The 56,717-nt window shown below is 68.0% G+C and carries 52 protein-coding genes, 4 tRNA genes and 1 pseudogene (1 of these 57 running past the window's edge); 26 read left to right on the top strand and 31 right to left on the bottom strand.

Going from position 1 to position 56,717, the window contains the following annotated elements; genetic code table 11:
* Positions 1-51: 51 nt before the first annotated feature.
* From purL to FEZ32_RS07390, 17 genes are all read left to right on the top strand, one after another.
* Complete coding sequence (gene purL / locus FEZ32_RS07310) at positions 52-2,310, top strand: phosphoribosylformylglycinamidine synthase subunit PurL (RefSeq protein WP_138680321.1); 2,259 nt, start codon at positions 52-54, stop codon at positions 2,308-2,310.
* Positions 2,311-2,390: 80 nt separating this feature from the next.
* A complete protein-coding gene (locus FEZ32_RS07315; protein WP_244937825.1) occupies positions 2,391-4,760 on the top strand; it encodes a nitric-oxide reductase large subunit in 2,370 nt (789 codons plus the stop codon).
* A complete protein-coding gene (locus tag FEZ32_RS07320; protein WP_138680322.1) occupies positions 4,757-5,500 on the top strand; it encodes a hypothetical protein in 744 nt (247 codons plus the stop codon). Before FEZ32_RS07315 ends, FEZ32_RS07320 begins: the two co-directional genes overlap by 4 nt.
* Positions 5,497-6,300, top strand: coding sequence for a slipin family protein (locus FEZ32_RS07325; RefSeq protein ID WP_051238659.1), 804 nt, complete (start codon positions 5,497-5,499; stop codon positions 6,298-6,300). Before FEZ32_RS07320 ends, FEZ32_RS07325 begins: the two co-directional genes overlap by 4 nt.
* Positions 6,301-6,417: 117 nt before the next feature.
* Complete coding sequence (locus FEZ32_RS07330; protein WP_028703969.1) at positions 6,418-7,776, top strand: dipeptidase; 1,359 nt, start codon at positions 6,418-6,420, stop codon at positions 7,774-7,776.
* A 260-nt stretch (positions 7,777-8,036) separates the two neighbouring features.
* A complete protein-coding gene (locus FEZ32_RS07335) occupies positions 8,037-9,329 on the top strand; it encodes an MFS transporter (protein ID WP_028703968.1) in 1,293 nt (430 codons plus the stop codon).
* A 31-nt stretch (positions 9,330-9,360) separates the two neighbouring features.
* Positions 9,361-10,881 carry an amidophosphoribosyltransferase gene (gene purF / locus FEZ32_RS07340; protein WP_097798368.1) on the top strand — a complete coding sequence of 507 codons (1,521 nt, stop codon included), beginning with the start codon at positions 9,361-9,363 and terminating at the stop codon, positions 10,879-10,881.
* Complete coding sequence (purM, locus tag FEZ32_RS07345; RefSeq protein ID WP_138680323.1) at positions 10,878-12,023, top strand: phosphoribosylformylglycinamidine cyclo-ligase; 1,146 nt, start codon at positions 10,878-10,880, stop codon at positions 12,021-12,023. The genes purF and purM overlap by 4 nt, the downstream gene beginning before the upstream one ends.
* Positions 12,024-12,133: 110 nt before the next feature.
* Entirely contained in the window at positions 12,134-12,343 is a 210-nt protein-coding gene (locus tag FEZ32_RS07350) for a DUF3073 domain-containing protein (protein ID WP_028703966.1), read from the top strand.
* Positions 12,344-12,391: 48 nt separating this feature from the next.
* Positions 12,392-13,342, top strand: coding sequence for an alpha/beta hydrolase (locus FEZ32_RS07355; protein WP_138680324.1), 951 nt, complete (start codon positions 12,392-12,394; stop codon positions 13,340-13,342).
* 190 nt (positions 13,343-13,532) lie between these two features.
* A complete protein-coding gene (locus FEZ32_RS07360) occupies positions 13,533-14,849 on the top strand; it encodes an ABC transporter substrate-binding protein (RefSeq protein WP_028703964.1) in 1,317 nt (438 codons plus the stop codon).
* A 123-nt stretch (positions 14,850-14,972) separates the two neighbouring features.
* Entirely contained in the window at positions 14,973-15,869 is an 897-nt protein-coding gene (locus FEZ32_RS07365) for a carbohydrate ABC transporter permease (protein WP_028703963.1), read from the top strand.
* Positions 15,869-16,765 carry a carbohydrate ABC transporter permease gene (locus FEZ32_RS07370; protein ID WP_138680325.1) on the top strand — a complete coding sequence of 299 codons (897 nt, stop codon included), beginning with the start codon at positions 15,869-15,871 and terminating at the stop codon, positions 16,763-16,765. Before FEZ32_RS07365 ends, FEZ32_RS07370 begins: the two co-directional genes overlap by 1 nt.
* A 256-nt stretch (positions 16,766-17,021) precedes the next feature.
* Positions 17,022-18,431, top strand: coding sequence for an ABC transporter permease subunit (locus FEZ32_RS07375; protein WP_175415756.1), 1,410 nt, complete (start codon positions 17,022-17,024; stop codon positions 18,429-18,431).
* A gap of 13 nt (positions 18,432-18,444) precedes the next feature.
* Positions 18,445-19,437: a branched-chain amino acid ABC transporter permease gene (locus FEZ32_RS07380; protein WP_138680327.1), complete on the top strand. Its 993-nt coding sequence runs from the start codon at positions 18,445-18,447 to the stop codon at positions 19,435-19,437.
* Positions 19,430-20,497: an ABC transporter ATP-binding protein gene (locus FEZ32_RS07385; RefSeq protein ID WP_138680328.1), complete on the top strand. Its 1,068-nt coding sequence runs from the start codon at positions 19,430-19,432 to the stop codon at positions 20,495-20,497. The genes FEZ32_RS07380 and FEZ32_RS07385 overlap by 8 nt, the downstream gene beginning before the upstream one ends.
* Positions 20,494-21,228, top strand: a complete 735-nt coding sequence (locus FEZ32_RS07390; RefSeq protein WP_097798371.1) for an ABC transporter ATP-binding protein — start codon at positions 20,494-20,496, stop codon at positions 21,226-21,228. Before FEZ32_RS07385 ends, FEZ32_RS07390 begins: the two co-directional genes overlap by 4 nt.
* A gap of 144 nt (positions 21,229-21,372) precedes the next feature.
* Here FEZ32_RS07390 and FEZ32_RS07395 read toward each other — a convergent pair whose 3' ends face one another.
* The 16 genes from FEZ32_RS07395 to FEZ32_RS07470 all read right to left on the bottom strand — a co-directional run bounded on the left by FEZ32_RS07395 (position 21,373) and on the right by FEZ32_RS07470 (position 31,422).
* Entirely contained in the window at positions 21,373-21,855 is a 483-nt protein-coding gene (locus tag FEZ32_RS07395) for a GNAT family protein (protein WP_138680329.1), read from the bottom strand.
* 127 nt (positions 21,856-21,982) lie between these two features.
* On the bottom strand, positions 21,983-23,251 hold the full coding sequence (locus FEZ32_RS07400) for an ABC transporter substrate-binding protein (RefSeq protein WP_217496591.1): 1,269 nt from the start codon (positions 23,249-23,251) through the stop codon (positions 21,983-21,985).
* 299 nt (positions 23,252-23,550) lie between these two features.
* Positions 23,551-23,624 (bottom strand) — tRNA-Phe (locus FEZ32_RS07405).
* Positions 23,625-23,688: 64 nt separating this feature from the next.
* Positions 23,689-23,762 (bottom strand) — tRNA-Asp (locus tag FEZ32_RS07410).
* A gap of 405 nt (positions 23,763-24,167) precedes the next feature.
* Entirely contained in the window at positions 24,168-24,398 is a 231-nt protein-coding gene (locus FEZ32_RS07415; RefSeq protein ID WP_138680330.1) for a hypothetical protein, read from the bottom strand.
* A gap of 476 nt (positions 24,399-24,874) precedes the next feature.
* Positions 24,875-25,723 carry a phage major capsid protein gene (locus FEZ32_RS07420; RefSeq protein ID WP_138680331.1) on the bottom strand — a complete coding sequence of 283 codons (849 nt, stop codon included), beginning with the start codon at positions 25,721-25,723 and terminating at the stop codon, positions 24,875-24,877.
* A 181-nt stretch (positions 25,724-25,904) separates the two neighbouring features.
* Positions 25,905-26,489, bottom strand: coding sequence for a hypothetical protein (locus FEZ32_RS07425; protein ID WP_138680332.1), 585 nt, complete (start codon positions 26,487-26,489; stop codon positions 25,905-25,907).
* 4 nt (positions 26,490-26,493) lie between these two features.
* Entirely contained in the window at positions 26,494-26,817 is a 324-nt protein-coding gene (locus FEZ32_RS07430; protein WP_138680333.1) for a hypothetical protein, read from the bottom strand.
* A gap of 16 nt (positions 26,818-26,833) precedes the next feature.
* Positions 26,834-27,034, bottom strand: coding sequence for a hypothetical protein (locus FEZ32_RS07435; protein WP_138680334.1), 201 nt, complete (start codon positions 27,032-27,034; stop codon positions 26,834-26,836).
* Positions 27,035-27,376: 342 nt separating this feature from the next.
* Positions 27,377-28,672, bottom strand: coding sequence for a DUF3631 domain-containing protein (locus FEZ32_RS07440; protein ID WP_138680335.1), 1,296 nt, complete (start codon positions 28,670-28,672; stop codon positions 27,377-27,379).
* Entirely contained in the window at positions 28,669-29,121 is a 453-nt protein-coding gene (locus tag FEZ32_RS07445; protein WP_138680336.1) for a hypothetical protein, read from the bottom strand. The genes FEZ32_RS07440 and FEZ32_RS07445 overlap by 4 nt, the downstream gene beginning before the upstream one ends.
* A gap of 52 nt (positions 29,122-29,173) precedes the next feature.
* Positions 29,174-29,437, bottom strand: coding sequence for a hypothetical protein (locus tag FEZ32_RS07450; RefSeq protein WP_138680337.1), 264 nt, complete (start codon positions 29,435-29,437; stop codon positions 29,174-29,176).
* The gene (locus FEZ32_RS07455) at positions 29,434-30,024 is read right to left on the bottom strand and encodes a hypothetical protein (RefSeq protein WP_138680338.1); all 591 of its coding nucleotides are present in this window, start codon (positions 30,022-30,024) and stop codon (positions 29,434-29,436) included. Before FEZ32_RS07455 ends, FEZ32_RS07450 begins: the two co-directional genes overlap by 4 nt.
* Positions 30,021-30,818 carry a hypothetical protein gene (locus tag FEZ32_RS07460; RefSeq protein WP_175415757.1) on the bottom strand — a complete coding sequence of 266 codons (798 nt, stop codon included), beginning with the start codon at positions 30,816-30,818 and terminating at the stop codon, positions 30,021-30,023. The genes FEZ32_RS07455 and FEZ32_RS07460 overlap by 4 nt, the downstream gene beginning before the upstream one ends.
* A gap of 83 nt (positions 30,819-30,901) precedes the next feature.
* The gene (locus FEZ32_RS07465; RefSeq protein ID WP_138680340.1) at positions 30,902-31,108 is read right to left on the bottom strand and encodes a hypothetical protein; all 207 of its coding nucleotides are present in this window, start codon (positions 31,106-31,108) and stop codon (positions 30,902-30,904) included.
* Positions 31,109-31,167: 59 nt separating this feature from the next.
* A complete protein-coding gene (locus tag FEZ32_RS07470; RefSeq protein ID WP_138680341.1) occupies positions 31,168-31,422 on the bottom strand; it encodes a helix-turn-helix transcriptional regulator in 255 nt (84 codons plus the stop codon).
* 139 nt (positions 31,423-31,561) lie between these two features.
* On the opposite strand from FEZ32_RS07470, the gene FEZ32_RS07475 reads away from it, so the two are divergent.
* Together FEZ32_RS07475 and FEZ32_RS07480 are read left to right on the top strand one after the other, a co-directional pair.
* On the top strand, positions 31,562-32,092 hold the full coding sequence (locus tag FEZ32_RS07475) for a helix-turn-helix domain-containing protein (RefSeq protein ID WP_175415758.1): 531 nt from the start codon (positions 31,562-31,564) through the stop codon (positions 32,090-32,092).
* A complete protein-coding gene (locus tag FEZ32_RS07480) occupies positions 32,055-33,218 on the top strand; it encodes a tyrosine-type recombinase/integrase (RefSeq protein ID WP_138680343.1) in 1,164 nt (387 codons plus the stop codon). Before FEZ32_RS07475 ends, FEZ32_RS07480 begins: the two co-directional genes overlap by 38 nt.
* Before the next feature lie 11 nt (positions 33,219-33,229).
* On the opposite strand, the gene FEZ32_RS07485 is transcribed toward FEZ32_RS07480, so the two are convergent.
* From FEZ32_RS07485 to FEZ32_RS07495, 3 genes are all read right to left on the bottom strand, one after another.
* Positions 33,230-33,305, bottom strand: a tRNA-Glu gene (locus tag FEZ32_RS07485).
* A 97-nt stretch (positions 33,306-33,402) separates the two neighbouring features.
* Positions 33,403-34,809 carry an SH3 domain-containing protein gene (locus tag FEZ32_RS07490; RefSeq protein WP_175415759.1) on the bottom strand — a complete coding sequence of 469 codons (1,407 nt, stop codon included), beginning with the start codon at positions 34,807-34,809 and terminating at the stop codon, positions 33,403-33,405.
* A gap of 414 nt (positions 34,810-35,223) precedes the next feature.
* Positions 35,224-35,871 (bottom strand): hypothetical protein, encoded by a 648-nt coding sequence (locus FEZ32_RS07495; RefSeq protein ID WP_138680345.1) that lies wholly within the window; start codon positions 35,869-35,871, stop codon positions 35,224-35,226.
* A 54-nt stretch (positions 35,872-35,925) separates the two neighbouring features.
* On the opposite strand from FEZ32_RS07495, the gene FEZ32_RS07500 reads away from it, so the two are divergent.
* Positions 35,926-35,999 (top strand) — tRNA-Lys (locus FEZ32_RS07500).
* A 351-nt stretch (positions 36,000-36,350) separates the two neighbouring features.
* On the opposite strand, the gene aqpZ is transcribed toward FEZ32_RS07500, so the two are convergent.
* Positions 36,351-37,142: an aquaporin Z gene (aqpZ, locus tag FEZ32_RS07505; protein ID WP_084648462.1), complete on the bottom strand. Its 792-nt coding sequence runs from the start codon at positions 37,140-37,142 to the stop codon at positions 36,351-36,353.
* A 477-nt stretch (positions 37,143-37,619) separates the two neighbouring features.
* On the opposite strand from aqpZ, the gene FEZ32_RS07510 reads away from it, so the two are divergent.
* The 3 genes from FEZ32_RS07510 to FEZ32_RS07520 all read left to right on the top strand — a co-directional run bounded on the left by FEZ32_RS07510 (position 37,620) and on the right by FEZ32_RS07520 (position 42,243).
* A complete protein-coding gene (locus FEZ32_RS07510; RefSeq protein ID WP_138680346.1) occupies positions 37,620-38,318 on the top strand; it encodes an ATP-binding cassette domain-containing protein in 699 nt (232 codons plus the stop codon).
* Positions 38,318-41,488: a YhgE/Pip domain-containing protein gene (locus FEZ32_RS07515; protein ID WP_138680347.1), complete on the top strand. Its 3,171-nt coding sequence runs from the start codon at positions 38,318-38,320 to the stop codon at positions 41,486-41,488. Before FEZ32_RS07510 ends, FEZ32_RS07515 begins: the two co-directional genes overlap by 1 nt.
* Positions 41,489-41,574: 86 nt before the next feature.
* A complete protein-coding gene (locus tag FEZ32_RS07520) occupies positions 41,575-42,243 on the top strand; it encodes a TetR/AcrR family transcriptional regulator (RefSeq protein WP_138680348.1) in 669 nt (222 codons plus the stop codon).
* A 16-nt stretch (positions 42,244-42,259) separates the two neighbouring features.
* Here FEZ32_RS07520 and fni read toward each other — a convergent pair whose 3' ends face one another.
* From fni to FEZ32_RS07550, 6 genes are all read right to left on the bottom strand, one after another.
* Positions 42,260-43,411: a type 2 isopentenyl-diphosphate Delta-isomerase gene (fni, locus tag FEZ32_RS07525; protein WP_097798379.1), complete on the bottom strand. Its 1,152-nt coding sequence runs from the start codon at positions 43,409-43,411 to the stop codon at positions 42,260-42,262.
* Complete coding sequence (locus FEZ32_RS07530) at positions 43,408-44,514, bottom strand: phosphomevalonate kinase (RefSeq protein WP_138680349.1); 1,107 nt, start codon at positions 44,512-44,514, stop codon at positions 43,408-43,410. The genes fni and FEZ32_RS07530 overlap by 4 nt, the downstream gene beginning before the upstream one ends.
* Positions 44,511-45,506: a diphosphomevalonate decarboxylase gene (gene mvaD / locus FEZ32_RS07535; protein WP_028702680.1), complete on the bottom strand. Its 996-nt coding sequence runs from the start codon at positions 45,504-45,506 to the stop codon at positions 44,511-44,513. The genes FEZ32_RS07530 and mvaD overlap by 4 nt, the downstream gene beginning before the upstream one ends.
* A 10-nt stretch (positions 45,507-45,516) precedes the next feature.
* On the bottom strand, positions 45,517-46,473 hold the full coding sequence (gene mvk / locus FEZ32_RS07540; RefSeq protein WP_036981067.1) for a mevalonate kinase: 957 nt from the start codon (positions 46,471-46,473) through the stop codon (positions 45,517-45,519).
* Positions 46,474-46,661: 188 nt separating this feature from the next.
* Positions 46,662-47,432, bottom strand: a complete 771-nt coding sequence (gene ddaH, locus FEZ32_RS07545) for a dimethylargininase (protein ID WP_097798382.1) — start codon at positions 47,430-47,432, stop codon at positions 46,662-46,664.
* Positions 47,433-47,545: 113 nt separating this feature from the next.
* Positions 47,546-49,003, bottom strand: coding sequence for an amino acid permease (locus tag FEZ32_RS07550; RefSeq protein WP_138680350.1), 1,458 nt, complete (start codon positions 49,001-49,003; stop codon positions 47,546-47,548).
* Positions 49,004-49,152: 149 nt separating this feature from the next.
* On the opposite strand from FEZ32_RS07550, the gene FEZ32_RS07555 reads away from it, so the two are divergent.
* Positions 49,153-49,944 carry an HAD-IIA family hydrolase gene (locus tag FEZ32_RS07555; RefSeq protein ID WP_036981065.1) on the top strand — a complete coding sequence of 264 codons (792 nt, stop codon included), beginning with the start codon at positions 49,153-49,155 and terminating at the stop codon, positions 49,942-49,944.
* 247 nt (positions 49,945-50,191) lie between these two features.
* On the opposite strand, the gene FEZ32_RS07560 is transcribed toward FEZ32_RS07555, so the two are convergent.
* Both FEZ32_RS07560 and FEZ32_RS07565 read right to left on the bottom strand, forming a co-directional pair.
* Entirely contained in the window at positions 50,192-51,760 is a 1,569-nt protein-coding gene (locus FEZ32_RS07560; protein ID WP_138680351.1) for a patatin-like phospholipase family protein, read from the bottom strand.
* Between the two features lie 43 nt (positions 51,761-51,803).
* A complete protein-coding gene (locus FEZ32_RS07565) occupies positions 51,804-52,658 on the bottom strand; it encodes a hypothetical protein (RefSeq protein ID WP_028702675.1) in 855 nt (284 codons plus the stop codon).
* Positions 52,659-52,820: 162 nt separating this feature from the next.
* Between FEZ32_RS07565 and FEZ32_RS07570 the strand changes: the two are divergent.
* A pseudogene (locus FEZ32_RS07570) lies at positions 52,821-53,610 on the top strand (cation diffusion facilitator family transporter).
* Positions 53,611-53,614: 4 nt separating this feature from the next.
* Here the strand turns inward: FEZ32_RS07570 and FEZ32_RS07575 are convergent.
* Positions 53,615-54,838, bottom strand: coding sequence for a galactokinase family protein (locus FEZ32_RS07575; protein ID WP_028702673.1), 1,224 nt, complete (start codon positions 54,836-54,838; stop codon positions 53,615-53,617).
* Positions 54,835-55,623, bottom strand: coding sequence for a nucleotidyltransferase family protein (locus FEZ32_RS07580; RefSeq protein WP_244937972.1), 789 nt, complete (start codon positions 55,621-55,623; stop codon positions 54,835-54,837). The genes FEZ32_RS07575 and FEZ32_RS07580 overlap by 4 nt, the downstream gene beginning before the upstream one ends.
* A 311-nt stretch (positions 55,624-55,934) precedes the next feature.
* Here FEZ32_RS07580 and FEZ32_RS07585 point away from each other — a divergent pair, with 311 nt between their 5' ends.
* Positions 55,935-56,387, top strand: a complete 453-nt coding sequence (locus FEZ32_RS07585; RefSeq protein WP_028702671.1) for a deoxycytidylate deaminase — start codon at positions 55,935-55,937, stop codon at positions 56,385-56,387.
* A 129-nt stretch (positions 56,388-56,516) separates the two neighbouring features.
* Here the strand turns inward: FEZ32_RS07585 and dhaM are convergent, their stop codons facing one another.
* On the bottom strand, positions 56,517-56,717 hold the end of the coding sequence (gene dhaM, locus FEZ32_RS07590; protein ID WP_138680353.1) for a dihydroxyacetone kinase phosphoryl donor subunit DhaM. Its footprint extends 240 nt past the window's final position; only the last 201 of its 441 coding nucleotides appear in the window; its start codon lies off the right edge, out of view — the gene reads right to left on this strand; it ends in the stop codon at positions 56,517-56,519.

Here is a 56,717-nt window from a genome sequence, read left to right on the forward strand (position 1 = left end):
GTGGGGGCCGCCCCATACCACTGTCACGGCGCGAACCGCTAGATTGTTCCCGTGGCCGACACCGTAGAGAATGCCCGCAACACACCGGATCTGGCGCAGCCCTGGGCCGACCTGGGGCTCGCCGAGGATGAGTACCGCTCGATCCGCGAGATCCTGGGACGACGTCCCACCGGCGGGGAGCTCGCCATGTACTCGGTGATGTGGTCGGAGCACTGCTCCTACAAGTCGTCGAAGATCTACCTCAAGAAGTTCGCGGCGCTGCCCCAGACCACTCCCCGCGGCCCCCTGCTGGCCGGCATCGGCGACAACGCCGGGGTGGTCGACATCGGCAACGGGCTGGCGGTGACCTTCAAGGCGGAGTCCCACAACCACCCCTCCTACGTGGAGCCGCACCAGGGCGCGGCGACCGGGGTCGGCGGCATCGTGCGCGACATCATGGCGATGGGCGCCCGGCCGATCGGGGTCATGAACGCCCTGGGATTCGGCCCCCTGGATGCCCCCGACACCGCCCGGGTGCTGCCCGGGGTGGTCTCGGGCATCGGCGACTACGGCAATTGCCTGGGACTGCCCACGATCGGCGGCCAGACCGTCTTCGACCCCACCTACTACGGGAACCCGCTGGTCAACGCGCTGTGCGTCGGCGTGCTGCGCCACGAGGACCTTCAGTTCGCCAAGGCCTCGGGAGCCGGCAACCTCGTCGTGCTGTTCGGTGCGGCCACCGGCGGGGACGGGATCGGCGGGGCCTCCATCCTGGCCTCCGAGTCCTTCGAGGCCGAGGGCGAGTCCAAGCGGCCCAGCGTCCAGGTCGGCGACCCGTTCATGGAGAAGCTCCTCATCGAGTGCACCCTCGAACTGTTCTACGCCGGCGTCTGCGAGGCCCTCCAGGACTTCGGCGCCGCCGGCATCTCGTGCGCCACCTCGGAGCTGGCCAGTGCCGGCGACGGCGGCATGCACGTCGAGCTCGACCGGGTGCCGCTGCGCGACCCGAACCTCGCTCCCGAGGAGATCCTGATGAGCGAGTCCCAGGAGCGGATGGCGGCCGTCGTGACCCCCGAGAACCTCGAGCGGTTCATGGAGATCTGCGCCCACTGGCAGGTCCAGGCGACCGTCATCGGCGAGGTCACCGACGGGGACCGGCTGATCGTCGACTGGCGCGGCGAGAAGATCGTCGACGTCGACCCCCACACCGTCGCCCACGACTCCCCGGAACTGCACATGCCGGTGGCCCGTCCCGACTGGATCGACCCGCTCAACGCCGACCACGCCAACAACCTGCCGCGCAGCAACGACGGCGCCGACCTGGCGGCCCAGATCCTGGCCCTGGTCGGCTCCTCGAACCTGTGCGACCGGTCCTGGATCACCGACCAGTACGACCGCTTCGTGCGCGGCAACACGGTGCTCGCCCAGCCCTCCGACGCCGGGATGATCCGGGTCGACGAGACCAGTGGCCTGGGCATCGCCCTGTCCCTGGACGCCAACCCCCGCTACGGGATGCTCAACCCCTACCTCGGCGCCCAGCTCGCACTGGCCGAGTCCTACCGCAATGTGGCCGTCACCGGCGCCACCCCGGTGGCGATCACCGACTGCCTCAACTACGGCTCCCCCTACGACCCCCACGTGATGTGGCAGTTCTCCGAGACCATCCTCGGCCTGGTCGACGGATGCCGGGAGCTCGGCGTGCCGGTCACCGGCGGCAACGTCAGCCTGCACAACCGCACCGGCGACCAGTCCATCCGGCCGACCCCGCTGGTCGGGATGCTCGGCATCATCGACGACGTCGCCAACCGCATCCCGGCGGGCTTCTGCCACTGCGGCGACGCCGTCCTGCTGCTCGGCGAGACGAAGGTCGAGATGGGCGGATCGGCCTGGGAGGACGTCATCCACGACGGCCACCTCGGCGGGATGCCCCCGATGCCCAACCTGCCCGCCGAGAAGGCGCTCGGGCAGGTGCTGGCCGCCGCGGCGGCCGACGGCCTGCTCAGCTCCGCCCACGACCTGTCCGAGGGAGGACTGTCCCAGGCTCTGGTGGAGGCCTGCCTCGATCACGGCATCGGGGTCAGCCTCACCCTTCCCGAGGGGGAGCCCGCGGTGACGCTGTTCTCCGAGAGCCCGGCCCGCGCCCTGGTGTCCCTGTCGGGGGCCGACTACCAGCGGTTCACCGGCCTGTGCGCCGAGCACGGGGTGCCGGTGGCCCGGCTGGGCGAGGTGGTCGACTCCGGGAAGATCGAGATTCAGGATCTGCTCAGCCTCGACCTGGCCACCCTGGGCAAGACCTGGCAGGCCCCGATCCCGGCAGCCATGGAGATCTGAGTCGACGGTTCCGGTACTCGTCGGGAACTGCTCATGGACAGTTATCAGGATTGAGTCCTCAATAATATAGAGTCCTGCCCATGACCAGAACTTCGAAGGCGCGCTCGCAGTCAACGCCGCAGCGCCGGCCGATGGTGGTGGGCAAGGGTTGGGTGCAGGGCGTGGTCCTGGTGATGCTCTTCGGCTTCACCATCATGGGGGCCGTCACCTGGAGCACCTACACCGACTCGATGCCGATTCCCCAGAAAGTCACCACCACGTCCGGCCAGGAGTTGTTCAGCCAGGCCGACATCACCGCTGGACAGGTGATCTTCCAGAACCGCGGCCTGATGGAGTATGGCTCGATCGTCGGTCACGGCGGCTACCTCGGCCCCGACTTCACCGCCGACTACCTGCGGCGGGCGGCCGACCACGCCCTCCAGCTGCGCCAGAAGTCCGGCGTCCACGACCCGACCGAGGCCAACAAGGCCGACTGGCGGACCAACCGGTACGACGAGAAGACCGGGGTCCTCGTGTTCTCCCCGGAACAGGCCTCCGCCTACTCCTACCTGGTCGGCTACTACACCGACTACTTCGGCAAGAACTCCCACAACCTGGGCCTGCTCGCCGACAACATCACCGACCCGGTGCAGGCCAAGCAGCTCACCAGCTTCTTCGCCTGGACCGCCTGGGCGGCGGCCGCCAACCGGCCCGGCCACGACTACTCCTACACCAACAACTGGCCCTCCGAGTCGCGGGTGGACAACGGGCCGACAGCCGACATGGTGCTGTGGTCGGCACTGTCTCTCATCGTCCTGATCGGCGGCACCGGCATCATGTTCGCGATCTACGGCCGATGGAGCCGGAAGATCGGCTGGCATGAGTCCGAGGTGCCGACGCTGTCCTTCATCCGACCGCGCGATGTCGGCCTGACGAAGTCCCAGCGGGTCTGCTCCTGGTTCTTCCTGGTGATCGCCGCGCTCTTCCTGATGCAGACGATCTGCGGGGCCGCCGCTGAGCACTACCGCTCCGATCTCACCAGCTTCTTCGGTTTCGACCTGGCCAGCTGGTTCCCCTACAACCTGGCCCGCACCTGGCACGTCCAGCTCTCCCTGTTCTGGACGGCGGCGGCCTTCCTGGCCGGTGGCATCTTCCTGGCACCGTTCATCTCCGGTCGCGAGCCCAGGCACCAGGGCCGGTGGGCCGGGGTACTGCTCGGCGCAGTGGCCATCGTCGTCTTCGGCTCCCTGGCGGCCGAGATGCTGTCCATCTACGGGGTGTCCTGGGCGCGCGGCCCGCTCTTCGGCCAGCAGTGGGAATACCTCGACCTGCCCAGAGTGTTCCAGACCCTGCTGACGGTCGGGATGTTCCTGTGGGTGTTCATCATCTGGAGGTCGATCCGCGGCCGCCTCAAGGGGGAGTCGCGCGGCAACATGCCCTGGGTCTTCTTCTTCTCGGCGCTGTCGATCCCGATGTTCTACGCGGTCGGTCAGCTCGCCAGCTCCGGCACCCACCTGTCGGTGGCGGAGTTCTGGCGGTTCTGGGTGGTCCACCTGTGGGTGGAGGACTTCCTCGAGCTGTTCACTACCGTCCTGGTCGCCTACATCTTCGTGATGCTCGGCGTGGTCCGGGAGAAGGTGGCCCTGGCCATCATCTACATGGACGTCATCCTGTACTCGGCCGGCGGGGTGCTGGGCACCATGCACCACCTGTACTTCTCGGGCACGCCCAGCTCGAGCATGGCGGTCGGCGCCTTCTTCTCGGCGGCCGAGGTGATCCCGCTGACCTTCCTCACCGTGGAGGCCTGGGCCTTCATGCAGCTGGGAGCACGACAGGAGTCCCGGTCGAGGACCCCCTTCCCGCACCGCTGGTGCGTGATGTTCCTGGTCGCGGTCGGTTTCTGGAACTTCGTCGGGGCCGGCGTCTTCGGGTTCATCATCAACCTGCCGATCGTGTCCTACTACGAGATCGGCACCGCTCTCACCGCCAACCACGCCCACGGCGCCATGATGGGTGTCTACGGGATGCTCGCCCTGGCGCTGGGGATGTTCGCGCTGAGGTACCTGATCCCCGAGGAGAAATGGAACGACCGGCTCGCCAAGATCTCCTTCTGGTCGACCAACATCGGCCTGGTCTGGATGGTCTTCGTGACCCTGCTGCCGCTCGGCCTGCTGCAGCTCTACCACGCAGTCGGTGCCGGGTACTTCGAGGCCCGTTCCCTCAACTACATCACCGATCACCGCAACTCGGTCCTGGAGTGGATGCGGATGCCCGGGGACATCATCTTCATCGTGGGCGGCGTCCTGCCGTTCCTGTGGATGGCCTTCCAAGGCTGGCGGCACCGCAAGCACGGCAAGACCGTCGACGAGCTGCCGGTGGAGAGCCTGTTCACCGTCGACAAGCCCGAGGGCGGGCAGGCCGGACCGGTGGCCGATCCGGCTCCGACCGGTCCCGGCGGGGCGCAGTCATGACCGCTCCGGTCCAGATCTTCCTGGTGTGCGGCTACGCCGTCCTGCTCATCGCGGTGGCCTGGCTGCTCGATCTGTTCGGACGGCGCAGCGCCAGGCGCTCCCGGGAGTGGAAGACGGCCAACTTCGTCTTCCACGACTCCCACGGCGCCTGGAAGTGCCACGAGGACCACTGGCTGTGGCCGGCCAGTTTCGACCCGGTCAAACGAGTGATCCGATACCGCGGTCAGCACGAGATCTGTGGACGCTGCCCGGTCAAGGACTCCTGTGCACCGGGGGTCAGCGCCAGGGAGATCACCGCTCCGGTGGATCCCTGGCCCTACTCGGAGGCCGGCACCTTCCACCGCGGCATGAGCCTGTGCATCCTGATCGCCGGGCTCGCGCTGCCGGCCGGGATGCTCCTGATGGCCCGCACCACCGCCGAGTACGTGGCCCTGCTGGCCACCATCGCGGTGGTGGGGTTGGTCGCCTTGCCGATGGTCAGATCGCTGCGGACCCGTCCCGTCGACATCCCCGATGAGATCCCGATCGAGTCCTCGGTGCCGTTGGACGCCGGCTTCGACGAGATTCCCGGGCCGCGCTCGCGGGCGGTGACCCGAGGGGTGCACGGGCAGCCGCTCACCGACCGTGCCTCCGACGAGGCCGAGCAGTTGATCAGGCGGTACAGCTCGCGGTGGTCCACCGGGAGTACTCGACAGGGTGGCTCCCGGGCCACCCGGACACGGACCGGAGGCCCGCGATGAATCACACGGAATGGCTGTTCACCACCATCGCCCTGGTGATGCTGGTGGTCGGGATACTGGTGACCTGCCTGAAGATCATCCCCGAGTACGAGCGTGCCGTGGTGTTCCGGCTCGGCAGACTGCGGCCTCTGCACGGGGCAGGGCTGGTCTTCATCGTCCCCGGCCTGGACAAGCTGGTCCGGGTCGACACCCGGACCGTCACCCTGACCATCCCGCCCCAGGAGATCATCACCCAGGACAATGTCCCGGCCAGGGTGAATGCGGTGGTCCTGTTCAACGTCACCGATTCCCGGGACGCCGTGATGAATGTCGAGAACTATGCGGTGGCGACCAGTCAGATCGCTCAGACCACCCTGCGGAGCGTGCTCGGACGGGCTGACCTGGACACTCTCCTGGCCCATCGCGAGCAGCTCAACCACGATCTCCGCGAGATCATCGAGGTCCAGACCAGGCCCTGGGGGGTCGACGTCTCGGTGGTGGAGATCAAGGATGTCGAGATCCCCGAGGCGATGCAGCGAGCAATGGCCCGCCAGGCCGAGGCCGAGCGCGAGAGGCGCGCCAAGGTCATCAATGCCCGCGGTGAGCTCCAGGCCTCCGGGGAGCTCAAGCAGGCTGCCGATGTGCTCTCCCAGAGCCCGGCCTCGCTGCAGTTGCGCTATCTCCAAACCCTGCTGGAACTCGGGGCGGACCAGAACTCCACGGTGGTCTTCCCGCTGCCGATGGACATCATCACTCCGCTGCTGAACGCGATGGGAGGAGATCGCAGGTCCGCAGAGCCCACCGGCGACCAGGCTCACTGAGCAGTCGCTTCCGGCCGGCCCCGGCGGGCTTCGGCCCCGACCGGACGGCGGTCGGCCCCGGCCACCGGGGAGTCTCTCCGGTGGCCGCGGCCGAGGCCGGACTTCTAGGCTGTGGCCATGAATCTTGCCGAGCACAGCAGTGAGCTGGAGGCCAGGGTCGACGCCGTGATGGAGTCTGCCGTCGAGGAGCTGACCCGGCTGGTCGCGATCCCCTCCGTCAGCTCCCTGAACCCCGACCAGGTGGTCGCCAATGCCGAGCACATCGCCGACCTTGCCTCCCGGGCAGGGGCCGCCGACGTCGCCGTGGTCACCGAGGGGCAGGGGCTGCCCGTCGTCATCGCCCACTGGCCGGCCCCCGAGGGTGCGCCCACCGTGCTGCTCTACTCCCACGGCGACGTCCAGCCCACCGGGGACCTGTCGGCCTGGGGATCCGAGCCGTTCACCGCAACCCGAAGGGGAGACCGGCTCTACGGTCGCGGCACCGCCGACGACAAGGGCGGGGTCGCCGCTCATCTGGCGGCGATCCGCGCCCTGGGCGACCGCCCGCCGGTGGGGATCACCCTGCTCATCGAGGGGGAGGAGGAGATCGGCTCCCCGTCGATGGCCGCCATCATCGCGGCGCACCGCAGCGAGCTTGCCGCCGACGTCATCGTCATCGCCGACGCGGTGAACTGGGAGCAGGGCGTCCCCTCGCTGACCACCAGCCTGCGCGGGGTCGCCGACTGCACCGTGGAGGTGCGCACCCTCGACCACCCGCTGCACTCCGGACAGTTCGGCGGGGTGGTGCCCGACGCCCTCACCACCCTGTGCCGACTGCTGGCCACCCTCCACGACGAGAACGGGGACGTCGCGGTGGAGGGCCTCGGGTCCTACCCGGCCCCGGACCTGGAGTACCCGGAGGACCGGCTGCGCGCCGAGACCGCCATTCTCGACGGGGTCGAGTGGACCGGGACCGGATCCCTCGTCGAGCGGATGTGGACCAGACCCTCGATCTCGGTGCTGGCCATCGACGCCACCCCGGTGGCCCAGGCGGTGAACATCCTGCCCGCCGCGGCCCGGGCCAAGGTCAGCCTGCGGGTCGCCCCCGGGGATGACGCCGGCAGGGCCCTGGAGGCCCTCACCCGTCACCTGGAGAGCCACGTCGGCTTCGGCGCACACGTGAGCATCAGCGCCGGACAGATCGGTGCTCCCGGACTCATCGGCATCAGCGGACCCGCCGGCCAGGTGGCCGAGGAGGCCTTCCGGATCGCGTGGGGTCACGAGCCGGTCGAGATGGGCTGCGGAGGGGCGATCCCGCTCATCACCGATCTCCAGCAGACCTTCCCGGAGGCCACCGTGCTGGTCACCGCGGTGACCGACCCGGACTCGCGGATGCACGGCATCGACGAGTCCCTGCACCTGGGCGACTTCCGCCGGGCGATCCTCACCGAGGTGCTGCTGCTGACCGGTCTGGCGGACCTTCCGGGACGCTCCTGACATCCCCGACCGGAAGGCTGCTGGCCGGGGGTGTCCCCGCAAGAGACGCGTCTGAGGGCACTCCGGGGCCGCGCGGGGAGCTGCGAGCCCGTACATGTTCCGCACGTAATTGGTTGGGGCACTCCGGGGCCGCGCGGGGAGCTGGGGGAGGCCGGAGGCGGCGGGCCGGCGTACTGTAGGTGTCACGCCGTCAGGCAGGGGTGGTACCGCGTCTCAGAAGGGTGGGGGGACGTGAACTGCAGCGCACCCTGAGGAGTTTCATGGCAGCGATCCGCTACCGCACCCTGTTCTCGTACTCCGGCGCCACCTTCGTGGCCGTCGGATTCGCCGCCCGTCTGCCCCTGGCGATGAGCCAGCTCGGCACCATGCTGCTGGTCTCCAGCCCGATGGTGGCCGGCCGGATGGGACCCGGCGGCATCGCGGCCGGGGCGGTCGCCCTGGCCAATGCCATCGGCTCGCCCCTGTTCGGCGGGCTCACCGACCGTCGCGGCCAGCGGGGGTTGATGATTCTGCAGGCGATGGCCGGTGGGATTGCGCTGATCGTCGAGGCGGTGGTGGCGGTGATCGGCGCACCCTGGCCGGTGGTAGCCGCCATCGGCGCGGTGGCCGGCTTCTTCATGCCCCAGATCGGCACGATGGCCCGTGTCCGGTGGCGTCAGATCGCCGCCGCTCGGCCGGCTCAGCGGGCCGGCATCCTGGAGACCTCCTTCGCCTGGGAGGGATCGGGTGACGAGGCCTCCTTCGCCCTCGGGCCGGCCCTCACCGGAGTGCTGGCGGTGGCCCTCGGACCGGTCTGGGCGATCGTCGTGGCGGGAGTCATGCTGCTGGTCTTCGGCACCTGGTTCGCCGTCCACCCCACCGTGAGACTCGTCAAGGCCACCGCGAGAGCTGCTTCAGCCCGCTCGGCGGCGGCCGGGAGCTCCTCGGGCCCGACCCGGGAGAGGCTGTTCACCCCCGGTGTGCTGGCCGCCACCCTCGGGCTGCTGATGATCGGCGTGATCTTCGGGTCGGTGCAGACCGGCACCACCACCCTGGCCACCGCGGCCGGCCGGCCCGGCCTGGCCGGTCTGCTGCACGCCGTGCTGTCGATCGGCAGTGCGACGGCCGGGCTGCTGCTGCCCAGGCTCGCCCACCGGGTGGGACTGGTCGGACGCTGGCGGGTCTTCGCCACCGCCCTGGCGGTCCTCACCCTGCCGCTACTGGCGGTCAACACCCTGGGCGGCCTGCTCCCGGAGCTGCTGGTTCTGGGACTGGCGGTGGCCCCCTACCTCATCACTCTCTACTCGGTGGCCGAGAGGGCTGCCCGGCCCTCCCGGATCGGCGCGGCGATGACCGTGCTGGCCGCCACCACCAGCCTGGGCTACTCGCTGGGCGCCTCGATCGCCGGACAGCTGGCCGACTGGGGTGGACACACCCCCGCCTACGCGGTGACCGTCTGCGCCGGAGCCATCGCCTGCCTGTTGGGCTGGCTGGTCGCCCGGCGGGTCACCCCCGCGCCCCGCGTCCACGATCCGAGGAAGCACCCGGGCCGGCCGACGGTGGTCACCGACTGACCGGGTGCTCCGGCTGAGATAGCTTGTACCTGTGACCCGCGCTGACGGACATCTCACTGCAGATCTCGACCCCCAGGACCATGGACCCCAGGACGCCTGTGGCGTCATCGGGGTGTACGCCCCCGGCGAGGAGGTCGCTACCCTCGTCTACTTCGGGATGTACGCCCTCCAGCACCGCGGTCAGGAGTCGGCCGGGATGGCCGTCTCCGACGGCCGGCGCACGATGGTCTTCAAGGACATGGGACTGGTCTCCCAGGTCTTCGACGGACCCACCCTCGACACCCTCAAGGGCAGTCTGGCGATCGGCCACACCCGATACTCCACGACCGGGTCCAGTGTCTGGGACAACGCTCAGCCGACCTTCCGCTCCCGGCCCGGGGGCGGTGGACTGGCCCTGGCGCACAACGGCAACCTCACCAACTCCGAGGAGCTGGAGGAGCTGATCCGGGCTCGCGACCCCGAGGCCTCGGTCCCGCACAAGGAACGGATGGACTCCACCTCCGACACCGCCCTGATGAGCGCCCTGATGGCCACCTACGAGGGTCCGATCGACGAGATCGCGATGAAGGTGCTGCCGGTCCTCAAGGGCGCCTTCAGCATCGTCTTCATGGACGACACCATGCTGTGCGCCGCCCGGGACCCCCAGGGGATCCGTCCGCTGGTGCTCGGACGACTGGAGACCGGCTGGGTGGTGGCCTCCGAGACGGCGGCCATCGACATCGTCGGGGGCACCTTCGTCCGCGAGGTCGAGCCGGGCGAACTCATCACCATCAGCGCCGCCGGGCTGCGTAGCGCACGGTTCGCCACCGCCCGTCCCAAGGGCTGCATCTTCGAGTACGTCTACCTGGCCCGTCCCGACACCATCATCGCCAACCGGCGGATTCACAATGTCCGGGTCAAGGTCGGCAAGATCCTCGCCCAGCAGGCCCCCGTCGACGCCGATCTGGTGATCCCGGTCCCCGAGTCCGGGACCCCGGCGGCGATCGGTTACGCCGACGAGTCCGGCATCAAGTACGGCATGGGACTGGTCAAGAACTCCTACGTCGGACGCACCTTCATCCAGCCCTCCCAGACGCTGCGCAACCTCGGCATCCGGCTCAAGCTCAATCCGCTGAGGGACGTCATCGAGGGCAAGCGACTGGTCGTCGTCGACGACTCGATCGTGCGCGGCAACACCCAGCGCCAGCTCGTCGCCATGCTGCGCCAGGCCGGCGCCAAGGAGGTCCATGTGAGGATCTCCTCACCGCCGGTCAAGTGGCCCTGCTTCTACGGTATCGACTTCGCGACCAGGGCCCAGTTGATCGCCGCCGGCCTGTCGGTCGAGGAGATCGCCGCCTCCATCGGCGCCGACTCGCTGGCCTATGTCAGCCTCGAGGGACTCATCCAGGCCACCCACGTGCCCAAGGACGATCTGTGCCGGGCCTGCTTCGACGGCGTCTACCCCGTGCAGGTGCCTCCCGAGGCCGACCACCTGCTCGCCGACTCGCCCTCGGCCACCGGACGTGACCACCAGGCCACGCTTCCCGAAGCTCCTCAGGAGGACCCGTCATGACCCCACCCTCCCAGTCGTCATCCACCCAGCCCTCATCTCCCGGGCCGACATCTCCCGAATCAGCACAGGCCGGTTCCGGTACGCCCTCGGCATACGCCCGTGCCGGGGTCGACATCGAGGCGGGGGAGCGGGCCGTCGAACTCATGAAGGCCCACGTCGCCCAGACCGCCCGCCCCGAGGTGATCGGCGGCCTCGGCGGCTTCGCCGGGTTCTTCGACGCCTCCGCCCTGGCCCACTTCCGCCATCCGCTGCTGGCCACCTCGACCGACGGGGTGGGCACCAAGGTGGCCATCGCCCAGGCGATGGACGTCCACGACACGATCGGCTTCGACCTGGTCGGGATGCTCGTCGACGATCTCGTGGTGGTGGGCGCCGAACCGTGGTTCGTCACCGACTACATCGCCTGTGGGCGGGTCCGTCCCGAACGGATCGCCAATGTCGTCAAGGGCATCGCCCAGGCCTGTGAGAAGGCCGGCTGCGCGCTGCTGGGCGGGGAGACCGCCGAGCACCCGGGGCTGCTGGCCGCCGAGGAGTACGACGTCGCAGGGGCCACCACCGGGGCCGTCGAGAAGGACGCCGTGCTCGGTCCCGACCGGATCGTCGAGGGGGACGCCCTGCTCGCGGTGGCCTCCTCGGGACTGCACTCCAACGGCTACTCCTTGGTTCGCAGCGTGCTGCTCGGCCAGGCCGGCTGGAAACTGGAGAAGGTGGTGCCCGATCTGGGCAGGTCGCTGGGCGAGGAGCTGCTCACCCCGACCACCGTCTACGCCGCAGACCTGCTGGCGCTGATCGGAGCGGTCGAGGTGCACGCGATGAGCCACATCACCGGGGGAGGGCTGGCCAACAACCTGGCCCGGGTGATTCCCGACGGGCTCGAGGCCACCGTGGACCGTTCGACCTGGGCGCCGGCGCCGATCTTCCGGCTCGTCCAGGAGGTCGGCCGGATCTCCCGACCCGACATCGAGGAGACCCTCAACATGGGCGTCGGGATGATCGTGGTGCTTCCCGCCGACCGGGTCGAGACCGCGGTGACGTTCCTGGCCGGACGAGGATTGACGGCCTGGCAGTGCGGCTCGATGTCCTCCCGCGGCCACGATGACGCCGGCGCCGTTCAGCTTGTGGGGGACTACCGGAGTCTGTGAGACCGGGTGCTTTGGTGTCCTCGCGCTGGCTCGGGTAGCCTGTCTGTCACGACAGTAGATGACATGCGCGCGGCAATGCCGCGGCCAACGAGGCGAGGGGGTCGACCCATATGGGGCGCGGCCGTGCAAAGGCGAAGCAGACCAAGGTTGCTCGAGATCTGAAGTATCGCTCGGTTGATATGGATCTTGAATCCTTGGAGCGCGAGCTGAGGGGCGACAAGGTCCGTGAGCGTGAGGACCCGGGCAAGGAAGACGAGCTCTCCGACAAGTACGCCGATCTGGCTGAGAAGTACTCCCACTACGGCGAGGACGATCAGTGACTCCGGTCACCCTCCGGTGATCTGGTCACAGGGGTCCCCCGAGTCCCGATGAGGTGGATCGCAGATCCGGTGGTGCCCGGCTTCGAGTGGGCACGCATCGCTCTGCCACGCGCAGCGAAGGTTCCCGGTGATCCCGAGGGACTGCTGACCGCAAGCCTGATCCGCCCCCATCCGCCCAGACGACGACGGGCCCTGCTGTACCTGCACGGCTGGTCGGACTGCTTCTACCAGGCGCACCTCTCCGACGAGGTGGAGTCCTGGGGGATGGACTTCCACGCACTGGAGCTGCGGCGCTACGGCCGCAACCTGGTCGACGGTCAGATGGCGGGCTGGATCCCCGATCTGGTCGACTACGACCAGGAGATCAACGCCGCGATGTCGTTGATCGGCGCCGACCACGACGAGGTGACCCTGATGGGCCACTCCACCGGCGGCCTGATCCTCCCGCTGTGGATGGCCCGTCATCCCCACCGGGCGAGCGGCATCATCCTCAACTCGCCGTGGATCGACCTGCAGGGCTCGACGATGACCCGACTGATGGCCGGCCCGGTCACCCGGGCCGTCAGCCAGGCCTCCGCGACGACGGTGCTGCCGCTGCCCAGCCACGACAACTACTCGCGGTCGGTGCGCCGGGAGTTCGGCGGGGAGTGGGCCATCCCCTTCCAGAAGTCCCACGGTGACGCCTTCGTGGTGCGCGCCGGATGGCTCAATGCCGTCCTGGCCGGCCATGCGATGGTCGAGCAGGGGCTGGGCATCGAGGTGCCGATCCTCACCCTGCTGTCGGCCCGCAGCGACCTGTCGGCCACCTGGAGCGAGACGATGCGCGGCGCCGACACGGTGCTGGACGTCTCCCGGCTGGCGGCCGCCTCGGTGCACCTGGGCCGTCATCTCACCCTGGTGAGGGTCACCGGCGGGCTCCACGACCTGGTGCTGTCGGCCCCCTCGGTGCGCGCCGGCGTCTTCGCCGAGATGCGCCGCTGGGTGCAGGCCTACCAGTAGTCGTCGGCTCCGCGTCGCACCGGTTCTCCGGGCCCCCGGGGTGCCAAAGATCACGGGACGGTCACGATGTCATGATAACGTCACCATTTTGTTTGCCGAGCTGTCTGGGGTCTGTCAGAATCGGCGTGGCCGGACAAGGCAGTCCGGAACGAGACATGGATGTCTCGATGTGACCGGGAGGTTATTTCTGATGCGTGGCAAGAGACTGGCGGCGCTCGCGACTGCGTCGCTTCTGGTGCTGTCCGGCACCGTGGCGTGCGGATCATCGAGCAGCACGAAGGCTGGTTCCGATGAGACCTCGGCCTCGACCCCCAAGGCGGGTGGCGCCGGAGGCACGGTCGGCGTCTTCACGTGGTGGGCGGACGGCTCCGAGAAGAAGGGCCTGGATGCCCTCGAGAAGATGTTCAAGGAGAAGTACCCCAACGACACCTTCCAGAACCTGGCGGTGGCCGGTGGATCTGGTTCCAACGCGAAGGCCAAGCTGGCCTCCGACCTGAAGAACGGCAACCCGCCCGGATCCTTCCAGGGTCACGCCGGTGCCGAGCTGATGGACTACATCGACAACGACCAGGTCGAGCCCGTCGACAGCATCATCAAGGAGGTCGGCGGCGAGTCGGTCTTCCCCAAGACCCTGCTCGACCGACTCACCGTCGACGGCCACATCTACTCGGTGCCGGTCAACGTCCACCGCGCCAATGTGGTGTGGTCGAACACTGCCGTGCTGAAGAAGGCCGGCGTCACCAGCACCCCGAAGAGCGTCGACGAGTGGTTGGCCGACATGGCCAAGGTCAAGGCCTCCGGCGTCTCCACCCCGCTGTCGATCGGCGGCACCTGGACCCAGACCGAGCTCTTCGAGTCGATCCTGGCCTCCAACCTGGGAGCCGATGAGTACAACAAGCTGTTCACCAAGGACGGCAAGTGGGACTCCGACGGCGTCAAGGCCTCCATCGAGCAGTACAAGAAGGCTCTCAGCTTCGCCAACACCGCCTCCGACGGAGACGACTGGCCCAACGCCACCGACATGGTGGCCAACGGCAAGGCCGCCTACAACGTGATGGGCGACTGGGCGGTCGCGCAGTTCGAGATGCGCAACAAGACCTACAAGACCGACTGGGATGCCTTCCCGATGCCCGGCAAGGAGAACATCTTCGACTTCCTGGCCGACTCGTTCACCCTGCCGACCGGCACCAAGAACCCCGAGGGCACCAAGGACTGGCTGCGGTTCGTCGGTTCCAAGGACGCCCAGACCACCTTCAACAAGGTCAAGGGGTCCATCCCTCCTCGCACCGACATCTCGCCCGAGGGCTTCAGCCCCTACCAGCAGTCCGCGATGAAGGACTTCAAGTCCCCCGACACCAAGATCGTCTCCTCGATCGCACACGGTGCCGCAGTCTCGCTGGCCTGGAGCTCGGAGATCAACACCGCGATGAGCAAGTACTACCAGGACAAGAACTCCGCGAACCTGGTGAGCGCCCTGGTGGCCTCGCACGGCAAGTACGCGCAGTGAGTTAGCGGTATCGGTGGGCCCGGCCAAGGCGGCCGGGCCCACCTGCTGGCCGCCCCCGGCCGGCTCAGCTCAGGTGCACCGCTGGTGCACACACGCAGGTGCAGACACAGAGGTGCAGAAGACATGGTGAAATTGCGACGCTGGTTGCCGAGCTTCCTGTTCGTGCTGCCGTCGATCATCCTCATCGGGATCTTCGTCTACGGCTTCATCGGGAAGAACATCGTGGCATCCTTCGCCACGGTGCGGACGAGATCGGGACGGCTCAAGGCCCCGGGAGGGTTCCAGAACTACTCGACGCTGATCGGTGATCCGCGCTACCAGCACGCGCTGTGGAATCTGCTCGTGCTGACCGTGGTGTTCATCGCCGGCACGATGTTCTTCGGGCTGCTGTGGGCCCTGCTGCTGGAGCGGGGGGTGCGCGCCGAGGGAGTCTTCCGCTCGGTCCTGCTGTTCCCGATGGCGATCTCCTTCATCGCCGCCGGTGTGGTCTGGCGCTGGCTGCTCTCGCCGGCCCAGGGCTCCGATGCGGTGGGTCTGAACCAGCTGTTCCAGATGATGGGCCTGGACGGTCTCCAGTCGAGTTGGTACTCGGCGGGCAGATTCAACATGGCCGCGATGGCCATTCCCGCCATCTGGCAGCTGTCGGGGTACATCATGGCGCTCTTCCTGGCCGGTTTCCGCGGCATCTCCGAGGACCAGCGGGAGGCCGCCCGGGTGGACGGCGCCACCGAGTTCAAGCTGTACCGGCACGTGCTGTTCCCCCAGCTGTCGCCGATCGCGTTGAGCGCCCTCATCATCGTCGGACACATGTCGATGAAGATGTTCGACCTCATCTACTCGATCGCCGGGCAGAGCTCCTACACCGCCGAGGTGCCCGCCACCCTGATGTGGACCCAGATGTTCCAGCTCAACGACCCCACAGCGGCCGCCGTCAACGCCACCCTGCTGCTGCTCATCGTGGCGGTCGCGGTCATTCCGTACCTCATCTACACCAACCGCACCGAGAAGGGGGCCCGCTGATGTCCTCGGCGACTCTTGAGGCCGACCGGCTCGCAGCCGTTCCGCACCGCCACCGCAGAAGCACCAGGGGGCAGAAGGCCTTCGGGACCGTTCAGTACGCCCTGCTGTTCGTCTTCTCCATCATCGTGCTGATGCCGGCCTATGTGCTGCTGGTGACCAGTTTCAAGCGCCAGGGCGACTATGACCAGTCGACCGCCTGGCAGATCCCCACCACCTGGTCGGTGGAGGGCTGGGTGGCGGCCTGGAACACCCTGGCCCCGGCGGTCGGCCGGTCCCTGGTGATGGCGATCCTGGCGGCCGTGCTCTCCTCGGTGCTCGGATCGCTCAACGGCTACATCGTCGCCAAGTGGCACTTCCCCGGCTCCCACGTCATCTTCGTGCTCTTCCTGTTCGGGATGTTCATCCCCTACCAGGCGATCATGATCCCGCTGTCCGGGATGATGCTGAACATCCAGGACAGTGCGCCCTGGTTCGCAGGGGTCCCGACCCTGATCCTGTGCCACATCGTCTACGGCATCCCGATCTGCACCCTGATCTTCCGGAACTACTACGCCACCTCGGTACCCAACGAGATGATTGAGGCGGCCCGGGTCGACGGCGCCACCACCTGGTCCACCTACACACGGGTGGTCCTGCCGGTGTCCCCTCCCGGATTCGTGGTGACCCTCATCTGGCAGTTCACCAGTGCTTGGAACGACTTCCTGTTCGCACTGTTCCTCACCAACCAGAACAACGGCCCGGTGACCTTCGGCCTCAATGCCCTGGCCTCCGGGCAGAACCCGAACTACCCGCAGATCATGGCGGGAGTGCTGGTGGCCTCACTGCCCACCCTGATCGTCTACATCGTCCTCGGAAAGTACTTCGTGGCCGGTCTGATGAGCGGTTCGGTGAAGTAACAACACGTCTGTGAGAGACCCGCGTGGCGGGGTTCGCGGCACTGCGTCCGCGGCCCCCGCCACTGCTGTGCAGGCGCGATTTCGCAATGTTACAGATTCGCGATGATCTGTTACTTCTTGAGGTCGTCGGGCGGTAGGCCGGTGAACCGCTTCTACAGTTCCCACAGGTTGAGCCACTGCCCAGGCACTGCGTCCGGGCAGGAGACGAGGCTCACCCGGCACCCCTCAGAGGGCCGGGGACACGGGAGGAAAACGCGTGAGACCAGCACATCCGGCGATCATTCGGACCAGCTACGGAGGACGCCTGTGGCGTCTGGGGTTAGCTCTCCTGGCCTTCCTGGCACTGTTCGGAACCCTTCAGGCTCAGAACGCTCCGGGAGCCCACGCGGCGGGCGTTCAGCTCATCGTGACGGTCGCTGACGACTCCGGAAAGCCGGTCGCCAAGGTCGGCCTCACCGTCGCCGACGCCGCCGGCAAGCTCATCAAGGGCACCACCGATGCCCAGGGCAAGGCCACCGTCGACCTCACCGCCTCGGGCAGGTACGGCGTCTACTTCGACGTCGCCACCCTGCCGAAGGGAGTCGGCCCGGCGGCCAATCCGACGGTGCGCGCCACCACCGGCAACATCTCGCCACAGTTCACAGCGATCTCGCTGTCGGCCTCCGGAGTGCGCACCGCGGTGACTCCGACCCCGCTGGCCACGGCGCCCTCCTCGGCGTCGACCCCCGGCGCGACAGTCGGCGGCTCCGGGTCCGGATCCTCCGGAGGGTCCTCGGGCGGCACCAGCTTCATCGACCAGCTGACCCCCAAGATCGCCACCGGCCTCACCTTCGGCCTGTTGCTGGGGCTGGCCTCGATCGGGCTGTCGCTGATCTACAGCACCACCCGACTGAACAACTTCGCCCATGGCGAGCTCGTCACCTTCGGCGCCTTCATGGCCTACATGATCGCCGGACAGTGGGGGCTCAACGGGTGGATCGCCATCCTCGGCGCCCTGATCCTCGGCGGCTGCTTCGGCTACCTCCAGGACATCTCGCTGTGGCGACCGCTGCGCAAGCGGCGGCTCGGCATGATGCAGATCATGATCGTCAGCATCGGGCTGTCCCTGGCGCTGCGCTACATCTTCGCCTTCATCTGGGGCCCCGACCGGCTGTCCATCCCCGCCGACAACGACCCGGTGGTCTCCTTCGGGCCGGTGAACCTGCGGTACTGGGACGTCGTCGGATCGATCATCGCGATCGTCCTGCTGGTGCTGGTGGCGCTGTTCTTCTCCTTCACCAGGATCGGGAAGGCGACCCGCGCGGTGGCCGACAACAAGGCCCTGGCCGCGGCCACCGGTATCAACGTGGAACTCATCATCCGCATCGTGTGGGTGGGCGGCGGTGCCCTGGCCGGTGTGGCCGGAGCCCTCATCGGCTACTACCAGACGCTCCAGTGGAACGCCGGCGCGCTGATCCTCCTGCTGCTCTTCGCCTCGGTCACCCTCGGTGGCCTGGGAACGACCTGGGGGGCCCTGGTCGGCGCCATCATCATCGGACTCGCGATGGACGTCTCGACGATGTGGGTCCCGACCTCACTCAAGTATGTCGTCGCCATGCTCATCATGATTGTTGTTCTGCTGGTCAGGCCCCAGGGTCTGCTCGGCAGGAAACAGCGGATCGGCTGAGAAGGGAACTCTCATGGATTTCAGCTTCATCTCCCAGGCTCTCTCGCAGCTGTTCGCCCCGGACACCGCGGCCTACGCCCTGGCCACCATCGGCCTGGCGGTGCACTTCGGGTACACCGGCCTGATGAACTTCGGCCAGTCGGCCTTCATGGCCGTCGGCGCCTACTTCTTCGCGATCGGCGCCCGCACCCTCAACATGCCTCTGCCGCTGTGCCTGCTGTTCGGGGTCCTCGGCGCGGTCGTCTTCGCCCTGCTGCTCGGCATACCGACCCTGCGGCTGAGGGCCGACTACCTGTCGATGGTCACCATCGCGGCGGCCGAGATCGTGCGATACGTCGCGATCACCCCGGAACTGACCCCGCTGACCGGCGGCCAGGGCGGACTCACCAGCTTCGACTACGGCAACGCGTGGGCCGCGCTCAATCCGATACCGGCGCCGGCCTCCGGAGGGTTCTACACCTTCGGTCCGTTGTCCTACTCGCGCGACGACCTGTTCAACCTCATCGTCTGCTGGGCGGTGGTGATCGTGGCTGCGGTGCTCGTCTGGGCCCTGATGCGCAGCCCGTGGGGACGAGTCGTCCGCGGCATCCGTGAGGATGAGGACGCGGTGCGGGCGCTGGGCAAGAACGTCTTCAGCTACAAGATGCAGGCCCTGGTCCTGGGCGGCGTGCTGGCCGGTGTGGCCGGCATGCTGTACATCATGCCGAAGGGCCTGAACCCCGACATCGGCGGCACCCAGACCACCTTCTTCCTGTGGACGATCCTCTTCCTGGGCGGTGCGGCCACGGTCTTCGGGCCGATCATCGGTTCGATGATCTTCTGGTTCACCCTCATCGTCACCGACGGAGTGGTGAACCTGCTCACCACCTCGAACATCCTTCCGATCAGCGGCATCCAGGGTGGCCAGATCCGGTTCATCCTGGTCGGCCTCGGACTGATGGCGCTGGTGATCTTCCGGCCGCAGGGCATATTCGGCAACAAGGCGGAGACCTACTTCAATGGCTGAGACCTCACAGACTGCACCAGACTCCGGCACGGAGGCGATTGCTGCCGAGAAGGCCGCACCCGGTTGCCACAAGGTTCACCCGATCCTGGTCGCCAGCAATGTGACCCGCGAGTTCGGCGGCCTCAAGGCCGTCGACGTCGAGCACGTCGAGATCCCGCGAGGGGCGATCACCGCCCTCATCGGGCCCAACGGTGCCGGCAAGACGACCCTGTTCAACCTGCTCACCGGGTTCGACAACCCGAACACCGGTGCCTGGGAGTTCGACGGGACCGACCTGGCCGGCGTCCCGGCCCACAAGGTCTCCCGGCTGGGGGAGGTGCGAACCTTCCAGCTCACCAAGGTGCTGGGGCGGATGACCGTCCTGGAGTCGATGAAGCTGGGCGCCCGCCACCAGACCGGCGAGCACTTCTGGGCCGCCCTGTTCCCCTTCATCTGGCGGAGCCAGGAGAAGGCCAACGAGAAGCGCGCCCTGGAGCTGTTGGACCGCTTCGGGCTGCTGGCCAAGAAGGACGACTTCGCCGGCTCGATGTCCGGTGGCCAGCGCAAGCTGCTGGAGATGGCGCGCGCCCTGATGTGCAACCCGCAGCTGGTGATGCTCGACGAGCCGATGGCCGGCGTCAACCCGGCCCTCAAGCAGTCCCTGCTCGGCCACATCGTCGGGCTCAAGGACAGCGGCGTCACGGTGCTGTTCGTCGAGCACGACATGCACATGGTGCACACCATCGCCGACTGGGTGATCGTGATGGCCGAGGGCAGGGTGGTGGCCGAGGGCACTCCCGATGTCGTGATGGAGGATCCCGCGGTGGTCGACGCCTACCTCGGCTCCAACAAGGACCGGGATCTCGGCGACGTCATCAACGGCATCCGGTCCTCGCGCAAGAACAAGAAGAAGGTCGACGTCTCCGACATCGACATCCAGCGCGACGAGGAGGTGCTGGACGCCCAGCAGGAGGCCGTCGAGGCGGCTCAGGAACTGGGCGAGACAGGCGACTCCCAGGCCGTGGTGGACGATGCCGCCGACGCCGTGGCAACCGATGACAAAGGGAAGGACAAGGCATGAGCCACGTTCTTGAGACCAAGGATCTGGTCGCCGGGTACCTGCCGGGAGTCAACATCCTCAACGGGACCAACACCTACGTCGAGGACGGCGAGCTGGTGGGCATCATCGGCCCCAACGGGGCCGGCAAGTCCACCCTGCTGAAGGCCGTCTTCGGGCTGGTGCGGGTGTACTCGGGATCGGTGGTGCTGGACGGCACCGAGATCACGAACCTGTCGGCCAACCGGCTGGTCACCCACGGAGTCGGGTTCGTCCCTCAGACCGAGAACGTCTTCCAGGCGCTCACCATCGAGGAGAACCTGCAGATGGGCTGCTACCAGAAGCCCAAGCTGTACACCAAGAGGCTGGCCTTCGTGGTGGACCTCTTCCCCGAGCTCAAGAAGCGGCTCAGGCAGCGGGCCGGTTCGCTGTCGGGCGGCGAGCGTCAGATGGTGGCGATGTCGCGGGCCCTCATGATGGACCCGAAGGTGCTGCTGCTCGACGAGCCGAGCGCGGGACTGTCCCCGGTCCGGCAGGACGAGACCTTCGTCAACGTCGCACGGATCAATGCGGCCGGGGTGTCCATCATGATCGTGGAGCAGAACGCCTCCCGGTGCCTGCAGATCTGCGATCGCGGCTATGTGCTCGACCAGGGCAAGGATGCGTACATGGGAACCGGACGTGACCTGCTCAACGATCCGAAGGTCATCCAGCTGTACCTCGGTACCCTCGCCGCCGACCACAAGGCGGGCTGAGCGGCTCTCCTCGGCTCATCCCCGGTCCCCCACCCCGACTCGGGGTGGGGGACCGGGGATGAGCTCTGAGTGGGCACGGACAAGCCACCTGCCACGACGGACTGGTCGACCCGCTCATGACCTGACCGCGTGCGAGGGGATCCTCTACCGTGCCGGGCGTTGCCAGGTCCACGGCACGGTCCCGGTGATCCTCATAAGGCCCGCGCGTTCGAGGATGGGGCGGGAGAACTCGGTGGAGTCCGAATGGATCCACCGCGCGCCGTGCGACATCGCGGACCGGACTCGAGCAGCGGTGAGCGCACGGTAGATGCCGCGACCCCGGTAGGGGGTCAGCGTTGCGCCGCCCCAGATTCCGGCGAAAGCGGTGCCGGCGATCGGGTCTATCCGACCGGCGCTGACGATGCGACCGTTGGTCTCCGCCGCCCGCAACTCGACGTTCTCCCCGTTTGACTGGCGGGTCAGGATCTCGCGCAGCATCCGTTGAGCGCGCGGGGTGCCGCCGAAAACGGCGTCCTGCACGTCGAGGGCCGCGCGCATCTCCTCAGGCACAGTCAGTCGGCGCAGCGCCACGCCGGTCGGCGGTTCGCTGCCGAGATGGGCGTCGTACTCGGCGAGGAGATCTGTCACCAGCCGATCGTATGCGTCGGACGGCGTACCCCCCTGGAAGTCGACCAGGCCAGAAGCTACGAGGAAGGGCCCGGTTCGACAGAACCGGGCCCTTCCTGATGTCCTGGGCGTCAGCCCACCTCGTGGATCACAGCGAGGAGGTCTGCTGGCTCACCCAGTCGGTCTTGTTGTTCGGGCCGACAGTCTTGTAGAAGGAGATGCTGGCCTTGGTGACGTCGCCCGCCTTGTTCCAGGCGATCGGGCCGGACTGACCGTCGTAGTCGATGTCGGTGCCCTTCTGGATGAGGTCGTAGCAGGCCTTGAAGGTCGTGCACTTGGTGCCACCGTCGGAGACCTTGATGAGGTTGTCGGCGATCGTCTGGGGAGCGGTGCTCTTGCCCTCGGCCGCGGCCAGCGCGATGAGGATCGTCGCGTCGTAGGACTCGGCAGCGTAGGAGAAGGAGTTCAGCGGCTTGCCGTTCTCCGTGTTGAGCTTGTCCTTGAGGCCCGAGGCCGGGTTGACACCGGGGGTCGAGAACTGGGCGCCGGTGATGTCGGGATCGCCCTTGCCGAGGATGCCGTTGTTACCGTCAGTGCCGTAGAAGTTCTTGAAGTCGAACTTGTTCTGCTGCAGGGCGGCGGAGATCGACTTGATCTCGTCGAAGGAGATCACCACCAGGGCGTCGGGCTTGGCGGCGAGCACCTTGCCGACCTCGGCGTTGAAGTTCGTCGAGTTCGGGGTGAAGGACACATCAGCGCCGACCTTGACGTTGTTGGCCTTCAGGGTGTTGACGATCTGGTTGTTGAGCCCGGTGCCGTAGGCCTCGTTCATGTAGAGGATCGCGACGTTCTTCTTGCCGTCGGAGACGATCTTCTGGGCCAGGGCCTGGCCCTGCAGGAGGTCGCTGGGGACGGTGCGGAAGAACATGCCGTTGCTCTTGTTCGGGTTGGTCAGGCCCGGATCGGTGGCGGCCGGGGTGATGAACGGCACCTTGGCGTTGGTGATCTGGCTGAACACCGTCTTGACGACGGCCGAGGACTCCGGGGCGAGGATCGCCGAGGTGCCCGAGGCCAGCAGGGACTTGGCCGAGGAGGAGGCGATGTCGGTGGTGGTGTCGCCGGAGTCCTTGACGGTCAGGCTGGTCTTGAAGGTGGGCTTGGCGGCATTGATGTCGGCGGTGGCCAGCTTGGCGCCCGCGATGGCGGCGGGTCCCAGCAGGGCCAGCGACCCGGTCTGCGGGTAGATCGCGCCGATCTTGAGGTCGCCGGAGGCACCGTTGCCGCCCGCGGAGGACGAGGAGGTTCCGCCCGAGCCGGACGAGCAGGCCGCCAGCACCATCACGGACAGGGATGCGGCGACGGCCTTGGCGGCCACACGACGCCGACGCGAGATCACGGTCGACGCGGTGCCGGGCACCTCTGACGATGCAGTACGACCCGAAGAAATGCGGTGCATGTGGGTTCCTCTCGAGGGAGCTGATCACTACTTGCCCGAGACGCTATCCGCCCCCTGTCGTCGTATCGGCGACGAAGGCGTTTCCACCGTGTTACACCCCTTGTCAGCGCTCGACGGCCGGATGTGAGTCGTGACCAAGCTGTGACATTCGGCGGTCTGAGGGGGGAGAGGGCCCCCCGATGCGGGGACGCAGGGATCCGGTCCGGTGACCTGCCGGAGGTACGAGAAGGCCCCTCCGTGGAGGGGCCTTCTCATCTGTGTGGCCGGGACCGGGATCGAACCGGTGACCTTTCACTTTTCAGGCGAACGCTGCTACCGACTGAGCTACCCGGCCAAAGGCTCGTGTCTGGGAACTTACGCTCCACAGCACGAACGCGACGCCGTGAACGCCGCGTGAGCGACCCCGATGGGACTTGAACCCACGACCTCCGCCGTGACAGGGCGGCGCGCTAACCAACTGCGCTACGGGGCCTTGATCTTCGGGTTGCCCCGAGATTCCTGACCGCTGCCTGCATCAGGCAGCTCGAGAAATATAGCAAGGATCGCCGGTGATGTGAAATCTGCGGTGTCGGCGGGCGGTCGAGGGGCCATGCGACGGCCGTGGCGCTGACGAGGGGCGATGGCCGTCAGCCCCGCCGGACGACGTCCGACGGGGCTGATCGTTGGTATCCCGAACGGGATTCGAACCCGCGTTACCGCCTTGAAAGTGTGTTCGGCCCCGGATGAGCAACAGTCAACTGCCACGAACAGTGCCAGTGGCAAGGCTATATATTGCTGGTGATATTGTCCCTCAAGAGCCGAAACTCACCCTCTCAAGGCCAAATCAAGGCCAAGCTGGATGGGATCTCCGAGCAACTCCAGATCGGCAGGTGATCAGTCAGTCCTGCATCTCGTCGAGGAACTCTATGCAGTCGGCGAGTGAATAGCCGTAGCCATGCCCGACCGGATCGCTGGTCACCCACGCGTTGAGGTACGGGTCAACGAGGCCGTAGGTGCCGTAGGTGTAGTCCTCCGGGTTGCGGGCTCGAGACTTGGCGAGGGCGAGTCCGTTGCGCTCAGCCTGACGGCGGACACGCTGCTCAGGGGCTTTGAGATTGAGAGTGGGCATGATGGTCTCCTAGGAGATTCGGGACGTTGTTGTCCTCGCCATGCCATGAGTGCGTTCTGAAACGCGTGCTTGAACTCTAGCACCCTACCTACCTCACCTGCCAGCTCGGCCGAGCCCGAGACGGCACACGGACGTCTCACGCACGCGCGCGGGGGGATGTGTCTACACGGTCGGCCACTGCGCCCGCATGGACGCCGCACGTACCCCCCGCTGACACCAAGATTCGCTCGGGGGTATTTCGCTATGCCTCCGGGGGCGAAGTTCGACGGGGGGAGGGTATGCCCCCCTATCGGATGTTGGCGGTCGGCGGCTGCCGGGGGGACGAGTTCGGCCCCCTGGGCATTCCACGCCTGGGGGGCCGTCGTCGCTGGGCGCTGGTCGGGTCACCGGATTCGAGTGGTCCTGGTCCGGCCATCGGTCCAGTCGTCCGTGAGGATGTCCGGGCGGCTGGTGGCGTTGACGCCCAAGTGTGTGGGTCAGCTGCTGAGGCTGATCTTCTGGATCGCGGCCTCGTGCGGGAACAGGCTGGTGACGCGCATGGTGGCCTTGATCGCGACTCGGTCGCTGGTGAAGAAGACGGACTCGTCGCGGAGCAGTTCAACGTCGGAGCGGATCGCAATCACGATTCGGCCGGCCGGGATTCCCCAGACGGTTCCGGCGGTGACGGCCGGGCTGGTGAGCATCGGCACTCCGACGATCTGGCGGCGGGTCGGCATCGTGGGGTCGGATCCGAGGAGCGGCAGCTGCGAGCCGGTCTGGGTCTTGAGCTTGGCGAGCAGTCGCGCGTCGGCGGGATTGGCGACGAACGCGGACAGTTGCGCACCAACCTGTTCAGCCGAGTAGAGCGCGTCACTGAACGGGTCGGTGTTGGTCCAGGCGGTTCCGGCGTCGATGGTGGTGGTCCCGGTCAGGTCTGCGAGTCCCTCGGGTGCCAGGGTGTCGGCACCCCGGCCTCCGAAGATGGCGGCGTCGAGTTTGCGGGCGATGTCTCGTGCCAGGCCCAGCCCGATCTGTTCGGCGACGTCGGGGTTGGAGTCGGCGGCCATCTCACGGGAGATGATGGTCAGTCCGGCGAGCTTGTGGAAGGTGTCGGCGGCTTCGGCGAGCTGGCCGTCGGTGACGGGGATCTCCTCGCCCTCGGCGACGAACGCGGCGGTGGGGTCGGCCTTCCAGACGGGGACGCGGTAGCCGTTGACCTGGGAGTCGGTGACGACTGATCCGGCTGCCTGAATGGCGACCGAGGCCTGGGTGACGGGCTGGACGACGAGTTGTCCGGCCTGTTCGGGGAGCCAGGACCGGTTTCCTGAGGTGGTGTGCATGGCCATGATGTGGCCTTTCCGTGAAGGGTGGCCACCCATGAAAGAAGGGCCACCGTGAGAACTGTGTTCTGCGCGGTGACCCTCGGTCTGCCGTGCTGCCCTGCTGGGCGGCTTGGGTAAACGGTGTCGGACCCCGGCCCGATATGTGTTTCCCTGAGGGAATCATATCAGACCGGGGCGACGATTCTTACTTGTCGGCCTGTCCTGCGATGACGGTTGCCCAGGAGGTTTGCCGGGTGACGTCCCATTCGGGCTGGCCGGGATTGGCCGGAACCGGATCCTTGGTCGTGAACAGTTCCGGCCGGGACCTGTACAGCTCGACGGTGGCGGCGGCGACGGCATCACGGTCGACACCGTCGGGGCCGATGACCGAGGCCTTGTCGAGGCCGCCGACGCTGAACAAGTCTTCGGCGTGCTTGAGGCGGGCGGAGTGGCTGTTGGGATAGCGCTCCGCTTGGCGGGCCGGCGCGCCGTCGCTGAGGCCGGGGAAGTTATCCCAGAACTCCCGGGTGACGTCGACCGACTCGCCTGCCGCCTCCAGCACCTCCTTGTCGTGGTAGCCGGCGAGCTGGGCGGACAGGGCTTCCACGCGGCCCTCTGCCTCCTGGGCGCGCTTGCGGTACTTGCGGGCCTCGGCGATCTCGTCGCGGCGACCGGGCTCGTCGTGCAGCTCGGTATCGCCAGCGTCAACCTGCTGGGAGGGCTGCTCGGGCTGGACGGGATCCGCAGCCTCGATGTGGGCGTCAGGGGTGGTGTTCTGGATGTCGGTCATGCGGTCAGTTCTCCTCGGTCAGTTCGATGACGATTCCGCGCACTCCGACGAAATGTCCGAGGTCCGGGTCGTCGAAGGCAACAAGCTGGCCTGTGCTGTCGATGACGGCCGGCCAGATCCGGGCGGGCCGTTCCGCGACGGGCGGCTGGGTCGGGTCCGGTTCGGTGTAATGGAGGCCATCGAGCAGGATGGTGCGGTGCTGGACGAGGTAGCCGGCCAGCGGCAGCAAGACAGTGCCGGAGTCGGTGTCGTAGGCGTAGGTGAGCTGCTGGGCGGCGGGGCGGAAGTCCTGGGTCTCCCATGTGTGGGTGGTGGTTCTGCGGTCCATGGCGGTTGCTCCTTTGTCAGTTTTCGATTTCGAGGATTCGGGCGCGGTCGTCGAGCCGGGTCACGTGACCGTCGCTGATGATCGCGGGGGTGATGCGCTGGCCGTCGTCGACCAGCCAGCCGACGAGTTGGCGGCGATGAACTCGTTTCGGGTCCTCCTCCGGGATGGTGTAGCGGACTTGTCGGATTCTGGCTGATTCGTTCGGATAGAACTCCATTACTTCTTCCCTCGTTTCTTCTTGGGTGGTTCTTCGGTCTTGGCGAGACGTTCCTCGGTCTCGTGCTTCTGGTGGAGTGTTCGGGCTGCCGCGTGAGCGAATATCGCGGCGTCGTGTATTCCGGCGTCCTGGCCGTCGGCGTATGCGTGCCATCGGCAATCACCGGTGGAGACAATCATCGGGCGTCCTTTCGCGGATCGGGTGGCGGTGTTTTCCGCAGCACGTACTCGATAAGCCCGTGCCCGGGCTCGGTGATGGTGACGCGGATCTCGCCACCGCAGGCGGGGCATCGGTCGATGCGGGGTGCCACGGTCTGACCGCACCGGTTACAGCGACGGCACTTCATGCGACCCGCCCCCTCTGTGCCTGCTTGTGGAAGTAGGCGCAGTCGTTGGAGCCGGAGCGCCGGGTGAGTGACTGGTGGCATCTCGGGCACTCGTCATCCTGAGCGGTTTGCTCTATCTGAGCGGTTTGAGCGGTTAGTTCGGAAGGGTCTTGAGCGGTTCCACCACCCCCTCCAGGGCAACCGCTCAAACCGCTCAGACCGTGCGAACCGCTCGGCTTGAGCTTGGTAGCGACCCGCTGGACATCGGCTCGCCGATAGCCCTTCCGCCGGTCACCGGAGGTCGGCTGCCACGAGTGAAGACCGGCCCCTGCGAGCATCTTCCCGAGCCGCTGCCATGTGAGCTTCCGGCCGTAACTGGACTCCTCACCCCACATGTCAGGCCGGGCGTCGATCATCTGGTCCACGATGTCCGAGGTCGTCTTGAAGTCGTCGTGGGCGAGGATGTCGGCCACGTCGAGGATCGCTTGCATCGCCGGGGGGATTCTGGTCATCCCGTCCTCCTTGTCGAGTCGTTCAGTGTTGATGTCGCGCTGGATGAGAGCCGACACTCGGTCAGGCCAGCCCCCACCGAGCACCTGGGCGATACGGGCGAAGGACACCCACCGCTCCTTCATCCGGCCGCGACACCCGGGCGGGAAGTCGGGGCGGGCGGCCTTGAGCTGGTCGGCGTGATCCTCGGACCAGCGGCGCATGTCATCGCCAACAGTCAGGGCTGACATCTCGAAGTCCTCATCTAGCCAGTCGGACTCGGCGGCCTCCTCGCTCATGTCAGGCAGAAGGAATATCCGCAGGGATCTGGACCGGGTGTCGTCAGGGATCCGGGGAGAGTTCCCTGCCATCGCGGCCGCGCAATAGGTCGGCATCTCCACCGGTGTCCAGTCGCCACCTTTGGTCGGGGTCAGGACGGGCCGGGTGGCCCCGCGCTTATATCCGGAGTTGAGGATCGCCAGCAGGTCGCTAGTGGTGTCCTTGCGCGGGTCCAGGGCCCTGTCCACCTCGTCGAGGAGCAGCGTCCTGGGACGCTGGGCGATCAGCCGGACCAGCAGAGCAGAGCTGGTCACCTGAGACATCTGGGACGGGTCGCGGCACAGACGCTGGAGATGGTCCAGGACGGTGGTCTTTCCTGAGCCAGGCATGATCGAGTCGATCAGCAGGCGCGGTGAGACCGGAAGGACATCCAGGCTCCAGGTGTGCTGGGCCCACAGTGCCAGCGTCCAGATGTCTGCCTCCTCGGTGACCGTGATGTAGGTGGACAGCCAGTCGACCGCCCGGTCAATCGCGCTGCTGCTCATGCTGCGGCCTCCTGTCGGTGGTCGTTCATGAGTCCGGCAAGCACGATGGATGCGGCTCCGGTCAGCTCGGGGTCTCCGTACAGCTCGACGAAGGCCGCTTTGGCGCGGCAGGCTTCGGCAGTCTCGACGAGGGCTCGATCTCGGAGGTCCCGTTCCTCGGGGGTGGTGCGTCCGAGGTACTCTCCGGGCTTGCGGCGGGCGTCCTCGAACTGCTGGGCCCGGCGCTGCCAGTAGTGCGCGTCGCCGTCGATGAGGGCGTCCTGCAACAGGCGGAGGGCCGACCAGTTGAGCAGATCGAGGAAGTCGATAAGGCGATCGGGACCGTCCTGTGCCGGGGTGTCAATCTGACCCAATACCTCGCGGTATGAGGTATCATGGGAGTCGTGTGATGGACTCCTCCTGGGGCCCCCGGCGGACTGGCCGGGGGCCTCGTTGCGTGTCGAACTCATTGAGTGTTCCTTCCAGGAAACGCCATGCCCCTTTGAAGGTGAATACGGTTTGTCAGTCGGTCTGGGAGGTCTCGCACGCGCGGACGGTCTCCCAGAACTGCTCGTCGGTGACGGCCAGGCGGAAGCACTGACGGTCGAGGCGGACCTCGAAGGTGACCGGGTCCATCGACTGGTCGAACTCGAAGACGATCGAGCCGATCGCCGTGATGTCGAAGTCGCCGGCCCACTCCCCGAGGACGGTCCTGATCCACTGCTCTGCCTCAGCCCGGGTGTCGAACTGCACCGGATCCCGGGCGGTCATTGGAGGTCGGATCACGACAGGCCCTCCTCGGTCGGATGGGACGCCCACACTGAGACGGCGGCCCGGATGAGGGCGATCGCGTCGGAGGCGCGGGCCACCGGGAACGCGACCTCCCGGTCCTCGACGGTGGCGGCGATCTCGTCGGTCACGGCCAGCACCTGCAGGTCGTCGTCGATGGAGACGGTCCGCTCAAGCCAGGCGTCGAAGTGCGGGTCATCACACATTGGCGCGGACAGCCAGCGGACCCAGCCGGCCTCAGGGTCGTCGTCGGTCGGCCGGTCGGAGTTGTTGAGGACGTGGTGGCCTCCGGACGCCCACCAGGGGCGCAGATCAGCGGCGGCCTCGACCAGCCGGTCGGTCGGGATGCGGGTGGACGTAGGATGAGACATGACGACTCCTTGTGATTGCAGGGTGGTTGTGATGGCCCCGGCAGCGTCTTCGTCCGGCAAGATTCCGACGCTGACGGGGTTGGACTTGTGAGGGCCGGTGTCGATGGCGACACGGCGGGATGGGCGGCTGACAGCGGCCAGCCAGACCAGCAGCAGGGCGACGGCCACATAGAGCAGCAGGCCCCCGTTGGAGGCGGTCGGGATCGAGTTCATCGGACGGCCTCCAGTGCGAACTTCCGGATGAGGAGCTGCTCGGACTTCTCGTACTCCTCGGCGACCTTCAGGACGTGAGGGTCGATGTGCTGGCCGATGGCCTCGTCGACGAGCTGGCGAAGCGTGTTCGCGTTGATGGCATCGACCTCCACCGACTCGCCGGTGACGTCCTTGGCTCTGGTGTCCGACTTCTTGGTCGGCCGTGTTGGCAGACTGAACTCCTCGATCTGCTCGGGGGTGACTGCAAGGCGCTGGCACTCGACCTTCCCGCCGGGTGCGTACTCGTGGAGCCGCTCCTGAAACGACCTCCAGGCGTCCAGGCCTGACGGGTCATGATCACCGAGCTGATACAGCCAGGTGGTCTTGCCCATCGCGGTGTTCGCCAGCACCTTCTCCGCCATCCCATGCACGAAGGTGACCGACGAGTAGCCACGGACGATCGCCAGGTCACAGCACCACTTCTGGCAGACGATCGGCCAGACTGTCCCGGAGATGGCGTCCTTCTCGGAGATGATCACCACCTCGGCGTCAGAGTCGATCCACATGTTCCGCCGATATGCCTGTGCCGCGCTCTCCAGCGCCTGGGCTGCCGACGAGTACGAGCTGGTGCGGTATGTCACCCGGTTGCCGTCTTCGATCCAGCTCCAGGGGAGTCGTCCCTCGGTGCGGAGCTTGATGAGCTGCCGTCCGATCCGTCGGTATTCCTTCTCGGTCTTGTCGATGACGCCGCGGGAGACGCACCGGTAGTAGACGCCGCGAAGAGTGACGGGGTGCTCCTCGGCAGTGACTTCCACGATGGTCTCGTTCAAGATCTCCAGCTCGGCTCGGGTCGACCGATGCAGATTTGTGGGTCTAGATCCGTAAACACTCTCTGCGCTCATGACAGGCCCCTCTCGATCTCCCCGTCGGCGATCCGGGATCCGCGCCGCGACTCGACCATGTTGTGGAGACCCACCAGGTCGTCGATGCGGTCGGCCTTCCGGGTGAGCATGTGTCGTGCCCGGCTGGGTGAGAGCTTCCTGCCGTCAGCAGCGGCGGCCTCGATCAGCGCGGCAACCGCAGAGCGGAGCTCTCCCGATGCCATCGCTGCCTTACCCGGCTCAGCTTGCTGGTTAGTGCGCCCCATCTGTGGGGCCGTGGCGTTCACGACTTCACCAGCTCGTCGCCGACCTTGGTGGCCTCGTACTGGGCTTGCATCCATGCGTCGACGTCCTCGGGGCGGTAGCGGACAACGCGGCCGAGCTTGAAGCTCTTCGGGCCGATGCCGGCTGAGCGCCAGTAGCGCAGGGTCGCGGCGGGGATGCTGGTCTGCTCTGAGACCTGGACGGTGGTGAGTGGCTGCCTGCTGAGTGCGGCGCTACCGACGGTTGCGGCAACCGCGAGTGGCTGGGTGGACATGGGATGAGGCTCCTTTACTTGGACGCTCAAGCTCAGGTGACTTGAGATGCAAGTCACTCTAGCACTCAGTAATGACTCACACCAGTACGTACGAGGAGGAGAGTGGTTCAGGCGCGCTGATCGTGGAAGACTGGCGCTCATGACTGAGAGCGACCAGCAGAGGGCCAATCTCGTTGCCAACGTCAAGGCCGCGCGAACGATGCGCGGCTGGAGCCAGGCCGACTTGGTGAACCGGCTTAACGAGTTGGACGCCGACACGAACCAGTCCGCTATCTCCAGGCTCGAGAAAGGCGAGAGGGAGCCCCGGTTCTCAGAACTGACCGCCTTGCTCGACCTCTTCGGAGTGACCCTCGACGCGCTCACTGGCGACCCTGAGGCGTTTCTGAACATGGCGGGGTGGGCGAAGGCCCGCGCTGCCTACCTTGGAGCAAGGACAAGGATTCGGAGCGGCTGCGTCGACTATGAGGAAGCTGCCCAGAAGCTTTGGGGCCTGATCGCCAATCACCAAGTGCCCAACGGCGTGCCGCAAGAAGAAGTGAAGGAACTCCGCGAAGGTGTTGGGAAGTCCGGCGCGGTGATCGCCGAAGAGTGGTACGAGCACCTGAGCCCACACCTTGGCGCGTGGAGAGTGGATGGGCACCTCCCAGGCGATGACGATGGCCAGCATTAGCAAGGTGACGATGCCCGGCACCGGGCGCACCAGGTGGAGGGCCCGCTACTACGACGCGGAGCATCGGCAGCACTCGAAGAACTTCGGGCGGAAGGTCGACGCTGAGCAGTGGCTCAAGCAGGTGGGCGCCGACCAGATCTCAGGTGTGTGGGTTGACCCGAGGAAGGCGCGCGGAACGATCGGCGCTGAGGCCGTCGCATGGCTGGCAGCTCACCCTGACTGGTCCACCAAGACGCGCGAGCGAAACGAGAACATCGTCAAAGTCCACGTGACGCCGAGGTGGGGGAGGGTTGCCCTGGGCGACGTGACCACCGAGGCGCTCCAGACGTGGATCACGAGAATGGATCTCGCGCCGGCCACGGTGCACAAGATCGGGACTGTCATGTCCGGGATCCTCGGCTACGCCGTCAAGATGCGTCACCTCGGAGTCAACCCCGCCGTCGGGGTGGCCTATCCCCGCAATGATCCGAAGCGGCGCCGCTATCTGACCTTCTCCGAGGTGGAGGATCTGGCCACCGAGGCCGGCCCAAAATGGTCGACAGTCGTCTACATCCTCGCCTACTGCGGCTTGCGCTGGGGAGAGCTCGCAGCCCTCAAGGTCGAGGACGTCGATCTGGGCCGGCGGCGGCTCATCATCGATGAGTCGGTGACCAACGTCGAGAAGGGCATGGCCTGGGGCACGCCGAAGGGCCGCAAGACGCGCACCGTTGCCTACCCGTCATTCCTCGACAGCGACCTAGCGGCCAGGGTCAAGGACCGGGAACCGGCAGATCTGCTGTTCCCCGGCGACAAGGGCGGCGTGCTGCGGAATGCCTCCGCACGTGGCCAATGGTTCGACGGGGCCGTTCAGGATGCTGGCTTGGCACCGCTCACCCCGCACGAGTTGCGACACACGGCGGCATCGCTGGCGGTCGCTTCGGGGGCTGATGTGAAGATCGTTCAGAACATGTTGGGCCACAAGTCCGCCGCGATGACCTTGGACACCTACGCCGACCTGTTCGATGCCGGCCTTGACCAGGTCGCGGACTCGCTCTCGCGGGCTCGTGCTGAGGCTCTCAAGGCCAAATCAAGGCCAACCGGTGCTCTGAACATAGCGAACGGCCTAGCAGATTGTGCATCTGACTAGGCCGTTCATTGTGGTATCCCGAACGGGATTCGAACCCGCGTTACCGCCTTGAAAGGGCGATGTCCTAGGCCGCTGGACGATCGGGACGGGGCCAGCACCGGGCCCGACCATGCTACCGGTGGGGCCGACATCGTGCCACCGCACGGTACTCCGGGTCTGAGGGGCCCGCGCCAGACCGACCGGCTCAGTCCCAGATGGTGGTGATGTGCACGTGATCCATGTGGTTGGCGGTCTCCGAGCCCCGGTCGGCGACCGCACGCCAGCCCTCCGAGTCGCGCGAGATGTTCCAGATCTGCTTGTTGTACATGATGTACTGCACCCCGAGCTCCTGGGCGTGGGCGCGGAAGTAGGCCGCGATCTGCTGACCCAGGGCGGCGTCCCTGCTGCCGCGGGGGAGCATCAGGTCAACCGCGTGGCCACTGGGGTGGTCGGCCATCGAGTCGGCGCGAATTCCGTAGATCGTCCTGATCTGCGGGAATGCCGTGATGGTCCGGTTGACGATTCCCTTGGCGCTGGGGCGCAGACCGGACAGGCCGGAGGAGCCGTTGGCGGTGAGTGCGGCCCAGGAGGAGGTCGGGGTGCTCGACCCCGAGGAGCCGTTGCTGCCGGTGCTGGTGGCGGGTTTGGTCCGCGACAGGTAGTCGCTGGAGATCCAGGCGTTGGTGCCCTGGTAGTTGACCGGTGTCCAGCCGTTGACGGAGGCCCCTCGGGTGCCGACGTGGTTGCCGGCCTGCAGAGTGCCCAGGATGGCGCTGCTGGTGCTCGCTCCGGCTCTCACGCGTACCCATGAGGTGGCGTAGACGAGTCCGGTCGAGCTGCCAGCGTTGGTGGTGGGGGTACTGGGCTTGGTGGTGGGGGTGCTGGGGGTCCGGGTGAGGTAGGTGGTCGAGATCCAGGCGTTGGTGCCCTGGTAGTTGACCGGTGTCCAGCCGTTGACGGAGGCCCCTCGGGTGCCGACGTGGCCGCCTCTGGGCAGGACGCCGACGATGGCGCTGGCGGTGGTGGCCGAGGCCCGAACCCGCACATCGGTCGTGGCGTAGACCAAGGTGTGCGTGGTGGCACTGCCAGGGTTGGGCTTGGTGGTGGGGGTGCTGGGGGTCCGGGTGAGGTAGGTGGTGGAGATCCAGGCGTTGGTGCCCTGGTAGTTGACCGGTGTCCAGCCGTTGACGGAGGCCCCTCGGGTGCCGACGTGGCCGCCTCTGGGCAGGACGCCGACGATGGCGCTGGCGGTGGTGGCCGAGGCCCGAACCCGCACATCGGTCGTCGCGTAGACCAAGGTGTGCGTGGTGGCACTGCCAGGGTTGGGCTTGGTGGTGGGGGTGCTGGGGGTCCGGGTGAGGTAGGTGGTGGAGATCCAGGCGTTGGTGCCCCGGTAGTTGACCGGTGTCCAGCCGTTGACGGAGGCCCCTCGGGTGCCGACGTGGCCGCCTCTGGGCAGGACGCCGACGATGGCGCTGGCGGTGGTGGCCGAGGCCCGAACCCGCACATCGGTCGTGGCGTAGACCAGAGTCGCCTTGGCCGAGGCGCTCGGAAGGGGGGTAGTCGGCATCCAGGGCGAGGGCATCGCGGCCGGTGCTGGAGAGGCGGGCATTCTGAGCGCTGTGGGCGCCGTCTGAGAGGCCAGCGCCTGGTTGGCGGTGAGCAGCTGCGCTCCGCTGACGATCAGACCTGCTGACGCCAGGGTTGCCGCCCCAACTCGAACTGGATGCACAGCTGCCATCTCGGCCTCTCCCCCTCAGTGGAACCCCTTGTCATACCGGAATCTACGAGTTCTGCCCGGGGCCTGACCAGCCCTGAGCAGGTCGATGATGCGATCAGGTCAAGACGAAACGCCGTGTGCGTGGCAATAATTACAACGATGCAGTTTTAAGTGGTGAGGACAGCACTCTGAGGCCAGTGAGCAGCCTCCGACAAGGATCTATGAGACGTTGTGAGGACTCGGAGGGGGAGCACTGCAAGGAGATGAGAGACCCCGTGGGGAGTCTGAGAAAAGTTCAGTAAAGCCTCATGTGGTAGTTGAGACTTCGGGGGATGTCGTCCCCGGGGAAGAGGGCAGCAGGGTCGTGGAGATCGCGTCGCTCACAACGAGTTCGGCGTGCGCCCAGACCTCCGCGGGCAGCCATCCGCTGCGGATCCCGGCGGTGGTGGTGGCGGTACTGCTCAGGGCCTGGGTGATCTGCGCGCACTCCTCGGGTGTGGCGATGACGGGCACGACGGCACGGGACCCGTGGAGATGATTGGCCAGGACGACTCCCAGGGCGAACTCGTCGAGAGCCGGCGTCACGATGGCGAGATCCCCCTGGTCGGGATCGCCCATCAGGATGGCCTGGATGAGACGGGCGCCGTCCAGCGGTTCGGGACAGGTGATCACCCTGGCATGCTCCAGCACGGCGGTGGGGACGTCCTCGGGGGACAGGTGAGAGGCTGCGCGGGGGTCGGCGAGCCGGGCGGGGATCGTGAGGTGCTCGGCCTCCAGCAGTGCGTCGAGGTGAGTGCACAGGTTCTGCGACATCCGCGCCAGACGGCGACCGGAGGGCAGCGCGGCCATCTCCGCCTCGGCGTGCAGTCGGGATCGACGGTCGGCGAGCGCGGCGACCAGTAGCGCGACCAGACCGATCCCGAGGATGACCCACATGCCGACCGGGACTGCCATGGGGACAGCTTGTCACGGAAGACAGGCCCGGCGATGGATCGCTAGACTGATCGGGCCCCCGTAGCTCAGTTGGTTAGAGCAACGGACTTTTAATCCGTGGGTCCTGGGTTCGAGTCCCAGTGGGGGCACTCCCCGATGAGCCGCTGACCAGCGGCAATCCCCGATCTCATTGATGAGGGCGGGGTACTCAGCTGAGCTTCCTATGATCGGCCTCCGATGATGGAAGTGGTAGCGCCGTTCAGAGCTCTCCAACACCGTCCTGGCAACCGGTGCCGCCTATGGGGCAGCATGCTGTGGGTCCAGAATTACCGGCTCTTCGCGTCAAGGTTTCGGATCCGTTTCGGTGTGCCCGCACACATCGAGACGTTGTTTTCGGGGGGCGTCTGTCCGGGTCGTGGGACCCTCCAGCAATGCGACGGGGCCCGCGCACATTCGAGAATGTGCGCGGGCCCCGCGACGGGTTCGGTGCTACCGGATCATCACGCCGCTTCGGTGAACTTCTTGCCGAAGATCGGACGGTAGATGAAACCGGCGATGAGGCCGCCGATGATCGGGAACACGATGAACACCCACAGTTGGGCCAGGTTGGCCGAGCCGCCGTAGATCGCCGCGGCGATCGAGCGGGCCGGGTTCACCGAGGTGTTGTCGACCGGGATGGTGACGAGGTGGATCAGGGTCAGCGACAGACCGATGGCCAGCGGGGCGAAGCCGGCCGGGGCGATCTTGGCCGTGGTGCCCAGCACGACGAGCACGAAGATCGCGGTGAAGACGATCTCGACGATGATCGCACCGGTGATTCCGAAACCACCGGGGGAGTGGGCGCCGTAACCATTGGAGGCGAAACCGGTGGCCTTGGCAGCCGAGAAGAACCCGGCCTTGGACGAGGCGATCGCAGCAATCACCGAGGCGCCGACGAAGCCGCCGATGATCTGGGCGACGATGTAGCCGACGGTGTCCTTCCAGGGGAACCGGCCGGAGGCCGCCACTCCCAGGGTGATCGCCGGGTTGAAGTGCCCGCCGGAGATCGGGCCGAAGGCGTAGGCGCCGACCACCACGGTCAGGCCGAAGGCCAGAGCCACGCCGAGGTGGCCGACTCCCACCACGTTGTTGTTGGCGCTGGGGAACACTGCCGCCAGGATCGCTGTGCCGATGCCGCCACCGACCAGGACCATGGTGCCGATCGCCTCGGCGACCATGCGATGAATGAGATCGGGTCCTCCTGAAGTCAGGGGCGGTTCGGGATCCCTCGGGATCGTGATCTCGTTGGGCATTGCAGCAACTCTCCTTCATGACTGTGGAGAGGCAGCGCCTCTCCACGGCGGACACTAGTCGCAATCGGCAGTGGGGTGATAAATCCCACGTATTGGTCTTCTTTTCCGAGGTGGGAGAACTGGGGAATTTCCAGCGGGCTGCGCCGTTTCTGCTGTTCGGGCCATCGAATTACATGAGCCACGAAAACACCGTGGACGTCATTGTGGAAGCCGCACATGGCGTCATATCGGGGGCAATGGGGCGGGGTCGGATCTGCCGCCCGTCCTCATCCGAGGTCTGCGGGCAGCTGGCTGTGAGCCACTCCGCCGGGTGCCGCACGCCTGCCGGCACAGACCCGCTGGCGCAGACCCGTCAGTACTGACGCGACTGTACGGACGCGACAGGGGCGCCATCTCATCGATTCTGATTTGTACTGACCGGTCAGTATAGTGCTCGACGGGTGCAGGTCGCACCGCGCGTAGGTACAGGAGAGTGTGATGACGAAACTCGCCATCCAGGCTGGGGACCTTCACCTGGCAAGCAGGCGAGGTCTGGTCTACGGACCCCTCGACTGGACGTTGGAGGATGGGCATCTGGGGATCGTCACCGGTCCTCCGGACAGTGGCAAGTCCACCCTGATGCTCACCCTCGCCGGGCGGATGCGACCCTCGAGGGGATCGCGACTCGAGGTCCTGGGGCACCAGTTGCCCGCCGCGGAACGCTGGGTCCAGCGCCACACCTCGGTCACCGGGGTCGCCGGTCTCGACGATCTGGACGACGTCGTGACGGTGCGCTCGACCGTCCGCGAACGTCTCGCCTGGCTCGCGCCCTGGTACAAGATCGTGCGTTACCCCGGCAACGAGCAGATCGCCGAGATCTGCCGGCTCGCCTTCGGCGATCTGCCGGTTCCCACTGCGAAGACCCGCGTCTACGAGCTGGACGAGCCGTCGAACCTGCTGCTGCGTATCGCCCTGTCTCTTGCCAGCAGTCCGGCGCTGATCACCGTCGACGCCGTCGACCAGCTCCACGACCTGTCCGACCAGGACACCGTCTGGTCGCGGCTGGACGCCATCGCGGCATCGGGTGTCACCGTGGTCGCCTCCACGACCGACGCGCACGAGCTCGACCGCATCCCCTGGACGACCGAGCCGTCCCACCTTGATCTGACCACCACCGACATCGCCGAGGAGGCGTGATGTTCGCCTGGACATCTCACGGAACCGAACTCAAGAGGTTCTTCCGGCAGCCCATCACCCGGATGGCCCTCGTCGTGCTGCTGCTCATCCCACTGCTCTACGGCGCCATGTACGTGTGGGCGTTCTGGAACCCGGTCGACCGTCTTGACGACCTGCCGGTGGCGCTGGTGAACCAGGACGTCGCCGTTCAGAGCAACGGCAGGACCGTCCACGCCGGCACCGATGTGGTCACCACACTGGTCGACCGGAAGCCACTGGGATGGCACCTGGTCGACTCCTCGACCGCGGCCGACGGCGTGAAGTCCGGCAAGTACTACTTCTCGGTGACGATCCCTGCGACCTTCTCCTCCGACATCGTCTCCCTCGGCAGCCAGGATCCGACCTCCGCCGAGATCAAGGTCACCTACAACGACTCGAACTCCTTCCTGGCCACCGAGCTCGGCAGCAACGCCATGACCCAGATCCGCGACGTGGTGTCCCAGAAGATCGGGCAGACGGCGGCCAAGACCCTTGTCGTGGGACTCGGTGACGCCCGGAACGGCATGACGAAGGCCTCCGACGGCGCCTTCGTCCTGCAGGACGGTCTCAAGAAGGCCAAGGACGGTTCCACGACGCTGAGCGTGGGGACCAGAGAACTCGCCGCCGGCACCGCGCAGCTGGCGGCGGGGGCCGGAACGCTGGCCGATGGCACCGCCAGCGCCGCAGGCAAGGTGTCGACCATGGCCAGCGGGGTGTCGCGGCTCAACACCGGCGCCGAGCAGCTGTCTGCCGGACTCACCGCGCTCCAGAAGCAGACCCCGACCCTGGTCAACGGCATCAACTCGCTGGCCTCCGGAGCGGCGAGCGGCGCCTCGGGTGCACGCGACCTCAGCGATGCCCAGGCCCGATATGTCACCGGCGTCTCGACCGCCTCCGCCGGCGCCCAGCACCTCAGCACCGGCCTCGACAGCGCACTGGCCGGCGCCCGGACCGCCGGGAAGGGAGCCGCGGAGCTGTCCAACGGAGCCTCCGATCTCACCGGCCTCCAGAAGGGTCTGGCCCAGGCCGCCGACACGACGTCGGGGGCACCGGCCCTGGCCGACGGAGCAACCCGGCTGGCCAACCAGTTCGGGACTCTGGTGACCGGCGTCTCGGAACTGTCCACGGGAGCCAGCCACTTCTCCTCCGGGGCCACGACCTTCTCCTCCGGTGCGACCTCCTTCGCATCCGGGGCGAAGCGCTGGACCGGCGGGGCCCAGACCTGGCTGTCGGGAGCCCAGACCGCCTCGGGATCCCTCAAGACCGGGGCCAGTCAGGTCGCCGACGGGGCGACCTCGCTGAGCCGCGGCGCACGCACCCTGGCCGCAGCCACCGGGAAGGACTCCACGCTCCACCAGGGAGCCGCCCAGGTCGCGGCCGGTACCGACCAGACCGCGACCCAGCTCAAGCAGATCAATGCCGCCGTCATCGCCGCCAGAGCCGAGCTCGACCGAGGCGACACCGCCGGTGCCAACCGGATTCTCTCCGGCCTGGAGACGAGCACTGGCCAGAGTGCCCAGCGTCAGGCCTCCGACCTTGCCGCAGGCGCCTCGCAGGTGCGCGACGGCATCTACTCCAGTGGCGGCACGACGTCGGTGCACGCGGCGGCCCAGAGCCTGGCCGATGGAGCATCCCAGGTCAGCAGCGGCAGCTCGCAGCTCAGCAGGGGAGCGGGGTCGCTCGCCGGCGCCGTCTCCAGCAACGGGCCGCTGGGAACCGGACTGTCCACCCTGTCCGGATCGGTGCCAACCCTGTCCGGAGCCGCCCAGACTCTGACGAAGGGGTCTGGTGAACTCGCCAGCGGCTCGGCCAGTCTGGCCACCGGCGCCAAGACCCTCAGCGGCAGCCAGGGATCGATCAACCAGCTGATGGTCGGGTCGAAGGCACTGTCGAGCGGTATCACCCAGATGAGCACGAAGGCCTCGACCGGCATCCCGACCCTCCAGAAGGGACTCGTCCAGCTCAGCGACGGGCTCAACAACCCCCACTCCGACAGGGGGCTCGTCGCGGGCCTGGCGCAGCTGGACACCGGGGCCAGGAGTCTGTCGGGTGGATTCACCAACCCCGACCCCGGCAGGGGCCTGGTCGCCGGGGCGAAGGCGATCAGTGCCGGCAGCCAGCAGCTCGCCGCAGGGACCTCGAAGATCAGCAGCGGGGCCGGTGCACTCGCCTCTGGGGCCACCACCCTCACCAGTGGCGCGAATCAGTTGGCCGCCGGTGGCAAGCAGGTGGCCTCCGGAACCGGCCAGCTCAACGCCAAGGTGCCGGCGCTGGTGAGCGGAGTCGCGGCTCTCGACCAGGGAGCCCAGAAGATCCACAGCGCCACCACGAAGGTCGATTCCGGCGCGGCCACCCTGGCTGCCAGGACGCCGACCCTGACCACCGGGCTGAGCACCCTCGAGCACGGCGCCACCACGCTGGGAAACAAGCTGAGCAGCGGGGCCGGACAGATCCCCCACGACTCCGCGTCGGTCCAGACCCAGCGGGCCAGGGCCGTCAGCTCACCGGTCGGCCTGGCCAAGCACAACCTGCACCAGGCGGCGTCGTGGGGCGAGTTCTTCGCACCGTTCTTCATCGGCCTGGGCCTGTGGGTCGGTGCGCTGGTCGCCTGGCTGCTGCTGCGCCCGCTCCAGTCGCGGGCCCTGATGACCTCGGTCAGCGGGTTCCGGATGGCGTGGGGATCGCTCAACTCGGCGCTCACCCTGGCCGTGGGACAGGTCTTCATCATGCTCTCGGTGATGCACTTCGCTATCGGCATCAACCCCAACCACGCGGTGGCGACCGTGCTGTTCGCTCTCCTGGTGGCCGCCGCCTTCTTCGCCCTGCAACAGATGCTCCAGATCGGCTTCGGCTCGGCCATCGGTAAGGTGATCATCATCTCGGTGCTGATGCTGCAGTTGGCCTCGGCCGGTGGCACCTATCCGATCCAGACCGAACCGGGATTCTTCCAGGCCGTCAGCCCGTGGATGCCGATGACCTATGTGGTCAACGGACTGAGGCAGGCGATCACCGGCTCGATCGGGCCGAGGTTCTGGACAGCGGTGGCAGTGATGGCCGGAATCTTCGTGGTCTCGTTGGTGCTCTCGTCGATCCTGGCAGCGCGCAAGCGCACCTGGACCCTGTCGCGGCTGCACCCGGCCCTGAAGATCTGATGACGGACCGGGTGGGGTGCCGACCGGGCGGAGTCCGGTCGACACCCCACCCGGTGCGGAACGCTCAACGGTGAGATGGAGGAGTCATGACAACCGGCGGAGACGTACCTGTCGAGCCGCAGTCGGGGCAGGAGTCACATGCCCTCACGAGATCACCCGGGCGACGGGGGGCGACGGCGCAGTCGATTCTGGATGCGGCCACCCACCTGTTCGCCACCCGCGGCGTCTCGGCGACCTCGGTCGACGACATCGCGCTGGCTTCGGGCAGCGCCAAGGGCAGCGTCTACTACAACTTCACCTCCAAGGCGGGTCTGGTGGAGGCCCTGATGGACGAGCACGCCGCCCGGGTCTCCGACTCGATCCGTGATGCCTCGCGCGGTCTCACCGGCGCCGCGCTGCAGCGTGCGGTGGTGGCGACCCTGCTCGCCGACATGCACGAGCACCCCGACTCGGCACGGGTACTGGCCTCGGAGGTGTTCCGCACCGATCGTTCCTGGCGGGAGTCGGTCTCGAGCTGGCGCACCGGCCTGATGGGGCCCCTTGATGCGATCGAGAGCGGCAGTTCCGCCGAGGAGACTGGCAGTGTCGTCAGCAAGGAGAGCCCGGACAGCCGGATCGGCGCCGCGGCCATCGTCGGGGCGACGCTGATTGCCGGTCTGGAATGGCTGATATTCCACCCGGACCTGCCACTGGACCGGGTCGAGGATCACATCTTCCGCACCCTCGGGCTCAACTCCCTGCCGCCGACCGAGTGATCCTGCGCAGCAGCGGTCAGGCCTCGCTGCGCCGCGAGTAGGCCCCCGCGTCGATCCCGCGCAGCTGGCAGTACTCCGCCAGGCCCCGGCGCACCAGCAGATCGGTGCGCTGCAGCCCGGCGACGTCGCGGGCCCCCAGCAGGGCGGCCAGCTCCCGGGTGTGCACCTGCCAGCTGGTGATCAGCTCCACCAGGGCGGCAGCGCCGCCGTCCACCACAGCGCTGAGGAAGGATCCGGCCACTCCCACCGATCCGGCTCCCAGGGCCAGACACTTGAGCACGTCGAGCGGGTTGCGCACCCCGCCGGAGGCCAGCAGGGCGGGGTGCTCCTCGAACCCCAGTCGGCCGGCGTCGAGCAGACAGGCCGGGGCCGACTGCCCGAACCCGGTGAGATAGCCGTAGTCGGCCCCGGGGCGCCGGTCGTTCTCGATCCGCAGGAAGTCGGTCCCGCCGCGTCCCGACACGTCGGCGTACCGGACGCCGATCTCCGCGAGCTGACGCAGGGTCCGGGCACTCAGCCCGAATCCGACCTCCTTGACAAGCACCGGGACCGGCACCGCCTCGACGATCCGAGCGATGCCGTCGCGCCAGTCGGCGAAGCGCGGGGCGCCCTCGGGCATCACCGTCTCCTGGACGGCATTGACGTGGACCTGCAGGACGTCGGCCTCCAGCAGCTCGACCGCCCTCACGGCGTCATCGGCCGACCGTCCCACACCGATGTTGGCCATCACCAGCCCGCGCGGGTTCTCGCGCCGGATCACCCGGAACCCCTCGGCGCAGGACGGATCGTCCAGGGCGATAGACACCGAACCGCACCCCATCGCCAGCCCGGTCTCCCGTGCGGCGATGGCCAGCTGCCGGTTGATGTGACCGGTGTGCTCGGTGCCGCCGGTCATCCCGTTGATGTAGAACGGCGACTCCAGACGCTGGCCGGCCAGCTCGACACCCAGGTCGACCTCCTCCAGTGGCACCGCCCCCAGAGCGTGGTGCAGGAACTCCAGGTCGTCGAACTCGTTGACCGGGGACCCTCCCGGGCGCGGGGGACCGCCCTCGCCCTGGTCCCTGCGGCCCGACCACTGCACGACGGCGAGCCGGACGTGGTCCTCCTTGCGGTCGTGGCGCTGAGCCGCGTCGTGACCCCAGTCGGGTCCACTGGGCAGGGCGCTCATCGGGTCGCTCCGCGAGGGTCGCGCTGAGCCGGGTAGGGGCTCAGATCCAGGGGCAGGATGCCGTTGGACCGCCACGCGTCCAGCAACCCGTCGTGGGCACCGCCGTGCGGCATGAGAGCGACTCCGCAGTCCCCGCCGCCGGCCCCCGACGGCTTGGCGGCCGCTCCGGAGGCCTCGGCCAGATCGCACAGGGCGCGCAGCTGATCGGTCTCGATCCTGGTGCCGCGCAGCCTGCCCAGGCCCTGCAGCAGGGTCCGGAAGGAGCCGATCACCCGCAGCACGGTCGCCGGATCACGGCTCCACGCCGCCACCAGCTCATCGACCCCGGTCCGTGCCCCGGCCAGGAAGGCCTCGTAGTGGGCGTCGGCGTCCCCGCTGTCCCCGGGCACCCGCTCCAGGTGCACCCTCTCCACCAGACGCTCGGTGGAGGCCGGCGACCCGGTCCAGCCGACCAGCAGGTCCAGCCCGGCCAGCGGCCCGAGCTGGGCGACCCGGCAGTCGCGCCACACCGGGGCCCCCAGGGTCTCCTCGACCCCCTGGGCGCCGGCGGTGCGCCGGAGGGCGTCGCGGTCGGGGGAGACGTAGTGCACGAAACCGCCGAAGGTGCTGGCCGCGACATCCCCGCCGGAGGCCCGCGGAGCCACCTCCACGGTGGCCAGCAAGCCGATCCGGAACCTCTCGGTGAGGCTGAGACCCATCTGGTAGAACTCGTCCAGGGCCGCCACCACGGCCACCGTCACGGCGGCCGAGGAGCCCAGACCGAACTTGCGACCGTCCTCGTCGTCCAGCTCGGAGTCGATGTGCAGGTCGAAGTAGCGCGGAGCCAGGCCGCGCTCGGCGCGCAACTGCTCCATCACGGCGATGGTGGCGGTGACGTAGTCGTAGGGGCTGCGGTCCACCACGATCCGCCCGTCGGCGTCTCGCACCCAGGTCACCGGGCCGTGGCCGTACCGGGTGGAGTGGACCCGGCCCATCCGGGACCCCTCGGTGAGCCGGACGGTGATGCACCGGTCGACCGCCACCAGGATGGCGGGATGGCCGGGCTCCACCACGGCGTACTCGCCAGCGATGTAGAGCTTTCCGGGGGCACGGGTCTCGATCATCGGGCCATCTCCTCGGTCGGCTCCGGGCTCACCAGGGCGGCGCCGGGGCCCGGACCCATGACGTGCACCCGGTCGGGATCGGCCACCCCCAGGCCGGCCACCGCCGCGGCCACCCGCGGGGCGTCGGACGGGGTGGTGAGCAGACACACATTGGGTCCGGCGTCGGCGGTCGCCCAGGCGACGACCCCGTCGTGGCGCAGCTGCTGGGCGGCGTCGAAGACCTGGAGACTGCCGGGGGCCAGATAGCGCACCGGCGGCATCGAGGACGCGATCACCGCATGCATCCGCAGCGCGTGGGACTCGGTGAGCTGACCGATCCGCTCGATGTCACCGACCCGGCAGGCGGCCTGCATCTGCGCCAGGGTCAGCTCGGTGGACCTCACCCAGGCCGGGTAGAAGGGGGAGGTCTCGTGACTCAGCCGCATCGCCTCGCGGCTGGACATCGCCTTGGGCCGGTCCGAGAGGATCGCCGTGACGAGCCGAAGATCCGGCCCGGGGATCGGCTCGGCGAAGGAGGCCTGGTCGTCGCCGGCGTGCCAGACGGCCAGTCCGGGGACCACCGAGCGACAGGCCGATCCGGAACCGCGGCGGGCCAACCGGCTCAGCTCCCGGCTGTCCATCTCCAGTCCGTAGGCGGCCGCCGCGGCCATAGCCAGGGCGGCGAAACCGGCGGCCGAGGAGGCCAGCCCGGCCCCGGTGGGGGCCTCGTTGTGGGATCGGACGACGGCCGCCCGGTCATCGCCGGCCCACTGCCGCACGATGTCCAGGAACTCGCTGGTGCGCGCTGCCGCCGCCGGCGAGGCGGGCCTGTCGTCGAGGGCGAACAGGTCGTCCCCCGGCTCATCCTTGAGGGTCACCGTCGTGGTGGTGGCGAGCTGGTCGAGGGTCAGCGACAGCGACCCGGCGTCGGGCAGGATGAGTCGCTCATCGCGCTTCCCCCAGTACTTGACCAGGGCGATGTTCGGGAAGGCGCGGGCGGTGGCCGTCGTCATGCCGCAGTCCTCAGGCCTGGGAGACGGTGGTCCGCCAGGTGCGGGCGGCACCGGCCCTCCGCAGGGCGTGCTCCAACCGCGCCCCGTGCTCGTCGTCGCGGGCCAGAGCGATGACGCATCCGCCGCGCCCCCCGCCGGTGAGCTTGGCCCCGGTGGCGCCGGCGGCACGGGCCGCGTCGACAAGCCGCTCCAGGGCGACGTCGCTCACCCCGAGCTCGGCCAGGTGACGGTGGGCCTCGAACATCTGGGCGCCCAGCCCCTCCCGGTCGCCGGCGGCCAACTGGTCCAGAGAGCCCTCGGCGATCTCGCCGAGCCGGTCGATGAGGCCGGAGATCCTCTCCGGATCGGCCTTGAGACTGGCACGCACCGCACCCACCGCGCGCGCCGTGGAGCCGGCGTGGCCACTGTCGGCGAGGACGAAGACCAGCGGCGCACCCACCTGGATGTGCGCCACCTCGCCGCCGTGGAAGCGGATCGGCACCTCGGAGATGACCGTTCGCGGGTCCAGTCCGCTCGATCGGCCATGGGCGATCCGCTCGCAGTCCATCGCCACCTCGAAGATCTCGTCGGCGTCCATCTGGACCCCGGCGAGGGCGGCAACGGCCCGGGCCACCGCCACTCCGACGACCGCGCTGGACCCCAGTCCGCGTTCGTAGGGGACCGTGCTGTCCAGCCGCAGCTCCACCCCCATGTCCGAGATGCCGGTGTGCCGCTGGGCGGAGTAGATCGCCTCGAGCAGCGGCTGGATGCGCGCCGGGGCGTCATCGGCGTCGCCGTGGAACAGGGCGCTGTGGATCCGGGTGCCCTCGCGTCGGGGGCTCACCTCGGCCACCGCGGTGAGAGCGTGCAGGGGGATCGCCACCGCCGGGGCGCCGTAGACCACGGCGTGCTCGCCGAACAGGATCGCCTTGGCGTGGGCGGAACCGAGGACCGGTCCGCCGGCCCGACCGCTGTCTCCCGAGGCCACTCTCCGGATGGACCGGGAAAGTGCTGTCTCAGGGCTCGCCGGTACGTTGCCTTCGGCCTTGATCCTCACGCGTGCTCCTGTCTGGTGCGGGTTTCGGCTGGGGGCGATGAGAAGGTGCTGGCCGACGGCACGGCAGGTGGATCCCTCGCCTCGGGCCACAATAGTCGCCCTCGGACGCATTCCTGTGATCAGGACAGGCAGCGCAACCGCACCGACAGGCAGGTGACGCAGCCCTCCAGCTTCTCGAACTCGCTGATCGCCACCGTCGTCACCTGGTATCCGAGGCTCCCGATGAGCTCGGCGGTGCGCGGCGCGGAGGCCGACATCAGCAGGTGGGAGTCCGACAGGCAGAGCACCGCGGTGCCGTGCTCCTCGGGGACCGGCAGGAAGCGCTCGAAGAGGGCCGGGTCGTCGACGAAGTCGGGGAAGCCGATGACCGTCCCGTCGGGCAGCGCGGTGACGGCGGTCTTGAGGTGCAGCACCCGGGTCACCGGGACAGCCACCACCGTCGCTCCCAGGGGAGACAGAATGGCGCGCAGTTGCGCGATGCCGGCCGGACTGGTGCGCCCGCCCTGACCCACGTAGACGGTGTCGCCGACCTTGAGGACGTCGCCGCCGTCCAGGGTTCCCGGGGCCGTGATCCGGTTGAGGGAGCAGCCCAGCTCCTCGGCCGCAGACCGCGTTGCGGCGATCTCGCCGCGCCGTGAGGGGGCGCCGGGGTGGGTGGACACCGCCACATTGCGGAACATCACCACCGAGTCCTCGACGAAGACGGCGTCGGGGCAGTCGTCGGCGGGGGCCACCTCGCGGGTCTGCCAGCCGGCCGCGTGGAGGGCGTCGACGTAGCCCTGCCACTGCTCCAGGGCCAGCGGCAGGTCCACCGGAACCCGCTCGATGTGGTCCACCAGCCCCTCGTTGAGACGCGGGCCGGGCTTGCGGACGAGGGCGATTCTCGACATGGGTTCTCCTTGCGTGTCAGCAATGGTGGGTGAGGACTGAGGTGGGTGAGAAGAGAGATGGGTGGGTCGGTTCAGCGGCGGGTGCCGGGTCGGTCCGCCTGGCCCCGGGGAGGCTAGCGCAGATCCCGCGGCGGGGCGGCGAGCTCGGAGTGCCGCCGGCTCCACGTGAAGTAGAAGACCAGGGCGATCGCGATCCACACGCCGAAGGCCATCAGGGTCAGTGCGTGCAGCCCGGAGACGACGTAGATGCACGCGATGATCGACAGGATCGGGGTGACCGGGTAGCCCGGCACCTTGAACCCGCGCGGCAGATCGGGGGCGGTGCGGCGCAGGATGATGACCCCCAGGGACACCAGGGCGAAGGCCGACAGGGTGCCGATACTGGTGAGATCGGCGAGGATCCCCAGCGGCAGGAAACCGGCCAGCACCGCCACCGCGAGGCACACGATCCAGGTGTTCAGCACCGGCACCCGGGTCCGGGGATGGACCTCGGACAGCTTCGCCGGCACCAGACCGTCGCGGCTCATCGAGTACAGGATCCGGGTCTGGCCGTAGAGGCAGATGAGGGTCACCGAGAAGATCGAGATGACCGCGCCGACCGCCAGCACCGTACCCGGCCACGACGATCCGACCACTCCCTCGACGATGTGCGCCAGGCTGGCGGTCTGATCGCTGAAGGCCGAGGCGGGCTGCGCTCCCAGCGCCGAGACGGCCACCAGCAGATAGATGGCCGTCACGATGATGAGCGCGAGGATGAGCGCCCGGGGCACCGCCTTGCGCGGATTGTGCACCTCCCCACCGGTGGTGGCGACGGCGTCCAGACCGATGTAGGAGAAGAACAGCGAACCGGTGGCCATCGTGACCCCGTGGGCGCCGTAGGGGGCGAAGTTCGAGAAGTGGTCGGCGTGGAAGCCGGTGAAGGCGATCGCCGCGAAGATCACCAGGACGACCATCTTGACGATCACCATGATCGAGTTGGCGCGGGCGGACTCCGAGGCGCCGCGCAGCAGCAGGAGCAGGCACATCCCGACCAGGATGACGGCCGGCAGATTCACCAGACCGCCGGCGTCCGGAGCGGCAGACAGGATCGCGGGGAAGCTGAAGCCGAGCAGATTGTGCATCAGCAGGTTGAGGTACTCCGACCAGCCGACGGTCACCGCGGCGGCGGAGACCCCGTACTCCAGGATGAGGCAGGCTCCCACGATGAAGGCGACCAGCTCGCCCATCGTCGCGTAGGTGAAGGAGTAGGAGGACCCGGAGGAGGGCATCGTCGAGGCCAGCTCGGCGTAGCAGACCACCGTGAGTCCGGCGACCACCGCGGCCAGCACGAATGAGATGAGTACCGCGGGACCGGCCTCGGGGACGGCCTGCGACAGGATGAAGAAGATACCGGTGCCGACGGTGCCACCCACCCCGATGAGGGTGAGCTGAAGGGTCGACATCGAACGCCGCAGGGAGTGCGACTCGTCAATCCGCTCGGGAGTCTGGGCGATCCCCTCGGGGCATCCCTCGTCGCTCACTCCGGCGGGCAACCGTCTCCGGAACAGCTCCTGTGCGGTGGGCGTCCGCATCACGGTCCTCCTGGCTGACATCGACGATGCAAGAACATGCATCCAACCTGGGGATTATGCACCATCGGCCTCGATGGCCCCGGGAACAGGCCCCGGCCCGGGCCGCTTTCCCCGCACCGACGTTGCGGCTTCTGGATAGGCTGGGAGCCATGAGAGAACCTGCAGAAGTCGAGTGCTGGCTCACGGACATGGACGGCGTCCTGGTGCGTGAGGAACATGAGGTCCCCGGTGCCAGTGACCTCATCCGGCGGTGGGTCGACACCTCACGACGATTCCTCGTCCTGACCAACAACTCCATCTTCACCCCGCGCGACCTCGCCGCCCGCCTGGACGCGGCCGGCCTCATCATCCCCGAGGAGAACATCTGGACCTCGGCGCTGGCCACCGCCAGGTTCCTCGCCGACCAGAATCCCGGCGCCCGCCTCTACGTCATCGGCGAGGCCGGCCTGACCACGGCCCTCCACGAGGCCGGCTTCATCCTCACTGACACCGATCCGGACTACGTCGTCCTCGGTGAGACCCGCAACTACTCCTTCGAGGCCATCACCAAGGCCATCCGGCTGATCGGCGACGGCGCCCGGTTCATCTGCACCAACCCCGACGCCACCGGGCCCTCCCCCCAGGGGCCGCTGCCGGCGACCGGTGCGATCGCATCGCTCATCACCACGGCAACCGGCGGACGGCGTCCCTACATCGTCGGCAAGCCCAACCCGATGATGTTCCGCTCGGCCCTCAACCGGATCGAGGCGCACTCCGAGTCGACCGCCATGATCGGCGACCGGATGGACACCGACATGGTCGCCGGCATCGAGGCCGGCCTGCTCACCGTCCTGGTGCTCTCCGGGATCACCCAGCGCGAGGACATCGACCGGTTCCCCTACCGGCCCAACATCATCCTGGACTCGGTCAACGACCTGCTGCCGCTGCTCTCGACTCCCTGAGGCGGGGGAGACGACTCCCCCTGCACCCCCTCGTGGCGGGGCTCAGCAGGGGGTTGGGACTCGCCCTGCCGGCCACTTCGCTGATGGTTGAGGCGGGGGAGATGACTCCCCCTGCACCCCCTCGTGGCGGGGCTCAGCAGGGGGTTGGGACTCGCCCCGCCGGCCACTTCGCTGATGGTTGAGGCGGGGGAGACGACTCCCCCTGCACCCCCTCGTGGCGAGGACCCGGCAGGGGAGTGCGCTGCGTTCACCAGGGCGGCGTCAACCCCTCGGGGGCGTGGCCGTGGGCCTCGAGCTGCCGGCCCCAGGTGTCGGCGCCCTCGGGACGCAGCAGCCGGGGAAGGCGGTCGGCGGCGTCTGCCAGACGCCCCTTGACCTCCGCCAGCTCGGCGATCACATCCTCGCTCCCGGAGCGTTGCGGCCCGGACTCTGCTTCGGCGGTCGCGTCCTTCCCCGGGGCGGTTCGCCCGGCCAGCCACTCCTTCTCCAGCTCCCAGCCGCGCATCCGTAGCCTCACGATCTCGTTGACCAGATCGTGCGTCGACGCCCCGGTGGCCGAGTGCACCAGGGCCGAACTCATCCAGCCGTAGTCGCGATTGATTCGCAGCAGCCCCGGATCGACCGTCATCGAGCTGTGCACATCGATCTCGGGGGCGATCACCTCGGCCCCGGCATTGAGGGCGTAGGCCACCTCGTCGCGGCCGGCCTCGTCGGTGAGGATGTCGATGCTGCGGGTCGCCAGGTCCAGCATGTTCTTGGACCCGAAGTCCTCGGAGCGCGAGAGCCCCAGCGGCGCGCAGGTGATGACATAGGGATGGGTCACGCCCAGATGTCCGATGGCCATCTCGGCAGGGATGTTCTCCCGCACCCCGCCGTCGACGTAGTGCTCGCCGTCGATCTCCACCGGGCGGAACACCCCCGGCACCGAGCAGGAGGCCAGCACCCCCCTGGTGACGTCGTGGCGGGTACCGGGAAGGGGATGGTTGTCCCGGTCGACGAGGGTTCCCCGCTCGGTCATGAAGCGCAGCTCCCCGGACTCCAGGGCCACCATCGCCACCCGCAGCCGCACCCCGGAGGAGGCCAGACGCTCACTGTCGAACCAGGCCGGGTCCAGCAGCCGCGACAGGATCGGACCGGCCCGGTAGGTCGATCCGGAGGCGTCGGCGCCGCGCAGGATGGCCTGGAAGTCGCCCCCGTCGCGGGTCAGCTTCGACAGGGCGCTGAGCACCTGAAGCACCACCGAGGGGCGCCAGGTCGCGCCGTCCGGCACCGGGATCTCCCGGGTGGCCAGGTCGAGGGTGGCCGCCTGGCCGGTCAGCGAGGTCGAGATCCGCGACTCCTCGCCCCCGGCGACCGGCTCGGCCGGGTCCACCACGGTGCTGGCGCCGTCCTGGGAGTGGGTGAAGGGCAGACTGATCCGCGGTATCGCCAGGCCGTGGGGCCGGTGGCTGCGGTCGTGGTCGATGAGCTTGGTCCACTCCGGGCCCTTCTCGAGGAGCAGTTTGAACCAGGCCCGAGGGGCGAACATCTCGGACTGGTCCTGCATGGCCATCCACATCCGGTCCAGATCGGCCAGCGCCCTGGCCTGGTCCTCCGGATCCGACCACTGGGCGATCGTGCAGGCCACCACGGACCCGGCGGAGGTGGCGGTGATCACCTCGGGATGGATCCCCACGACGTCGTAGAGATGGCGCAGCGCCCCGACCTGGAAGGACGCCCTGGCTCCGCCGCCGGCGAGCACCAGACCGTGGCGGGGACGCATGGTCGCGTGACCGAAGGTGAGAACGGGCAGGCCCAGCCAGGAGGGAAGTTCCATAACTCGATCGTAGGGGAGGCCGGAACTCGGGCGGTGCCGACGATCAGTGGACCGGGACGGAGTCCTCGATGAGGCAGCTCAACTGGACAGCCAGATCGTCCAGGGTGGTGGCCGGGTGACGGAAGGCCGCGAAGGCGGAGATCGTCTCATCGGGCTGCACCGACATCAGGGTTACCCCGGTGCGGTCGATGTCGGCCAGGAAGACCCGTCCGATGGTGTGCTCGCAGTAGTGGGTGGAGGGCCGCCGCCAGCACACCGCACCGGCGATCGATCCCTCGTCGACGGCGTGACAGATCCGTCGCAGGTACATCTGGTCGACCGAGGCGGTGAGGTCGTAGGCGTCCCACTCCTGATCGGCGTCGGGGTACACGGCGTCACAGGCACGCGGACAGTGGTCGGCCTGGATCAGGGTGTCGAGGTCGATCGGCGTCACCCCGAGGCTGTCGCGCAGCACCACCCGGCCGGCCTCGACGACGCCGACCCGCCCGTCCGGGTTCTCGGCGATCTCACCGACCCTCGGCGGCAGGTCGCCCTGGACGAGCATCAGGAAGGCCTCGTCGGGATCGAGCCAGGTCAGTGTCCCGACCAGGTGCACGGTCGCGGTCACCAGACGCACGGACGGTTCCGGGGACCCCTTGACCAGGTCCACCCGCACCTCGATCGGCTGTCCGTCGGCAGCCGTGGTGGCGGCGGCCTCGGGATCGCGGTAGGCGGCCACCACGAACTGGCCGGAGGTCGTCAGCCCGTGGGCCAGACCGGAGCAGGGATCCTCGGGGGCCAGCCGGAAGGCGAGAAGGGAGGCGCTGCCGGCACCGCTCATGAGCCGGTGGGCGACGGAAAGGTTGTGGGCTGCCACAGCGTCGGCACTGATGGCGGTGAAATCGATCGACGGTGACATCTGTCCCGGTACCCCTCTCGGTTGGTGAGGTAAGCCAACCCTAACCTCTCAGATCCCCCGGAGACCAGCCGAAAGCCGTTCCGTCTCAAATAGTGCAACACACAGGTTGCGTAAATCGGTGGTGAGGTGCGCCGCAAGAGCTGGAATGGCAGAATCATCGCGGTGAACAACACTGGCGGCACCCGGGACCCGGGCCTGAGGCATCGTCCCCCGGAGGACCTCAGCCGGTTCGCATGGCTGTCGATCGCGGCGGCGGTGGCCACCATCGTCCTCAAGACCTGGGCCTGGCGGGTGACCGGATCGGTGGGCCTGCTCTCCGACGCCGCGGAGTCCCTGGTCAACCTGGTCGCGGCGATCATCGCCCTGGTGGTCCTCAAGATCTCGATCCGGCCGCCGGACCAGAACCACCAGTTCGGCCACTCGAAGGCCGAGTACTTCTCGGACGCCACCGAGGGGATCATGATCTTCGTCGCCGCCGGTCGATGACCCTGATCGCCGACGGGCGCCACCTGTTCACCGATGTCATCACCTCGGTGGGGGTGATCGTCGGGATCGCGCTGGTGTGGCTGACCGGCTGGCACCGGTTGGACGCCATCGTCGCCCTGGCGGTCGGGGTCAACATCCTCATCACCGGGGCGAGGCTGATCGGCCAGTCCGGAGCCGGACTGATGGACATCGCGCTGCCCAGCCAGGTCAACGACGAGATCCTGGCCTTCCTCGACTCGCGCAGCAGCAAGACCCTCAAGTTCCACGCGGTGCGCACCCGGGAGGCGGGTTACCGTCGCTTCCTCGAGTTCCACATGCTGGTGCCCGGCGAATGGACCGTTCAACACGGTCACGACGTCATGGAGGACCTCATCGACGACCTCATCACCCGATGGCCGGAGTTGCGGGTGATGGGACACCTGGAACCATCGAGGACCCGCGCTCCTACGAGGACATCGAACTGTAGGGCCTCACAGCCTCCTGGCCGCAGGCCCCGGACGGGTCACCATGGTGGTTGCCCTGGCGGCCGGGTCGGGGAACCGCGAGGCGTACCGGCCCAGCCACTGCGCGGCGAAATCCTCGGCGTCGGAGCGCGGCACGCAGGCCCACACCGAGCCGCCGAAGCCGGCCCCGAAGGAGCACGACGCCACCGCCGACAGGTCCTGACGGGCGATCCGTGCCAGGGCGATCGTCTCGGGCACCTGATTGCCCAGCAGACAGTCGGCGATCCGTTGGGACTCGTCGACCGCCGCCCCGAAGCCGGCCAGGTCGCCGGCTCCCAGAGCGCTGATCGCCGCCGGGATGATCTGCTCCGACTCGGCCAGGAAGTGGTCAAGACGCCGGGTCAGCCAGCCGTCGTCGGCGATCAGCCGGTGCAGCCGCAGCGCCCCCGGATCGGCGGCCAGCGCGTCGGCCAGAACGGCGTCCTGGCGGCCGGTGGCGGTGTTCCACCGGCGCAGGATCTCCCGGGTCGACAGGGAGGCGCGGTTGTACAGGTCGCGGGCGGCGCCGGTCTTCTCGGCCGCCACCCCACTCACCAGAACGACCAGACAGAGGTCCTCGGCGAAGTCCACCCGCCTCTCCAGGCGGATCGGGCAGAACCGGAACTCGCCCAGCCGGCCGGTCTCGCTGAGAACCATCGCGGTGTGGTCCTCCGAGCCGCCGAAGGTGCCGACCCCGGCCGCCCCGGTCAGATCCTTGAAGCTCATCCCGTTCTCCACACAGGCCAGGTACTGGGCCAGGTCGGTGCGCGATGTGACATCGCGGGTCCAGCGTCGGGAACCGGTGAAGCCGTTGGCGTCGGCCAGGGCCAGCACCAGGGAACTCACCAGGGCCGAGGAGGAGCTCATCCCGCTGGCCAGCGGAAGATCGCTGGAAATGGTGATCCCGCAGGGCGCCAGCGGGCCGAAGTTGTCGGTGAGCCGGTCGACGACGGTCTGGACGTACCGTCCCCAGTGTCCCGGCGGCAGCTGCGGGTCGGTGCCGGCGCTGATCCTCAGATCGCCGGGAAGGGCGGTGGACCGTGCGATGATCCCGGCGTGCCGGGGCGGCTCCTCCGGGGGAGTGCAGGTGATGGTGACCCCCCGGTCGACGGCTGCCACCAGGGTGCGCCCGCCGGCGTAGTCGGTGTGCTTGCCGAGCACCTCGATCCGTCCGGGCACGAACCAGCGCACCGTCGCGTCGGTGCGGCTCACAGGACGATCCGCTTGTCACCCAGGGCGGCCTCCATCGCGGCGATGTCGCCGCGGTTGGACATGTCCAGGACGCCGGCCTCGACCGGGACGACGTCGAACCGCTCCCCGTGGCGCACCATCCAGCGCACCGCGTCGACGATCTCGTACTCACCGCGGGCCGACTTGTCGATACGCCGGCAGGCCTCGAAGATCCGCGGGGTCAGCAGGAAGCAGTTCATCGACACCAGGGCGTCGTCCCCGGCGGCCGCCACCACCTCGGGGGCGGGCTTCTCGATGATCTCGGCGAGCTGGTGGTCGGCGTCGGCCCTCAACAGGGCGAAGGCGGCGATCCGGTCGGGATCGATGTTCGACTCGGCGATCATGGCGCGCTTGGAGAACCCCAGGGTCGCCGAGGCCGGCACCCCGGCGAGCTGGGCGACCGCCCGGCCGGGGTAGAAGTTGTCGGAGTTGATGACCAGGACGCGGTCCTCTCCGGCGAAGGACTCGGCGGCCGCGATCGCGTCGGCGGTGCCCAGCGGTTCGGCCTGGACGGCATAGCTGATCGTGACGCGGGAGGTGTGCTGGCCGTCGTAGTAGTCGCGGATCATCTGGTGCTCTGGGCCGATCACCAGGCAGATCTGGTCATAGCCGGCATCGGCCAGGGTGGAGATGACGTGGTCCAGGAAGGGACGGTCGTTGAGGGTGATCATCGACTTGACCCCGGCGGCCGCGGCGGCGGCCTGGCCGTCGGCCAGCACGACTCCCTCCGCGGCCTTGCGCATCCGGGTGCCCAGCCCCCGCGCCATGATGACGGCCCGGTGCGGGCGCCCGTAGGAGATGCGGTCCTGCCGCGGGGTGTCGAGATCTCCGGGGGCATCCGGGTGGCGAACAGGATCGAGGGGGGCGTCAACGGCATCGGTCATGGCAGTCATCCTAGGGAGACCGGGCGGCCTCGTGCCCGTCCGCGCGGGCCCGCGGCCACTTCTGCCCGGTACTGGGGCCAACCGATCGCCGATCCTGCCCATCCGATCAGCGCCGGCGCGCGAGGCTCGCACCGGGCGCGAGGCATCGCGGCAGTGCGAGAATGCCCGGTGTCGAGCTGTGGAGGTGGCTACTGATGAAGCGTGTGCCGGGTTCCCCGATCACCGTGCCGGGATGGGACGACTACTTCCTGGGGATCGCCGAGGCGGTGGGTGCGAGGGCCAAGTGCACCCGGCGCGCTGTCGGCGCGGTGCTGGTCCATGAGCATCGGATCATCGCGACGGGTTACAACGGGGCCGCTCCCGGCCGGCCGGACTGCCTGGAGGGAGCCTGCCCGCGAGGACATCTCGGGTACGGGGAGGTCGCCGGGCTGAGCGACTACGACGTCCCCGGGACGCCGGGGTTCTGCATCGCCATCCACGCCGAGGTGAATGCCCTGCTGTTCGCCACCCGCGACACCGCCGGGGCGACCGCCTACGTCACTGATCAGCCGTGCCCGGGGTGCCGCAAGGCGTTGGCCGCGGCCGGTGTGGTGAGGGCGGTCTGGCCGGGCGGACAGTTCGACCAGGACGGTCTGGTCGACTGGTGAGGGGCCCGGTCGACCGGTGAACGCAAGGTGCCGGCGGGTGGTCTGACCACCCGCCGGCACCGTTGTGCTGTGTGCTGTGTCCCCGGTCCTGTCTGCTGTGTCTCAGGTCCTGCATCCAGGGGCCGGGACTCAGCCGGCCAGCTGCTGGATCTTCGGTTCCAGGGCCCGGGCGGTCTGGTCGGCGACGCTGTCCAGATCGGCTCCCGTGGAGGCGGTCACCACCGCGACCACCAGACCCTCGACGAGCGGTCCGGGGCTGACCCTGACCTTCGCGGCCAGCTCGGGATCCACCAGTTCCAGAGCCATCTCGGCCGACAGGATCGAGGATCC

It is taken from the genome of Acidipropionibacterium jensenii (assembly GCF_005890135.1).
GTDB lineage: Bacteria > Actinomycetota > Actinomycetes > Propionibacteriales > Propionibacteriaceae > Acidipropionibacterium > Acidipropionibacterium jensenii.

Excerpts from the sequence above, each read along its gene's own strand:
- FEZ32_RS07315 (WP_244937825.1), top strand. The coding sequence starts at position 2,391 with ATGACCAGAACTTCGAAGGCGCGCTCGCAGTCAACGCCGCAGCGCCGG.
- FEZ32_RS07320 (WP_138680322.1), top strand. The coding sequence starts at position 4,757 with ATGACCGCTCCGGTCCAGATCTTCCTGGTGTGCGGCTACGCCGTCCTG.
- FEZ32_RS07325 (WP_051238659.1), top strand. The coding sequence starts at position 5,497 with ATGAATCACACGGAATGGCTGTTCACCACCATCGCCCTGGTGATGCTG.
- FEZ32_RS07330 (WP_028703969.1), top strand. The coding sequence starts at position 6,418 with ATGAATCTTGCCGAGCACAGCAGTGAGCTGGAGGCCAGGGTCGACGCC.
- FEZ32_RS07335 (WP_028703968.1), top strand. The coding sequence starts at position 8,037 with ATGGCAGCGATCCGCTACCGCACCCTGTTCTCGTACTCCGGCGCCACC.
- purM (WP_138680323.1), top strand. The coding sequence starts at position 10,878 with ATGACCCCACCCTCCCAGTCGTCATCCACCCAGCCCTCATCTCCCGGG.
- FEZ32_RS07350 (WP_028703966.1), top strand. The coding sequence starts at position 12,134 with ATGGGGCGCGGCCGTGCAAAGGCGAAGCAGACCAAGGTTGCTCGAGAT.
- FEZ32_RS07355 (WP_138680324.1), top strand. The coding sequence starts at position 12,392 with ATGAGGTGGATCGCAGATCCGGTGGTGCCCGGCTTCGAGTGGGCACGC.
- FEZ32_RS07360 (WP_028703964.1), top strand. The coding sequence starts at position 13,533 with ATGCGTGGCAAGAGACTGGCGGCGCTCGCGACTGCGTCGCTTCTGGTG.
- FEZ32_RS07365 (WP_028703963.1), top strand. The coding sequence starts at position 14,973 with ATGGTGAAATTGCGACGCTGGTTGCCGAGCTTCCTGTTCGTGCTGCCG.
- FEZ32_RS07370 (WP_138680325.1), top strand. The coding sequence starts at position 15,869 with ATGTCCTCGGCGACTCTTGAGGCCGACCGGCTCGCAGCCGTTCCGCAC.
- FEZ32_RS07380 (WP_138680327.1), top strand. The coding sequence starts at position 18,445 with ATGGATTTCAGCTTCATCTCCCAGGCTCTCTCGCAGCTGTTCGCCCCG.
- FEZ32_RS07385 (WP_138680328.1), top strand. The coding sequence starts at position 19,430 with ATGGCTGAGACCTCACAGACTGCACCAGACTCCGGCACGGAGGCGATT.
- FEZ32_RS07390 (WP_097798371.1), top strand. The coding sequence starts at position 20,494 with ATGAGCCACGTTCTTGAGACCAAGGATCTGGTCGCCGGGTACCTGCCG.
- FEZ32_RS07415 (WP_138680330.1), bottom strand. The coding sequence starts at position 24,398 with ATGCCCACTCTCAATCTCAAAGCCCCTGAGCAGCGTGTCCGCCGTCAG.
- FEZ32_RS07420 (WP_138680331.1), bottom strand. The coding sequence starts at position 25,723 with ATGGCCATGCACACCACCTCAGGAAACCGGTCCTGGCTCCCCGAACAG.
- FEZ32_RS07425 (WP_138680332.1), bottom strand. The coding sequence starts at position 26,489 with ATGACCGACATCCAGAACACCACCCCTGACGCCCACATCGAGGCTGCG.
- FEZ32_RS07430 (WP_138680333.1), bottom strand. The coding sequence starts at position 26,817 with ATGGACCGCAGAACCACCACCCACACATGGGAGACCCAGGACTTCCGC.
- FEZ32_RS07435 (WP_138680334.1), bottom strand. The coding sequence starts at position 27,034 with ATGGAGTTCTATCCGAACGAATCAGCCAGAATCCGACAAGTCCGCTAC.
- FEZ32_RS07440 (WP_138680335.1), bottom strand. The coding sequence starts at position 28,672 with ATGAGCAGCAGCGCGATTGACCGGGCGGTCGACTGGCTGTCCACCTAC.
- FEZ32_RS07445 (WP_138680336.1), bottom strand. The coding sequence starts at position 29,121 with ATGAGTTCGACACGCAACGAGGCCCCCGGCCAGTCCGCCGGGGGCCCC.
- FEZ32_RS07455 (WP_138680338.1), bottom strand. The coding sequence starts at position 30,024 with ATGAACTCGATCCCGACCGCCTCCAACGGGGGCCTGCTGCTCTATGTG.
- FEZ32_RS07465 (WP_138680340.1), bottom strand. The coding sequence starts at position 31,108 with ATGGCATCGGGAGAGCTCCGCTCTGCGGTTGCCGCGCTGATCGAGGCC.
- FEZ32_RS07470 (WP_138680341.1), bottom strand. The coding sequence starts at position 31,422 with ATGTCCACCCAGCCACTCGCGGTTGCCGCAACCGTCGGTAGCGCCGCA.
- FEZ32_RS07475 (WP_175415758.1), top strand. The coding sequence starts at position 31,562 with ATGACTGAGAGCGACCAGCAGAGGGCCAATCTCGTTGCCAACGTCAAG.
- FEZ32_RS07480 (WP_138680343.1), top strand. The coding sequence starts at position 32,055 with ATGGGCACCTCCCAGGCGATGACGATGGCCAGCATTAGCAAGGTGACG.
- FEZ32_RS07490 (WP_175415759.1), bottom strand. The coding sequence starts at position 34,809 with ATGCCCGCCTCTCCAGCACCGGCCGCGATGCCCTCGCCCTGGATGCCG.
- FEZ32_RS07495 (WP_138680345.1), bottom strand. The coding sequence starts at position 35,871 with ATGGCAGTCCCGGTCGGCATGTGGGTCATCCTCGGGATCGGTCTGGTC.
- aqpZ (WP_084648462.1), bottom strand. The coding sequence starts at position 37,142 with ATGCCCAACGAGATCACGATCCCGAGGGATCCCGAACCGCCCCTGACT.
- FEZ32_RS07510 (WP_138680346.1), top strand. The coding sequence starts at position 37,620 with ATGACGAAACTCGCCATCCAGGCTGGGGACCTTCACCTGGCAAGCAGG.
- FEZ32_RS07515 (WP_138680347.1), top strand. The coding sequence starts at position 38,318 with ATGTTCGCCTGGACATCTCACGGAACCGAACTCAAGAGGTTCTTCCGG.
- FEZ32_RS07520 (WP_138680348.1), top strand. The coding sequence starts at position 41,575 with ATGACAACCGGCGGAGACGTACCTGTCGAGCCGCAGTCGGGGCAGGAG.
- fni (WP_097798379.1), bottom strand. The coding sequence starts at position 43,411 with ATGAGCGCCCTGCCCAGTGGACCCGACTGGGGTCACGACGCGGCTCAG.
- FEZ32_RS07530 (WP_138680349.1), bottom strand. The coding sequence starts at position 44,514 with ATGATCGAGACCCGTGCCCCCGGAAAGCTCTACATCGCTGGCGAGTAC.
- mvaD (WP_028702680.1), bottom strand. The coding sequence starts at position 45,506 with ATGACGACGGCCACCGCCCGCGCCTTCCCGAACATCGCCCTGGTCAAG.
- ddaH (WP_097798382.1), bottom strand. The coding sequence starts at position 47,432 with ATGTCGAGAATCGCCCTCGTCCGCAAGCCCGGCCCGCGTCTCAACGAG.
- FEZ32_RS07550 (WP_138680350.1), bottom strand. The coding sequence starts at position 49,003 with ATGCGGACGCCCACCGCACAGGAGCTGTTCCGGAGACGGTTGCCCGCC.
- FEZ32_RS07555 (WP_036981065.1), top strand. The coding sequence starts at position 49,153 with ATGAGAGAACCTGCAGAAGTCGAGTGCTGGCTCACGGACATGGACGGC.
- FEZ32_RS07560 (WP_138680351.1), bottom strand. The coding sequence starts at position 51,760 with ATGGAACTTCCCTCCTGGCTGGGCCTGCCCGTTCTCACCTTCGGTCAC.
- FEZ32_RS07565 (WP_028702675.1), bottom strand. The coding sequence starts at position 52,658 with ATGTCACCGTCGATCGATTTCACCGCCATCAGTGCCGACGCTGTGGCA.
- FEZ32_RS07580 (WP_244937972.1), bottom strand. The coding sequence starts at position 55,623 with ATGGCGCGGGGGCTGGGCACCCGGATGCGCAAGGCCGCGGAGGGAGTC.
- FEZ32_RS07585 (WP_028702671.1), top strand. The coding sequence starts at position 55,935 with ATGAAGCGTGTGCCGGGTTCCCCGATCACCGTGCCGGGATGGGACGAC.